The organism is uncultured Cellulomonas sp. (assembly GCF_947494015.1).
In the GTDB taxonomy this organism is placed as follows: domain Bacteria; phylum Actinomycetota; class Actinomycetes; order Actinomycetales; family Cellulomonadaceae; genus Pengzhenrongella.
Window position 1 is genome coordinate 57,528 of sequence record NZ_CANLTL010000014.1, and the last position, 55,692, is coordinate 113,219.

At 76.5% G+C, this 55,692-nt stretch carries 52 protein-coding genes (2 of these 52 running past the window's edge); 20 read left to right on the forward strand and 32 right to left on the reverse strand.

Annotated elements, in window-relative coordinates:
• Both ppdK and Q0840_RS15055 read left to right on the forward strand, forming a co-directional pair.
• Positions 1-383, forward strand: the 3' end of a protein-coding gene (gene ppdK, locus Q0840_RS15050) for a pyruvate, phosphate dikinase (protein ID WP_298460790.1). Its footprint begins 2,368 nt before the window's first position; 383 of the gene's 2,751 nt are visible here — the last part of the coding sequence; the start codon falls outside the window, past its left edge; the stop codon is at positions 381-383.
• Between the two features lie 34 nt (positions 384-417).
• Positions 418-1,995 carry an alpha/beta fold hydrolase gene (locus Q0840_RS15055; RefSeq protein ID WP_298460792.1) on the forward strand — a complete coding sequence of 526 codons (1,578 nt, stop codon included), beginning with the start codon at positions 418-420 and terminating at the stop codon, positions 1,993-1,995.
• Here Q0840_RS15055 and Q0840_RS15060 read toward each other — a convergent pair.
• From Q0840_RS15060 to Q0840_RS15070, 3 genes are all read right to left on the reverse strand, one after another.
• On the reverse strand, positions 1,986-2,351 hold the full coding sequence (locus tag Q0840_RS15060; protein ID WP_298460794.1) for a hypothetical protein: 366 nt from the start codon (positions 2,349-2,351) through the stop codon (positions 1,986-1,988). The genes Q0840_RS15055 and Q0840_RS15060 overlap by 10 nt on opposite strands.
• A 90-nt stretch (positions 2,352-2,441) precedes the next feature.
• The gene (locus Q0840_RS15065) at positions 2,442-3,317 is read right to left on the reverse strand and encodes a universal stress protein (protein WP_298460796.1); all 876 of its coding nucleotides are present in this window, start codon (positions 3,315-3,317) and stop codon (positions 2,442-2,444) included.
• A 91-nt stretch (positions 3,318-3,408) separates the two neighbouring features.
• Entirely contained in the window at positions 3,409-3,786 is a 378-nt protein-coding gene (locus Q0840_RS15070) for a hypothetical protein (RefSeq protein WP_298460798.1), read from the reverse strand.
• 336 nt (positions 3,787-4,122) lie between these two features.
• On the opposite strand from Q0840_RS15070, the gene Q0840_RS15075 reads away from it, so the two are divergent.
• A complete protein-coding gene (locus Q0840_RS15075; RefSeq protein WP_298460800.1) occupies positions 4,123-5,511 on the forward strand; it encodes a wax ester/triacylglycerol synthase domain-containing protein in 1,389 nt (462 codons plus the stop codon).
• Between the two features lie 35 nt (positions 5,512-5,546).
• On the opposite strand, the gene Q0840_RS15080 is transcribed toward Q0840_RS15075, so the two are convergent.
• Positions 5,547-6,194, reverse strand: a complete 648-nt coding sequence (locus Q0840_RS15080) for a response regulator transcription factor (protein ID WP_298460802.1) — start codon at positions 6,192-6,194, stop codon at positions 5,547-5,549.
• A 130-nt stretch (positions 6,195-6,324) separates the two neighbouring features.
• Here Q0840_RS15080 and Q0840_RS15085 point away from each other — a divergent pair, with 130 nt between their 5' ends.
• On the forward strand, positions 6,325-7,953 hold the full coding sequence (locus Q0840_RS15085; protein ID WP_298460804.1) for a GAF domain-containing sensor histidine kinase: 1,629 nt from the start codon (positions 6,325-6,327) through the stop codon (positions 7,951-7,953).
• Between the two features lie 52 nt (positions 7,954-8,005).
• A complete protein-coding gene (locus Q0840_RS15090) occupies positions 8,006-8,722 on the forward strand; it encodes a response regulator transcription factor (protein WP_298460806.1) in 717 nt (238 codons plus the stop codon).
• A gap of 27 nt (positions 8,723-8,749) precedes the next feature.
• Here the strand turns inward: Q0840_RS15090 and Q0840_RS15095 are convergent, their stop codons facing one another.
• Positions 8,750-9,721, reverse strand: a complete 972-nt coding sequence (locus Q0840_RS15095) for a magnesium transporter CorA family protein (protein WP_298460807.1) — start codon at positions 9,719-9,721, stop codon at positions 8,750-8,752.
• Positions 9,722-9,955: 234 nt separating this feature from the next.
• Between Q0840_RS15095 and Q0840_RS15100 the strand changes: the two genes are divergently transcribed.
• Positions 9,956-10,729 carry an SDR family oxidoreductase gene (locus tag Q0840_RS15100; protein ID WP_298460808.1) on the forward strand — a complete coding sequence of 258 codons (774 nt, stop codon included), beginning with the start codon at positions 9,956-9,958 and terminating at the stop codon, positions 10,727-10,729.
• A gap of 50 nt (positions 10,730-10,779) precedes the next feature.
• Here the strand turns inward: Q0840_RS15100 and Q0840_RS15105 are convergent, their stop codons facing one another.
• The 13 genes from Q0840_RS15105 to Q0840_RS15165 all read right to left on the reverse strand — a co-directional run bounded on the left by Q0840_RS15105 (position 10,780) and on the right by Q0840_RS15165 (position 23,553).
• Positions 10,780-11,322: a universal stress protein gene (locus Q0840_RS15105; protein ID WP_298460809.1), complete on the reverse strand. Its 543-nt coding sequence runs from the start codon at positions 11,320-11,322 to the stop codon at positions 10,780-10,782.
• On the reverse strand, positions 11,319-11,948 hold the full coding sequence (locus Q0840_RS15110) for a V-type ATP synthase subunit D (RefSeq protein WP_298460810.1): 630 nt from the start codon (positions 11,946-11,948) through the stop codon (positions 11,319-11,321). Before Q0840_RS15110 ends, Q0840_RS15105 begins: the two co-directional genes overlap by 4 nt.
• 4 nt (positions 11,949-11,952) lie before the next feature.
• A complete protein-coding gene (locus tag Q0840_RS15115; protein WP_298460812.1) occupies positions 11,953-13,359 on the reverse strand; it encodes a V-type ATP synthase subunit B in 1,407 nt (468 codons plus the stop codon).
• Positions 13,356-15,149 (reverse strand): V-type ATP synthase subunit A, encoded by a 1,794-nt coding sequence (locus Q0840_RS15120; protein WP_298460814.1) that lies wholly within the window; start codon positions 15,147-15,149, stop codon positions 13,356-13,358. Before Q0840_RS15120 ends, Q0840_RS15115 begins: the two co-directional genes overlap by 4 nt.
• Positions 15,134-15,643, reverse strand: a complete 510-nt coding sequence (locus tag Q0840_RS15125) for a hypothetical protein (protein ID WP_298460816.1) — start codon at positions 15,641-15,643, stop codon at positions 15,134-15,136. Before Q0840_RS15125 ends, Q0840_RS15120 begins: the two co-directional genes overlap by 16 nt.
• A complete protein-coding gene (locus Q0840_RS15130) occupies positions 15,640-15,891 on the reverse strand; it encodes a V-type ATP synthase subunit F (protein WP_298460818.1) in 252 nt (83 codons plus the stop codon). Before Q0840_RS15130 ends, Q0840_RS15125 begins: the two co-directional genes overlap by 4 nt.
• Complete coding sequence (locus Q0840_RS15135; RefSeq protein WP_298460819.1) at positions 15,888-16,316, reverse strand: ATP synthase subunit C; 429 nt, start codon at positions 16,314-16,316, stop codon at positions 15,888-15,890. Before Q0840_RS15135 ends, Q0840_RS15130 begins: the two co-directional genes overlap by 4 nt.
• A 15-nt stretch (positions 16,317-16,331) precedes the next feature.
• A complete protein-coding gene (locus tag Q0840_RS15140) occupies positions 16,332-17,729 on the reverse strand; it encodes a V-type ATPase 116kDa subunit family protein (RefSeq protein WP_298460822.1) in 1,398 nt (465 codons plus the stop codon).
• The gene (locus Q0840_RS15145) at positions 17,716-18,636 is read right to left on the reverse strand and encodes a hypothetical protein (RefSeq protein WP_298460824.1); all 921 of its coding nucleotides are present in this window, start codon (positions 18,634-18,636) and stop codon (positions 17,716-17,718) included. The genes Q0840_RS15140 and Q0840_RS15145 overlap by 14 nt, the downstream gene beginning before the upstream one ends.
• A complete protein-coding gene (locus tag Q0840_RS15150) occupies positions 18,633-19,097 on the reverse strand; it encodes a hypothetical protein (RefSeq protein ID WP_298460826.1) in 465 nt (154 codons plus the stop codon). The genes Q0840_RS15145 and Q0840_RS15150 overlap by 4 nt, the downstream gene beginning before the upstream one ends.
• Before the next feature lie 230 nt (positions 19,098-19,327).
• A complete protein-coding gene (locus tag Q0840_RS15155) occupies positions 19,328-19,699 on the reverse strand; it encodes a DUF2188 domain-containing protein (protein ID WP_298460829.1) in 372 nt (123 codons plus the stop codon).
• 129 nt (positions 19,700-19,828) lie between these two features.
• On the reverse strand, positions 19,829-22,477 hold the full coding sequence (locus Q0840_RS15160; RefSeq protein ID WP_298460831.1) for a cation-transporting P-type ATPase: 2,649 nt from the start codon (positions 22,475-22,477) through the stop codon (positions 19,829-19,831).
• 32 nt (positions 22,478-22,509) lie between these two features.
• Complete coding sequence (locus Q0840_RS15165; RefSeq protein ID WP_298460833.1) at positions 22,510-23,553, reverse strand: universal stress protein; 1,044 nt, start codon at positions 23,551-23,553, stop codon at positions 22,510-22,512.
• Positions 23,554-23,777: 224 nt separating this feature from the next.
• Here Q0840_RS15165 and Q0840_RS15170 point away from each other — a divergent pair, with 224 nt between their 5' ends.
• Positions 23,778-24,500: a hypothetical protein gene (locus Q0840_RS15170; protein WP_298460835.1), complete on the forward strand. Its 723-nt coding sequence runs from the start codon at positions 23,778-23,780 to the stop codon at positions 24,498-24,500.
• A gap of 109 nt (positions 24,501-24,609) precedes the next feature.
• On the opposite strand, the gene Q0840_RS15175 is transcribed toward Q0840_RS15170, so the two are convergent.
• Entirely contained in the window at positions 24,610-25,431 is an 822-nt protein-coding gene (locus tag Q0840_RS15175) for an MBL fold metallo-hydrolase (RefSeq protein WP_298460837.1), read from the reverse strand.
• A 10-nt stretch (positions 25,432-25,441) separates the two neighbouring features.
• The gene (locus Q0840_RS15180; RefSeq protein WP_298460839.1) at positions 25,442-26,911 is read right to left on the reverse strand and encodes an alkaline phosphatase family protein; all 1,470 of its coding nucleotides are present in this window, start codon (positions 26,909-26,911) and stop codon (positions 25,442-25,444) included.
• Positions 26,912-27,156: 245 nt separating this feature from the next.
• Between Q0840_RS15180 and Q0840_RS15185 the strand changes: the two genes are divergently transcribed.
• Positions 27,157-29,481, forward strand: a complete 2,325-nt coding sequence (locus tag Q0840_RS15185; RefSeq protein WP_298460841.1) for a heavy metal translocating P-type ATPase — start codon at positions 27,157-27,159, stop codon at positions 29,479-29,481.
• A 40-nt stretch (positions 29,482-29,521) separates the two neighbouring features.
• On the opposite strand, the gene Q0840_RS15190 is transcribed toward Q0840_RS15185, so the two are convergent.
• From Q0840_RS15190 to Q0840_RS15205, 4 genes are all read right to left on the reverse strand, one after another.
• Positions 29,522-30,463: an ATP-binding protein gene (locus tag Q0840_RS15190; protein WP_298460843.1), complete on the reverse strand. Its 942-nt coding sequence runs from the start codon at positions 30,461-30,463 to the stop codon at positions 29,522-29,524.
• A gap of 186 nt (positions 30,464-30,649) precedes the next feature.
• The gene (locus tag Q0840_RS15195; RefSeq protein ID WP_298460845.1) at positions 30,650-31,528 is read right to left on the reverse strand and encodes a universal stress protein; all 879 of its coding nucleotides are present in this window, start codon (positions 31,526-31,528) and stop codon (positions 30,650-30,652) included.
• 257 nt (positions 31,529-31,785) lie between these two features.
• Complete coding sequence (locus tag Q0840_RS15200; RefSeq protein ID WP_298460847.1) at positions 31,786-32,547, reverse strand: hypothetical protein; 762 nt, start codon at positions 32,545-32,547, stop codon at positions 31,786-31,788.
• Positions 32,544-33,095, reverse strand: a complete 552-nt coding sequence (locus Q0840_RS15205) for a nitroreductase/quinone reductase family protein (protein ID WP_298460849.1) — start codon at positions 33,093-33,095, stop codon at positions 32,544-32,546. The genes Q0840_RS15200 and Q0840_RS15205 overlap by 4 nt, the downstream gene beginning before the upstream one ends.
• Before the next feature lie 185 nt (positions 33,096-33,280).
• Between Q0840_RS15205 and Q0840_RS15210 the strand changes: the two genes are divergently transcribed.
• Positions 33,281-34,495, forward strand: coding sequence for a lysylphosphatidylglycerol synthase transmembrane domain-containing protein (locus tag Q0840_RS15210; RefSeq protein ID WP_298460851.1), 1,215 nt, complete (start codon positions 33,281-33,283; stop codon positions 34,493-34,495).
• Here Q0840_RS15210 and Q0840_RS15215 read toward each other — a convergent pair.
• Entirely contained in the window at positions 34,465-34,950 is a 486-nt protein-coding gene (locus tag Q0840_RS15215; RefSeq protein ID WP_298460853.1) for a hypothetical protein, read from the reverse strand. The genes Q0840_RS15210 and Q0840_RS15215 overlap by 31 nt on opposite strands.
• Before the next feature lie 304 nt (positions 34,951-35,254).
• Between Q0840_RS15215 and Q0840_RS15220 the strand changes: the two genes are divergently transcribed.
• Positions 35,255-35,722 (forward strand): hypothetical protein, encoded by a 468-nt coding sequence (locus tag Q0840_RS15220; protein ID WP_298460855.1) that lies wholly within the window; start codon positions 35,255-35,257, stop codon positions 35,720-35,722.
• Between the two features lie 24 nt (positions 35,723-35,746).
• Here the strand turns inward: Q0840_RS15220 and Q0840_RS15225 are convergent, their stop codons facing one another.
• The 4 genes from Q0840_RS15225 to Q0840_RS15240 all read right to left on the reverse strand — a co-directional run bounded on the left by Q0840_RS15225 (position 35,747) and on the right by Q0840_RS15240 (position 39,597).
• A complete protein-coding gene (locus Q0840_RS15225) occupies positions 35,747-36,928 on the reverse strand; it encodes an ABC transporter permease (protein WP_298460857.1) in 1,182 nt (393 codons plus the stop codon).
• Positions 36,925-37,875, reverse strand: a complete 951-nt coding sequence (locus Q0840_RS15230; RefSeq protein WP_298460859.1) for an ABC transporter ATP-binding protein — start codon at positions 37,873-37,875, stop codon at positions 36,925-36,927. Before Q0840_RS15230 ends, Q0840_RS15225 begins: the two co-directional genes overlap by 4 nt.
• Entirely contained in the window at positions 37,872-38,321 is a 450-nt protein-coding gene (locus Q0840_RS15235) for a hypothetical protein (protein ID WP_298460861.1), read from the reverse strand. The genes Q0840_RS15230 and Q0840_RS15235 overlap by 4 nt, the downstream gene beginning before the upstream one ends.
• A 457-nt stretch (positions 38,322-38,778) precedes the next feature.
• Positions 38,779-39,597, reverse strand: coding sequence for a head GIN domain-containing protein (locus Q0840_RS15240; RefSeq protein ID WP_298460863.1), 819 nt, complete (start codon positions 39,595-39,597; stop codon positions 38,779-38,781).
• A 287-nt stretch (positions 39,598-39,884) separates the two neighbouring features.
• On the opposite strand from Q0840_RS15240, the gene Q0840_RS15245 reads away from it, so the two are divergent.
• The 4 genes from Q0840_RS15245 to Q0840_RS15260 all read left to right on the forward strand — a co-directional run bounded on the left by Q0840_RS15245 (position 39,885) and on the right by Q0840_RS15260 (position 41,807).
• Positions 39,885-40,007, forward strand: coding sequence for a hypothetical protein (locus Q0840_RS15245; protein WP_298460865.1), 123 nt, complete (start codon positions 39,885-39,887; stop codon positions 40,005-40,007).
• Between the two features lie 74 nt (positions 40,008-40,081).
• Positions 40,082-40,420 (forward strand): hypothetical protein, encoded by a 339-nt coding sequence (locus tag Q0840_RS15250; protein WP_298460867.1) that lies wholly within the window; start codon positions 40,082-40,084, stop codon positions 40,418-40,420.
• A 170-nt stretch (positions 40,421-40,590) separates the two neighbouring features.
• Positions 40,591-40,794 carry a hypothetical protein gene (locus tag Q0840_RS15255; protein WP_298460868.1) on the forward strand — a complete coding sequence of 68 codons (204 nt, stop codon included), beginning with the start codon at positions 40,591-40,593 and terminating at the stop codon, positions 40,792-40,794.
• On the forward strand, positions 40,791-41,807 hold the full coding sequence (locus Q0840_RS15260) for a zinc-dependent alcohol dehydrogenase family protein (protein ID WP_367183138.1): 1,017 nt from the start codon (positions 40,791-40,793) through the stop codon (positions 41,805-41,807). The genes Q0840_RS15255 and Q0840_RS15260 overlap by 4 nt, the downstream gene beginning before the upstream one ends.
• 63 nt (positions 41,808-41,870) lie before the next feature.
• Here Q0840_RS15260 and Q0840_RS15265 read toward each other — a convergent pair whose 3' ends face one another.
• Entirely contained in the window at positions 41,871-42,818 is a 948-nt protein-coding gene (locus Q0840_RS15265) for a class I fructose-bisphosphate aldolase (RefSeq protein WP_298460870.1), read from the reverse strand.
• A gap of 268 nt (positions 42,819-43,086) precedes the next feature.
• Entirely contained in the window at positions 43,087-44,001 is a 915-nt protein-coding gene (locus tag Q0840_RS15270) for a universal stress protein (protein WP_298460872.1), read from the reverse strand.
• Between the two features lie 285 nt (positions 44,002-44,286).
• On the opposite strand from Q0840_RS15270, the gene Q0840_RS15275 reads away from it, so the two are divergent.
• Positions 44,287-44,568 carry a dsRBD fold-containing protein gene (locus Q0840_RS15275; RefSeq protein ID WP_298460874.1) on the forward strand — a complete coding sequence of 94 codons (282 nt, stop codon included), beginning with the start codon at positions 44,287-44,289 and terminating at the stop codon, positions 44,566-44,568.
• A 90-nt stretch (positions 44,569-44,658) separates the two neighbouring features.
• Here Q0840_RS15275 and Q0840_RS15280 read toward each other — a convergent pair whose 3' ends face one another.
• On the reverse strand, positions 44,659-47,484 hold the full coding sequence (locus Q0840_RS15280; RefSeq protein ID WP_298460876.1) for a hypothetical protein: 2,826 nt from the start codon (positions 47,482-47,484) through the stop codon (positions 44,659-44,661).
• A gap of 311 nt (positions 47,485-47,795) precedes the next feature.
• Between Q0840_RS15280 and Q0840_RS15285 the strand changes: the two genes are divergently transcribed.
• The 5 genes from Q0840_RS15285 to Q0840_RS15310 all read left to right on the forward strand — a co-directional run.
• On the forward strand, positions 47,796-48,443 hold the full coding sequence (locus Q0840_RS15285) for a hypothetical protein (protein WP_298460878.1): 648 nt from the start codon (positions 47,796-47,798) through the stop codon (positions 48,441-48,443).
• Between the two features lie 193 nt (positions 48,444-48,636).
• Entirely contained in the window at positions 48,637-50,937 is a 2,301-nt protein-coding gene (locus Q0840_RS15290) for an MMPL family transporter (RefSeq protein WP_298460880.1), read from the forward strand.
• A gap of 52 nt (positions 50,938-50,989) precedes the next feature.
• Complete coding sequence (locus Q0840_RS15295; RefSeq protein WP_298460882.1) at positions 50,990-51,454, forward strand: hypothetical protein; 465 nt, start codon at positions 50,990-50,992, stop codon at positions 51,452-51,454.
• A 121-nt stretch (positions 51,455-51,575) separates the two neighbouring features.
• Positions 51,576-54,911, forward strand: coding sequence for an alpha-amylase family glycosyl hydrolase (locus Q0840_RS15300; RefSeq protein WP_367183140.1), 3,336 nt, complete (start codon positions 51,576-51,578; stop codon positions 54,909-54,911).
• A 196-nt stretch (positions 54,912-55,107) separates the two neighbouring features.
• Positions 55,108-55,692 carry the 5' portion of a diguanylate cyclase gene (locus Q0840_RS15310; protein WP_298460884.1) on the forward strand. Its footprint extends 462 nt past the window's final position, so only the first 585 of its 1,047 coding nucleotides appear in the window; the start codon lies at positions 55,108-55,110; the stop codon falls past the right edge of the window.

Below are 55,692 nucleotides of genomic sequence, written 5' to 3' on the forward strand. Positions count from 1 at the left end.
CCGCGGAGTTCTTCTCCTTCGGCACGAACGACCTCACCCAGACCACCTGGGGGTTCAGCCGCGACGACGTGGAAGGGGCGTTCTTCGCCGAGTACACCGACCTCGGCGTGCTGACCGTCTCCCCGTTCGAGACGATCGACCGCCGCGGCGTGGGCCGGCTCGTGCGGATCGCGGTCGACGAGGGACGCACCGTTCGCCCCGACCTCGTGCTCGGCGTGTGCGGTGAGCACGGCGGGGACCCGGAGTCGGTGCACTTCTTCCACGACGCGGGACTGGACTACGTCTCGTGCTCGCCGTTCCGCGTGCCGGTCGCCCGCCTGGAGGCGGGCCGGGCCGCGGTCGTCGCCTCTGCCGGCTCCGCCGGCGGCGCCGACACCCGCTGAGGACCACCACCGTCGTCCCTCCACGGAGGTCGTCATGGCCAGCACCCTGCACCCGACGCGAGCGCCGGCACGGACGCCGCGACGGGCCGGCCGTCCGACGGCGCCCCCGCGGCGGCTCACCCGGCGGTCGACCGGCCGCCGGTGGCGCCCGGCCGGCGCCGCGGTCCTGCTCGCCGGCGCGGCCGGCGTCGTCACCGGGCAGCTCATGCCGCTCGGCCCCACGTCGGCCGGGACGGCGCTGGCGGTGATGGCCACCGGCGCCGTCCTCGGGGCGGCCGGCGGCCGGGCGGTGCGCTCGGCGTGGTCGGTGGTCCCGCTGGCGGCCGTGCACCTGGCCGCCCTGGAGATCGCGCGCAGCGACCTGCTGCTGCCCACGGTGCACGACCTGCGGCCCGGCTCGACCTGGTGGCTGCTGGTCCAGCTGCTGGGGCGCGGCCTGCACGGCGTGCTGCTGCTGCTGCCGATGGTGCTCGCGGCGCGGCTGACCTCGCGCGCCGGGCGCGGCGACGCGCCGGCCCGCCACCCCCGGGCGTCCACGGCGACCACCGGCCTCGTCGGGGTGCTGGTGGCCGTGCTCGCCGTCCTGGTCGCGCTGCCGGCCACGACACCCCCCGTGCGCGACGCCGACGGGCAGGTGGTGCCCGGGAGCATCGCGACCCTGGACACCGTCGTCCTGGGTGGGGACCCGCACACGGTGATGATCCGGGCGGCCGATCCGGACGCGCCCGTCCTGCTGTACCTGTCCGGTGGCCCCGGCCAGTCCGACCTCGCGCTCGCCCGGGTCCTGTCCGAGCCGTGGGTCGACGACGTCGTGTTCGCCACCTTCGACCAGCGGGGCAACGGCACCTCGTACCCCGCGCTGCTGCCGACGCGGGACGCGACGCTGGCGCGTGCGGTGGCCGACGTCGCGGAGCTCGCCGAGTACCTGCGCGCCCGCTTCGACGAGGACAAGGTGATCCTCCTGGGGGAGTCGTGGGGGACCCTGCTCGGCGTGCTGACGGTGCAGCAGCGGCCGGACCTGTTCCACGCCTACCTCGGCAGCGGTCAGATGGTCGACGTCGCCGAGACCGACCGGCGCATCTTCCGCGACCTGGTCGCCCACGCCCGGCGCACCGGTGACGAGCAGCTCGCGGCGCTGACGCGCCGGATCGGCGAGCCGCCGTACGCGGACGAGCCGTGGGCCAACGCCGAGGTCATGGCCGCCTACGGCTACCTGTACGACCCCTACACGCCGCCGGCCGGCTACCGGGCCCGTGGCGCGGCGTCGGGCCTGGACGGGTTCGGCCTGCGCGGGGTCGAGTACACCCTGACCGACAAGGTCGACGTGCTGCGGGGGCTGGTCGACACCTTCTCGGTCCTGTACCCCCAGATCCAGGACCTCGACCTGCGCGACGACGTGCCGCAGCTGGGGGTGCCGGTGTTCGTCCTGGACGGCGCCGCCGAGCTGGACGGGCGGCGGGACCTCGCCCTGGAGTGGTTCGACACGCTGGATGCTCCGAGCAAGCGTCTGGTGAGCTTCCCGGACGCGGCCCACGCCGTCGCCTTCGAGCAGGCCGACGCCGTCGACCTGCTGCTCGAGCGGGAGGTCCTGCCGCTGGTCGGTCAGGGGTAGGCCAGCGCCGCCCGGCCGTCCGTCCGGCCGGCCGCCGCCGGCCGCTCGAACCGCACCGCCCACGGGTGCGCACCGCGCCCGCACGCGATCCAGCCGTCACGCTGGATGTCGCGTCGCAGGGTGTGCAGCGCGCGGTTCATCCCCGGGGCGACGTCCTCCCGGGGGTCGCCGCCCTCGCCCGGTCGGGGACCGGGGAACGGCGGGCTGACGTAGAGCAGCCGACCACCCCGGCGTGCCACGAAGCGCAGCACGGTCGCCGCGTCGCCCGGGACCGGCCGCGCCGACGGCGCCCCCCGAGCGCCCGCACGAGGGCAGTGCTCGAGCTCGATCACCAGGGTGTCGGTGCATGCGTCCATGCACCCACGATCGCCTGCCGGTGCACTGCCCTCCAGGGGCGGAGGTCCCGACCGGGGCGTGCACGCGAGCGGCCCCGCGGGCGGACCCGCTCAGTGCAGGGCGTCGTCGTGCACGACCAGCACCGTGACGGTCGCGGCCCGGACGACCTCGCTGCTCACCGCGCCCAGCAGCATCCCGCGGAAGGCGCCGAGACCGCGCGAGCCCACCACGAGGAGGCCCGCGTCCGCCGACGCGTGGACCAGGGCGTGCACCGGGTCGTCGTCGACGAGGTCGAGGCGGACGTCGAGCCCCGGATGCTCCGCGCGCAGACCCGCCACCACGGCCTCGGCGGCACGACGCGTCGGGTCGTCGGCGTCGGCGGTGGCCAGCGGGGACAGGAACATCAGACCGTCGGTGCCGTACGGCACCTGCGTCGGCCGGCCGTGCACGACGACCAGCGCGACGCCGCGCAGCACGGCCTCCCGGGCCGCGACGTGAGCGGCCGCGACCGAGGAGGTGGAGCCGTCGACACCCACGACGACCGGGGCGGCCCGGTGGGCGAGGTCGCGCACCACCGCGACCGGGCAGCGTCCGTGCGCGGCGAGGTGGGCGCTGATCCGGCCGATCCGGGGGCTCTCGGAGTGGCCCCGCGCGCCGACCACGAGGAGCTGGGCGTCCTCGCTGACGGAGCGCAGCATCGGCACCGTCGGGCCGTGCAGCAGCCGGGTGGTGACCGGCAGCCCGGGCCGTCGGGCGGTGGCCTGGCGCGTGGCGTCGGCGAGGTACTGCGCGGCCTCGTCGCCCCACCGCACGTCGCCGACCACCGGGTACCAGCTCGCCTGGGTGTACTCGTGCGGGTCCTGGTAGGCCCGGGCGAGCACGGCCTCGGCTCCACGCAGCTCGGCCTCGGCGAGTCCCCAGTCGAGCGTCCGCCGGCTGTGCGGCGACCCGTCGACGGCGATGACCACGGCACCCTCGGGTCGCATCGCGACCTCCTCGCCTCCGGGGCCCGCCGGCACGGGTCCCTGCTGACCAGGATGGTGGCGCCGGGACGCGGGCGGCAGGGACTTCGGTCCCTCACCGGTCGGCCGCCCGACGCCAGCCGCGGCGTCGGGCGTCGCTCCCCAGCGCGGCCAGGGTCACCGCCGCCGCGCCGAAGACCGCCTGCAGGGGGTGCGGGCCGATGAACGGGACCTGCACGACCAGCTCCACCGCCAGGGCACCGGCGGCCAGGAGCACCACGTCGGGTGCGTGCGGGGAGCGCCGGGCCGCCAGCAGCGCGGCCGCCCCCGACGGCACGGCGACGGTGCCGGCGAGCCAGACACCCGGCAGGACCCAGCTGGACAGCCCGAGCGGTGCGATCGCCGCCACGGGAGGTGTCCCGAGGCCGGCGACGAGCGCGGCGGCGCCACCGAGGCCGGCGACTGCGACGAGTGACTCGGCGGCGATCAGCACGCGGCGGTGCGGGAAGCACCCAGCAAAGGACGGCGGGGTGCCGACGGCGGTGGTGCCAGCGGACCGACCGGAGCTCATCATCACGGCAGCCCTCCCGTGTCGAGGTGGGGGACGAGCGACGCGGACGTCGGGCCGCTCCGCCCTCAGGTCTGCCACCTCGCTCGACCGGTCACCAGGGACGAACGGCTCATCCTGGCCCTCGGCGCCGTGCCCGAGCTGCCCGGCGGTCACCCGGGGCACCACGCCGGGGCGACGCCGGCCGTGATCGTGCCGTTGGTCCCTGGCGGCACCGGAGCGACCCGGCTGAGGTGGAGGGGACCGGGGGAGGAGGGACACATGGACGCGGTGCGCGCCTCGGCACCCAGGGTCGCCGTGGACCGGCTGCGCCCCGGCGACGTCCTCGAGCTCGCGACCGACGTCGGGCCCGCCCCGTCGAACGTCGGGGCGCTGCTCCTGCTGAGCGGCGACGTGCCGGCCGACGCCGTGCAGGACGCGCTCGTGGACCGGCTCGGACGCGTCCGGCGGCTGGCCGACCGGGTCGTCAGCCCCCCGCGCCCGCTGGGGCGCCCGTACTGGGCCCGCGACCCGGGGTTCGACGTCCGCGACCACCTCTCGCAGCTCCGGTGCGTGCGGACCGACGACGACGCGCTGCTCGCCGTCGCCACCGACGCGGTGACGTCCCCGCTGCCCCGTCACCGCCCGCTGTGGCGGGTGTCGGTGCTCGTGGGGCCGGCCGGCACGGCGGTGGGCGTCGTGGTCGTCCTGCACCACGTCATCACGGACGGCGTCGGGGGCCTGGTCCTGCTCGCGCGCCTCGCCGACGGCGTGGACGTCGCGGCGCGCCACGACACCGCCGGCTCGCGGCGCGGGCCGACCACCGGAGCGCTCGCCCGGGACGTGCTCGCCCGGGCGCTGGCCGGGCTGCGGGGGGCGCCGGCGTCGGCGCGGCTCCTGGCACGGGGCGCGGTCGAGCTCGGGGTCTCGGGCCACGGCGCCGTGCTGGCCCCACGGACCTCGGTCAACGCCCCGACGGGACCCTGTCGCCGGGTCACCGTGGTCGACGTCGACCTCGTCGGGGTGCGGCAGGCCTCACGCCGGCACGACGCGACGGTCAACGACGTCCTGCTGGTCGCGGTCGCGGGCGCGCTCGGTCGGCTGCTCGCCGGGCGGGGCGAGCACCCGCCCGAGCTGGTGGTGTCCGTGCCGGTGTCCGGCAGGCCGTCCGGCCGTGACGACCTGGGCAACGACGTCGGCGTGATGCCCGTGCGGGTCCCGGTGCACGGGACGCGTGCGGAGCGGCTCGCGTGCGTGAGCCGCCGGACCCGGGCGCAGAAGGCGGCGGGCCGCGGCTCCTCCAGCGCCCTGGTCGGGCCGGCGTTCCGGCTCCTCGCCCGGCTCGGGCTCTTCCCCGCCCTCATCGACCGCCAGCGCCTGGTCAACACCTTCCTGTCCGACGTGCGCGGGCCGTCCCAGCCCCTGCTCCTCAGCGGCGCACCGGTCGTCCGGACGATCCCGCTCGTCGTCAGTGCCGGCAACGTCGCCGTGGCGTTCGCGGCGCTGTCGTACGCGGGACGCCTCACCGTGTCCGTGGTCGTCGACCCCGAGCTCGTGCCCGACCTCGAGGTCCTGCGGGCCGGGCTGGAGGACGAGCTGCGGGACGTGCTGCGGGACGTGCTGCCCCGCGGTGGCGCGCAGGACGGCGTCCTGCACGAGCCAGGCGCCTGACCGCCGCGGGGGTGGCGTCGGCGTGCCGAGCGGGCTCAGCACGCCGACCGTGGCACGGGCTGCCCCGCGGGCGCCGGCCGGGTCGGTGACGGTGGCCGTGCCGGCCTCAGCCGGCGCACCACCGCGGCCACCTGCGCCGTGGCGTCGGGCACCGGCACCGCCAGGGTGTCGGCGACCTGACGGTCGGTGAGCCCGCTGGCGACCAGCCGCACGACGCGCCGCTGCGACGGCGTCAGGGTCGCCGTCACGCCCGGGTCGGCGCCGCCGGTGAGCCGCGCGCGCACGCGGGCCTCCGCGGCCGGGTCGAGGGCGGTGCCGCCGCGGCCGGCGCAGCGCACGGTGTCGGCCACGTCGAGCCGGCGCAGGTCGCGCAGGACGCACCCGGCGGCGCCGGCCAGCACGAGCTGCAGGACGGTGTCGTCGTCGTCCAGCGAGGTCAGCACCAGCACCGCGACGTCGGGGTCCACCGACCGCATCCGGCGGCACACGCCGATCCAGTCCTCGTGGTGCAGGTGGTCGTCGAGCAGGACGACGTCCGGGTGCAGACGGGACGTCGCCGTGCCCGCGTCGGACGCCGTCACGGTGGCCCCGACCAGCACCAGACCGGGCGCTCGCCGGACGGCGACGCAGAGGGTGGCTCGGACGATCTCGTCGTCGGCGACCACCAGGACCCCGACATCCATGCGCCCGATCGTGCCTGCGCGGCAGCGCGCGGGTGCAGGGTCGAAGGTCACCAGTGCGGCGGCGTGGCGGGCCCCGTCACCGGGTGCCGGGCCATGACGACCGCGGGCGAGGGCGCCTATGCTCGCCGTCATGACGTCCCCGAACGGGACCCACCCCGGCGGCGTCGGGGAGCCGACGTCCGACGACGGACGCGTGCGCGCGCTGATGGATGCCGTCGTGTCGATGTCCAGCGAGCTCGACACGGCGACGGTGCTGGACGGTGTGGTGCAGGCCGCGTGCCGGCTGACCGGGGCCCGGTACGGCGCCCTGGGCGTGCTGGGGCAGCACGGCGGCCTCAGTGAGTTCGTCCACCACGGCATCGACGAGCGGACGCGCGAGCTCATCGGGCACCTGCCCCGCGGCGAGGGCGTGCTCGGGCACCTCATCGACGTGCCGCAGCCGCTGCGGCTGCACGACCTGAGCCGGCACCCCCGCTCGGTCGGGTTCCCCGTCCACCACCCGCGGATGCTGACGTTCCTCGGGGTCCCGGTGCGGGCTCGCGGCGAGGTGTTCGGCAACCTCTACCTGACCGACAAGGCCGGCCCGGACGGCGACGTGACCGACTTCACCGGCGACGACGAGAGCACCGTGGTCGCGCTCGCGGCCGCGGCCGGCGTCGCGATCGACCACGCCCGGGCGTACCGCCGGGTCCGCGACCACGAGCGGTGGCTGGAGGCGGCGGCGGCGTGCACCACGATCCTCACCGACGGTCGCGCGGCGGACGAGGCGCCGCAGCAGGTGCTGTGCCGGGCGAGGGAGGTGACCGGCGCCGTCGGCGGGCTGCTGTGCTCGCACCCGGACGAGGTCCCCGACGACCTCGCCGGCCGCGTCGGGGGCTCGACGGCTCCGTCGCTGATCCCGGTGCCGGACGGCGGCTCGGTCGACGTGCCCGGGTCGGCATGGGTGCTGGTGGTGCCGCTGCACAGCGCCGCACGGTGGGTGGGCACCCTGCTGCTCGGGTGGCGCCGGCAGGAGGACCGGCCCGCCCCCGAGGTGGACCTCGGGATGGTCGCGGGCTTCGCCGAGCAGGTCGCCCTCGCCCTGGACGTCGCCGCAGCCCAGTCCGACCGCGCCCGGCTCGCGGTGCTCGAGGAGCGGGAGCGGATCGCACGGGACCTGCACGACATGGTCATCCAGCGCCTGTTCGCCGTCGGGCTGTCGCTCCAGGGGGCGGCCCAGGACGCCGTCCGCCGGGATGTCGCCGAGCGTCTGGACCGGGCCGTGGACGACCTGGACGACACCATCAAGGACATCCGCACCTCGATCTTCCGCCTGGGCGGGCGGTCGCGCTCCCGCGTCGCCGGCTTCCGGGACCGGATCGACGCCGAGGTGGTCCGGGCCCGCGACGAGCTCGGCTTCCTGCCGAGGCTGCGCACCGACGGCGTCACCACGACGCTGCCCGCCGAGCTCGGCGAGGACGCCGTCGCGGTCGTGCGGGAGGCGCTGGCCAACACCGCCCGGCACGCGCGGGCCCGGTCCGCCGCGGTCGACGTGCGGGTGGGCTCCGAGCTCGTCGTGCGGGTCGAGGACGACGGCGTGGGACCACCTCGGGCGCCGGCACGCCGCAGCGGCCTGGCGAACCTCGAGCAACGGGCGGCCCGGCGCGGCGGCCGCCTGCAGCTGGCCCCGGGCACGCGCGAGGGAACCGTCCTGACGTGGTCGGTGCCGATCACCCGGGACGCGCGTCGGCCCGCCGGCTCCACCGGCTCCACCGGCTGAGGGACCATCACGGGACGGGCCGACCGTCCCACCGAGCGAGAGGTGACGGTCCATGGACACGTCTGACGCAGACCGGACGCCGGTGGACCGGCTCGAACCGGGTTCGTCCGAGGCGACGCCGAGGACGAGCGTCTTCCTGCTCGACGACCACGAGGTCGTCCGTGAGGGCCTGATCCGGCTGATCGACTCCCAGCCCGACCTGGTGGTCGTCGGCGAGGCCAGGACGGCGCGTGAGGCACTCGTCCGGGCGCCCGGGCTGCAGGTCGACGTGGCGGTGCTGGACGTGCGCCTGCCGGACGGTGACGGCGTCGAGGTCTGCCGCGAGCTGCGGTCCCAGCGCCCCGAGCTCGCCTGCCTGATGCTCACGTCGTTCAGCGACGACGAGGCGCTGCTCGCGGCGATCACCGCGGGCGCCGCCGGGTACGTCCTGAAGGACATCCGCGGCTCGGACCTGGTCGAGTCGATCCGCGCGGTGGCCGCCGGACGCACCCTGCTGGACGCGGGCTCCCGGGCCCGGGTGCTGGAGCGCCTGCGGGTGGCGCAGCACCAGGACGAGCGCCTGGACCTGCTGAGCGCGCAGGAGCGGGCGATCCTCGACCTGATCGGCGAGGGCCTGACGAACCGGCAGATCGCGCAGCGCATGTTCCTGGCCGAGAAGACGGTCAAGAACTACGTCTCCAGCCTGCTGGCCAAGATCGGGGTCCACGGCCGCACGCAGGCCGCGCTGTTCATCGCCGAGGAGCGCCGCGCGCACCCGCCGGGCCACTAGCGGACCACCGGCGGACGCCGGGCGATCTCACAACCACCGCCGACCGCGGAAGAACACGATCAGCGCAAGGGTGGACAGCACGAGCAACGCGCTCGCCGTGATGGCGCCGGCGGCGCTGGCGACCTGCGGGAACAGCACGTTCATCCCGTAGAAGCCGGTGATGGCGGTGGACGCGGCGAAGATCGCGGCCCACGCGCTCAGGCGCCGCATGACCTCGTTGATCCGGTTGTTCTGCACCTGGAGCGTGGACTCGCCGATGGTGGTCACGAGGTCGCGCAGCGTCTCGGTCCACTCCGTGACCCGCAGCACCTGCTCGTAGACGTCGGCGAAGTACGGCACCATCGCGTCGTCGACCGCGTGGACGTCGCGCCGGGTGAAGGCGAGCAGCACCTCGCGCATGGGCAGCACGACCCGACGCAGGCCGACCAGCGCCTTGCGGATGGCGTAGGAGTGCACGTGGGTCGTGGTGTCGCTGGAGCCGTCGGCGAACAGACCCGCCTCGAGCGCGTCGACCGCGTCGTCGAGCTGCTGCACCGCGTCGAAGTGGCTGTCGACCGCCCGCTCCAGCAGCCCGTGAACCAGGAACGCGACCCCGTGGACGGCGAGGTCGGCGCCGGCGTCCCACCCCGCGCGGAGCTCGGCGACGTCGAGGTCGCCGGACTTGCGCACGGTCACCAGCCATCGGTCGGAGGCGATCACGCCGAGCTCGGTCGCGGTGAGGGCAGCCGCGACCGGGTCGACCCGGGTCAGGTACACCGTCATGAGCAGGTACCCGGGGTGCCGCGTGACCTTGGTCCGCTGGCCGGTGCGGACCAGGTCCTCCGCCGCCAGCGCGGAGATCCCCAGCGTCCGGGTCAGGGCGGCCAGGTCGGCGTCGCCGGGCGAGTCCAGGTGCAGCCACAGGACCGTGTCGGGCTGGGCGAGGAGCCCCGCGACCCGGTCGGCGTCGACGTCCTCCAGCTCGACCCGTCCTCGGCGGTACATCCGGTTGTGGTGCACGTGCGCTCCTCTGCACCGAGTCGTCCCCCGGGTACGCCCGCCGGGGAGGCGGCACGTCCCGGTTCCAGGGTGGCGCATGGCGGGCCCGTCGGGGTGGGCAGTTGGTCCTCGGGATCCGCCGGGGGACCGGCACCGCCGCGGTCGGGACGAAGGTCCGACGACGACGGCGGGACGGGTGCCTAGCGTGGGAGGAGCCCGGCGATGGGCCGGGCGCCCGCAGCGTCAGGAGCTGTCATGCGCACCGTTGTCATCACGGGTTCGGCCTCGGGTATCGGTCGGGCCACCGCCGAGCTGCTCCGGTCGCGCGGCGACCGGGTGATCGGCGTCGACCTGCACGACGCCGACGTCGTCGCCGACCTCGCCTCCGTGGACGGCCGGGCGGCCCTGGTCGACGGGGTCCGCGCCGCGTCGGACGGCCGCATCGACGCGATCGTCGCCAACGCCGGGCTGGCCCGGCAGACGCCGGGCGACGTCGCCGTCAACTACTTCGGCTCGGTGGCCACCCTGGACGGCCTGCGGCCGCTGCTCGACGGCTCGACCGCGCCACGTGCGGTCGCGACCGCGTCCATGGCGAGCCTGATGCCGTCCGACGGCGAGCTGGTCGACCTGTGCCTCGCCGGTGACGAGCCCGGGGCACTGGCACGGGCGGACAAGCTGGTGCAGGCCGAGCAGGGTGGCCTGATCTACGCCAGCAGCAAGGTCGCCCTGTGCCGGTGGGTGCGACGGACCGCCGCGTGGCCGCAGTGGGCCGGCCAGGGCATCCCGCTCAACGCGATCGGTCCCGGCGTCGTGGAGACGCCGATGGTCGCCGGGCTGATCGGCACCGACGTCCAGCGCGCTGCGGTGGCCGCGATGGTCCCCATGCCGCTGGGCGGGTTCATGAAGCCCGAGGTCCCCGCCCGGCTGCTCGCCTGGCTGGTCAGCGAGGAGAACACCCACCTGTGCGGCCAGGTCGTCTTCGTCGACGGCGGGTCCGACGTGGTGATCCGCGGCGACTCGACCTGGTGATCCGTCCGTCGGCCGACCGCAGGACACGACCGGCGGCCGGGAGGCCCCCGTCACGACCTGGGCGGGGGCGGCACCACGAGCACGGGGCTCGCGGAGAACTCCAGGACGTGGCGGGTGTTGCTGCCGACGTACGGCTCGCCGCCCGCCGGTCGGCGGGACCGTCCCACCACGACCAGGTCCGCCGCGCAGTCCACGGCAGCCCGCAGGATCGCGGGACCGGCGGCACCGCTGAGCAGCACGGCCTGCACGGCCACGCCGCGGTCGACGCCGATCCGCACCACCCGGGCCAGCAGGGCCTCGTCGGCGTGCCGGCGTCGGGCCGCGACGTCGGCGTCGGCTCGGACGTCGCCCACCCCGCAGCTCGCACGTCCCCGGACCGCCCGGTCCGTGACCCGGTCGGTGACCCGGTCCGTGACCCGGTCCGGGCGCCGGGGCGGGGTCGGCGCCGACCGCGCCGCCTCGGCAGCGGGGTCGGCGCTGACGTGGACTGCGCGCAGAGCCGCCCCGAGGGCGGCCGCGACGTCGGTCGCCAGCCGCGCTGCCGCCATGGAGCCTGCCGTGTCGTCCACGGCGACGAGGATCTGCCTGATCATGGCCCGGCGCCACGGTCCGTCCCGACGGCATGCCGGAGCCGTGCCGCGTCCTCCTGCTCGGCCTGCTCGAGCGCCGACTCCACCGTGGTGAGCCGGTCCTGCAGCCAGGGCAGCCACCGCTGCTCCAGCGCACGCAGCCGACGCCGGGTCGTCCGGGCCTCCTCCTCGACCCGGCGCAGCGCCTCGTCGGCCGCGGCCGCCTCGACCCCGGCCAGCAGCGCGCGGCGGAACGCAGCAGCGGCCGGTTCGACCGCGGCATTCCCGACGGTGCGGCCGAGGGTGGCGTCGGGGGCGAGGTCCACCAGCTCGGCCTCCACCGGGTAGGTGACGCCCACCGTCGTCGACCAGCGCAGCCGGACCTCGACCGGACGGGCGGGTGCGGCGCGGTCGAGGGCGTCCTGCCCGCCGAGGAGCCCGGCACGCAGCACCCAGACCTGGGCGTCCCGGCAGTCCGCCGCCCACTGCCGGTGGCGCTGGTCCCGGTGCAGCCGGCGGCGTTCGAGCTCGGGGGCCAGCACGCGCAGCTTGCGCTCGAGCTGGTCGCGGCCCCGCTCGGCGGTGCCCAGCCGCCGGCGCAGCCAGAGCCGCCCGGCGCGGCCGGGGGGCACGTGGGCGAGCGAGGGCACGGCGTCACCCGCCGTCCCGGGCGGCCAGGACCCGGGCGGACAGCATGGTCAGCTCCCGCCGGGGGAGGATCTCCGCGACCTGCCAGCAGCGCTCCAGGGTGTCCTCGAGCGAACGCCGCTCGCCCGGGTGCTGGTCGACCAGGCGGCGCTCCAGCTCGGTCGCGAGCTCGAGGTAGTACTGGTCGGTCCCACTCAGCGCCGACGCCCCGACGATCTCCGCGAGCTCGCGTGCCTGCCGTGCGCGGGCCAGGGCGGCGAGCAGCTGGGCCGCGAGCTCCAGGTGGTCCTCGCGGGTGCGGCCCGGCCCGGCCCCGTGGCGCATGAGCCGGGACAGGGACTGCAGCGGGTCCACCGGTGGGTAGATCCCGCGGGCGTGCATCTCCGGGGAGAGGACGACCTGCCCTTCGGTGATGTAGCCGGTCAGGTCCGGGACCGGGTGGGTGATGTCCCCGGCCGGCATGGTCACCACGGGGAGGATCGTCACAGAGCCGTCGCGGCCACGGATCCTCCCGCACCGCTCGTACAGGCTCGCCAGGTCGCTGTACAGGTAGCCCGGGTACGCCCGTCGTCCTGGCATCTCGCCGCGGGCGGTCGAGACCTCGCGCAGCGCCTCGGCGTAGCTGGTCATGTCCGCCAGCACGACCAGCACGTGGCGCCCGCACTCGAAGGCCAGGTGCTCGGCGACCGTCAGCGCGATCCGGGGCGTGAGCGTGCGCTCGACGACGGGATCGTCGGCGGTGTTGACCAGCAGGAGCAGCTCACCGGCGGCCAACCTGTCGTCGAGGGTCGCGCGGACCGCGTCGGCGTCGGCGTGGGACAGCCCCATGGCGCCGAACACCACGCAGAACCCCTCGGCGCCGGTGGTCGCCTGCGCGGCGACCTGGGCGGCCAGCTCCAGGTGCGGCAGGCCGGCCACGGAGAAGATGGGCAGCTTCTGCCCGCGGACCAGCGTGGTGAGCGCGTCGATGGCGGAGATGCCGGTGATCACCGGTTGGGACGGCGGCTCGCGGCGGACCGGGTTGAGCGGGTGGCCGGCCACCGGCGCCCGGTGGCGGCCGGACACCGGCGGGCCCCCGTCCACCGGCTCCCCGCGGCCGTTGCAGACCCGGCCGAGCCACCCCGTGCCCACCGGCACGTGCAGCGGGGTGCCGGAGAACCGGGCGTGCGTGGTGCCGCGGGTGAGTCCCTCGGTGCCCTCGAGGACCTGCACCACGGCCAGGTCCCGGTCGACCTCGAGCACGAGGCCGTGCCGGACCGCGCCGCCGTCGCCGTCGCCGCGGATCTGCGCGTACTCGTCCCAGCCGACGCCCGTGGTCCCGCGCAGGACGAGCAGCGGGCCGCGCAGCTCCTCGACTGCGGAGTGCTCGACGGCCAGTCGGGGGGCGCCGGTGCGGAGCGTCAGGTCGGTCATCGCAGACCCCCCAGGACGGCCAGCATGCGCGTGCCGCGCTCGCGCACGCCGGCCGCGTCGTCGGGTCCCGTGTCCTGCGCGGCGCGCAGGAGCGGCGAGAAGTCGACCTCCTCGATCTCGGTCGCCGTCACGTCGCCCTCCACCAGCAGGTCGCACTCGTCGACGGCGGCCAGCACGGCGTCGACGAGCGCGGCGGTCTTCGCGGCCGTGCAGTGCGCGTCGTTCGCCGAGAGCGCGTTCTGCTGCAGCACCCCCTCGCGCAGCAGGCGGCCCGCGAGCAGCACGACCCGCTCGTGGCCGGGCAGCGATCCGGCGCCGACGAGCTCGGCGAGGTCGGTCAGCCGGTCCGCCTCGGCGAGCAGGCCGGCGACCCGGGCCCGCCGCCGCGCCCAGTCGGGGTCACCGTGGGCGGCGTACCAGGCGCCGAGCCGGTCGACGTCCCGCGCGAACGACCCGGACCAGCCGACGGCGGGGTAGTGCCGGGCGTAGGCCAGCGCGCGGTCCAGGTTCCACAGGCTGCGCACCGAGCGCTGGGTGTGCGCGGTCACCGGCTCGGTGGTGTCCCCGCCTGGCGGCGAGACGGCGCCCACGATGGTGACCGAGGCGTCGACCCCGCCCAGCGTCTGCACCCGGCCGGCGCGCTCGTAGAAGGCCGCCAGCGCGGACGCGAGCGCCGCCGGGTAGCCCTCCTCGGTGGGCATGGCGCCGGACCGCGACCCGAACTCCCGCAACGCCTCCGCCCACCGCGAGGTGGAGTCGGCGATGAGCACGGCGTCGTGGCCCATGTCCCGGTAGAACTCGGCGACGGTGACGCCGGTGTAGATGCTCGCCTCCCGGGCCATCATCGGCATGTTCGACGTGTTGGCGATCACCACGATGCGCTCGCTCAGACGCCGGCCCGTGCGCGGGTCGGCGAGCGCCGCGAGCTCGTCCAGCACGTCGGCCATCTCGTTGCCGCGCTCGCCGCAGCCGACGTAGACGATGACGTCAGCAGAGCACCACTTCGCGATCTGCTGCAGCAGCATCGTCTTGCCCGTGCCGAAGCCGCCGGGGACGGCGACGCTGGTCCCCAGGGCCACCGGGAAGACGGCGTCCAGCACGCGCTGGCCGGTGACCAGCGGCTGGTCGGCCAGGCGCCGCGCGGTCACGGGTCGGGGGCGGCGCACCGGCCAGAGCTCGGTCAGCCGGACGGACGTCCGCCCGACGCAGACCACGGGCTGCGCCTCGGTGTACCGGCCGGCGTCCGCGACCCAGGACACCTCGCCGCCCGTGCCGGGGGGCGCCAGCACGCGGTGCTCGACCGCGCCGACGTCGGGCACGGTGCCGAGCACGGTGCCGGCGGTCACCACCTGACCGGGGACCACCCGCGGCCGCCACTGCCAGGTGCGGTCCTTCGCCCCCGCGCCGGCCCCGCTGCCCGGCCCGGTCCCGGCGGTGACCCCGAGCCAGGTGCCGGCAGTCGCCAGCGGGCGCAGCAGCCCGTCGAAGACGCCTCCGAGCAGGTCCGGCCCGAGTCGGGCTGACAGCGGCCGGCCCAGCGCCTGGACGGGGCTGCCGACCGCCAGGCCGCCGGTGTACTCGTACGCCTGCACGGACACCGTCGCCCCACGGATCGCCACCACCTCACCGGGCAGGCCGTTCGGTCCCAGCGCCACCAGCTCGGCGATGGCGACGTCCGGCAGGTCCCCGACCTCCACGAGCGGACCGCTGACCCGCAGGACGCTGCCGGCCGGGGACCGTCCGTCCGGACCGGCCCGCCCGCCGTCCACCACGCTCAGCTCGCGTCCCACAGCCCCTCCAGGTCCAGCTCGGCCAGCGCGGCGGCGACCAGGGCACCGACCGACGCGTCGATGGCGCGGCGCCCGGGGGAGGCGGCGAGCAGCCCGCCGTCCGGGGCGTCGTGCACGACGGTGCCCGGCCCCAGCCGGGCCTGCAGCTGCGCCACCAGCCGTCCCCGCGTGACCGGGTCGGCCAGCTGTGCCCGGACGGCGTCGGCCGCCCGCCGCCGGAGCTCCTCCTGGGCCAGCGCCCGGGCGCCGAGCACCACGCCACGGGCGGCGCGCCGGGCGTCCGCACGCCGGGACCGCACGAGCACCTGGGCGTCGTCGGCGCCGCGGGCCCGGGCGGCGACCAGGATCTCCTCCGCCTGCCGCTGCGCCGCGGCCAGCCGGTCGGCGGCCTGCCGGGACGCGTCCGCCCGCACGTCCTGCGCGTCGGCCTGCGCGCGGGCGAGCAGCGCCGCGCGCAGCGGCTCGAGACCGGGCACCGTCCGGTCCGCGCTCATGTCGGCACCACGGCCGTCAGGCGCGTGGTGGACGGCGCCGGCTGCCCGGTCAGCGCGGTCGCGGCGGCGGGGGTGAGCAGGACGACGCCCACCTCGGTGGGCAGGGACTCCCACGCCGCGCGGACGGCGTCGTCGTCGGCTGCCACGCGGACGTGCGCGCCGGCCAGCGCGAACCCGGCCACGGCCGCGTGCGCCCCGATGACCGCGACCTGGACGGGACCGCCGGCATCCGTGCGCATGGCGGTCACGCCCGTCCGATGAGGATGATCGACACGATCAGCCCGTAGATGGCGATCCCCTCGGCCAGCCCGACGATCACCATGGCCCGGCCGAAGATCTCGGGCCGCTCGCTCATCGCCGCCAGCGCCGCGGCGCCGGTGTACGCGACGGCGATCGCCGCGCCGATCGAGGACCCGGCCACCGCGATGGCCGCGCCGATGAGCGCCGACCCGTCGGGGCCGGCGGCCGCCGCCTGGGTGACCGCGGTGCCGACCGCTGCCGCGGACGGTGTCGCGGTCAGGGCGACGGCGACCAGCGCCAGCGCGACGGCGGCGGCGAGCCCGTCCACGGCCAGCAGGACGTGCACCGCCGAGCGGCCGCGGCGGCGCAGCAGCCGGACGGTCAGCGCGCACACCAGCACCCCGAGGGGTGCGGCGATCAACCACGTGGACATGGCAGCTCCTGGGGGTCATGTGCTCCGGATCAGGGCGACGTGCCAGGGACGGAACGGCCGTCCCTCGCCGTCGAAGACGCGGGAGAAGAGCTCGAAGTACTCCAGCCGCAGCGCCTGGATCGCCGCGACCACGCCCTCCAGGGCGAAGGTCAGCGCGTTGCCGACCACGAAGACGGCGACCGCGCCGGCCGTGCCGGCGGGCCCCTGGCCCCACAGCGCGGCGGACGCCTGCCACACGACCGCACCGAGCGCCGCGTGGGTCAGCCCGAACGCCGCCAGCCGGGCGAAGCTCACCAGGTTCGAGCCGAGCCGCACCACCAGGTTGACCGACTCGATCGCCGCCTGGGCCGCGCCGCCGAGCCCGCCGCCGGCCGCCGCGAGGAGGCCCAGGAACGTGGCCGTGAGCCCGGCGACCGCGAGGGCGGCGCCCACCGGCACCAGCCAGCCGGGGGCGAACGAGGCGCCGCTGCCGGCCGCCCCCAGACCGAGGAACAGGGCGGCGCCGGCCAGGCCCGACGGCGCGTACAGGGTCAGGCGCCAGCCGCCCTCGCGGTACCGGTTGACCGCGCCCAGGCCGTAGGCACCGGCCAGCAGCACCGCGCCGACCCCGACGGCGGCGAGCATCGCGGCCACCGGCTCGTCGAGGGGGGACAGCCACACCACCGGGACGACCCCGGTCGGACCGAAGAACTCGCCGTACAGCACCCCGGACACGGTGCTCGCGAGGCCCGCGCCGGCGAGGAACCGCCAGTAGGGCGCCAGCCGCTCGAGCCGGTGCACGCGACGCGAGCGCACCAGCAGCGCCGCCAGGACCAGCAGCGCGCCGTGGCCGGCATCGGCGAACATCAGCCCGAACATCACGATGTAGGCGAGCCCGGCCACGACGGACGGGTTGAGGTCCGCGTACGGGACCGTCGCGTACGTCTCGACCAGCGGCGCGAGCTCCCGGGCGACCCCGGTGGTCGGCAGCAGCGTGGGCGGGTCCACCCCGGGCGGTCGGGGGAGCGGGACGACGGCGCCGCCCTCGGGGCCCACCCGCTGGGCGAGCCGCGTGACCTCCACATCGGGCACCCAGCCCAGCCAGGCCGCGACCGTGCCGCGGGTGACCGCCTGGCGACCGCGGTCCTCCAGCTCCGCCTCGCCGGCGAGCAGGTCCGCGCGGCCGGCACGCTCCCACGCGTCCAGGTCCGGCAGGTCGCGGGTGACGGCCGGCTCGGCCCCCGGCCGGCCGGCGAGCCGCTGCAGGCGCTCGGTGGCACCGGTGGGGACCACCGCGGCCTCGGCGGGCGACGGGTCGAAGGCGACCGTGCCCTCGTCCGCGACCTCCACCAGCACGTCGCGCAGCGCGTCGCGCGGTGCGAGCAGCGCGACGCGCTGCATGCCCACCGGGTGCAGAGCCTCACGCCACCTCATCGAGCACCCCCAGCGCCGTGGGGCCCCGGTCGGCGACCTCGAGCGCCGCCCGGACCCGCCAGGCGTCCGCGGCCAGCATCGCGACCGTGCCGAGCAGCACGGCCGGCCCGGCGGTGGTCCGGCGCACCAGCCGGGACCCGTCGTCGTCCACGCGTGACCACCACCGCGCCTCCGCACGCCACAGGTCCTCCGGCCCTGTCACACCCGCCAGTGCCCACCGGGCCGAGGACGGCACGACGGCGGCCAGCTCCTCCACGGAGCCGGCGTGGAGCGCCGGCCGACCCAGCACGCGGGCGACCGGCTGCCGCGCCCCCGGGCCCGGTCGACGCCCGTGCGCGGCCTCCCGCGCGACCAGCAGAGCGACGGCGCCGGCGGCCCACGGGCCGGCGTCCGGGGCGGCGGCGAGCACCCGGTCGGCGAGCGAGACGCGCAGCGCGGCGTCGATCTCCGCGGCCGTCGTGCCCCCCGGGTCGCCCCACGGGGAGGCGGTCAGCGCCTGGCGCACGCCGTCCGCCGTGGTGGTCGCGGCGACGCGCGGCCACGACGTCGACAGGGCCCCCAGGTGCAGGGCAGGGGGCGTCGTCGCCCCGGCGAGCCGTCGGACGTGGTCGACGACGTTGATCGCCTCCACCGTCCCGGCCAGCACCCGCAGGACGGCGACACCGTCGCGCGGCACCCACCCGGCCAGCACCCGGCAGTTCCACAGCGCCGTCGCCACGGCGCCGCGCTGGGCGTCGGCGAGCGTCGCCCCCTCGTGCACCGTGCCCGCGTACGGCCCGTGGGCCAGTGTGCGCACCGCGGCGTCGAGGGACGGACCGGCGGCCAGCGCGCGGGCGCCCTCGCGCCCCACCCGGCGGGTGGTCATCGCCCGGGCCCGCGAAGCCCCGGCCACCCAGCCGATGCTCATCGCGCACCCGCCGTCCGGCCGACTGCCGGGTCGTCGGTCTCCAGCAGCTCACGGATGCCGTCCACGACGGCGTCGACGTACAGCGGGATGCGCTCCTCGGCGGTGCGGCCGACCTCGGCAGCAGTGCGCTCGGCGTGCGCGAGGAGCTCCGCGCACGCGGGCTCGTCGGCCGCACGTGCCGCGGCCGCGGCCGCGGCACGCTCCTCGTCGGCCCGGGCCTGCGCCGCGCTCACGAGCCCGGCCGCCCTCTGGGCAGCCTCCGACGTCGTCCGCTCGGCGTCCCGGCGGGCGGCGGCCCGCAGGCCCTCGCAGGTGCGCTCGACCTCGGCGACGTCGTGCAGGACGTCGTCCAGCTCGGCCGCCGCGTCCGCGGCGCGGTCCACCGGCACGCCCGCAGGACCGGCGACGCCGGGTGCACCGGCCGGCCGGAACCGGTACAGCAGGTCACGGACCCGTGGCATCGCGCGCTCCCGTCGCCGTGACCGCGCTACCGGACCGACCCGGACGCCGCAGGAGCACGCCGCCCCGTCGTCGTCTCCGCCTGGACCATCGGACCCGCCCTTCGTCCGCGAGGCGTCGTCGCGGCCGGTGACCTCGACCGCTGCGCCCCTGCGTGGGTGACGCTAGGCCGCCCGACGGCGCGCCGGACGGGACCTTCGACACCTTCTGGCCGGCCGTCGGCGGCGGGCCGTCAGCGCCCGGTGGGCGGTCCGGCGGCGTACGACTCCCGGTGGGCCACCGTCCCGTCCTCGTTGTGCACCACCAGGTCGCACCGGACGGCCGCAGCCTCGGCACGGCCGGCGGCCACGGCCTGCTCCTTGTCCTCGGAGCCGCCGAAGCCGGCACGGTCGGTGCCGACGTGGTTCTGCCACCGTCCGTAGACCGGGTCGAACACCGTGTGGATCTGCATCGTGGGCATGACCCGCTCCCCTCTCGCCGTCCGGTGGACCTGCACGGCGGGGGCGCAGCTGCCGCGGGTCGCCCTGCGGTCGCCGGGCCGGCCCGCGGCCGACGGCGGCGCACCGCCGACGTCGACCACCGTCGCCGCCTCCCGGGCGGACATCATCGGCCTCCTTCGACGCCGTTGCCGCCTCCCGGCGACGACGTCCGCCGCCGGTGGGCTGCACCTCCATCGTGGACCGCGCGCGCCCCCCGGTCCCGGGCCTTCGGTCCCGACCTGTGCGCGCCCGCGTCAGCTCCGCCGTCCGCGGGTCCGCAGCACCTTGTGGACCGCGTCGACCGTCCAGATCACCGGGACGGTGAGCAGAGCCAGGGCCCAGCCCGTCGGGTCGGGGAGCGTGCCGCCCAGGAGATCCGCGACCGGCGGGACGCCGAGGAACACCAGCACCATCAGCGCCTCGACGGCCACCGCCCCGAGCAGGAGCGCGTTGCCGCCCAGCCCGGTGGCCCGCACGGAGCGGCGCTCGCTGCGGCAGGCGAAGGCGTTGGCCAGCTGACCCAGGACGATGGCGGCGAAGCACGACCCGGACGCCGTCGCCAGCAGGGGGCCGTCGACGGCTGCCCCGGGCGACCAGCCACCCGCGACGAGGACGGCGACGAAGGCGCCCATCGCGACGGCCGCCTCGGCCGGTCCCAGGACGCCCAGGGCGCGCCGCAGGACCCGGCCGTCGACGAGCCGCTCCCCGCGCCGGGGGCCGCTCATCGTGCGGGGGTTCGGACGCTCCGCACCGAGGGCGAGCGCGGGCAGCAGGTCGGTGCCGATGTCCAGGGCGAGCACCTGCAGCACGGTCAGGGCGAGCGGGATCCGCCCGCCGGACAGCGCCCACACCACGAACGGGGTCAGCTCGGCCACGTTGTCGGTCAGGTGGTAGGTGAGGAACCGCCGGATGTTGGCGAAGGTCGCCCGGCCGAGCTCGACGGCCGCGACGATGCTCGCGAAGTGGTCGTCGAGGAGCACGATGTCGGCCGCCTCCCGGGCGACGTCGGTGCCGGACGCTCCCATCGCGACGCCGATGTCCGCCGCCCGCAGGGCGGGGCCGTCGTTGACACCGTCGCCGGTCATCGCGACCACGTGGCCGCGGGCCTGCATGGCGTGGGCGATGCGGAGCTTGTCCTCCGGCGCGACGCGCGCCACCACGACGTCGTCGTGGTCCAGCAGGGCGCCGAGGTCCGCGTCGGACCGCGGCAGCTCGGGCCCGAGCAGCACCCGGGCCTCGCCACGCACCAGGTGCACCTGCCGGGCGACCGCAACCGCGGTGGCGGGGTGGTCGCCGGTGACCATCGCCAGCCGGATCCCGGCCCGGTGGCACGCGTCGACCGCCTCGGCGACGTCGTCCCGGGGCGGGTCCGCCAGGCCGAGCAGGGCGAGCAGGCGCAGCTCCCGCTCGTGGCCGAGCAGCACCTCGGCCGGTGAGCCGGCGGCGTCGACCGGTGGCCCGGCTCCGGCGACGGCGACCACCCGCAGGCCGCGCCCGGCCATCTCGGTGACCGCGTCCTGCACCGCGTCCTGCACCGCGTCCTGCACCGAGCCCTCCGCCGAGCCCTCCGCGGAGCCCCCCGCCGGTGCCGCGCACAGCGGGAGCACCGCCTCGGGCGCACCGACCACGTGCACGCCGTCGACGTCGAGGACGGACGTGCGCCGCCGCCGGGGGTCGAAGCCGGCCCGGGCGAGCGCGGGCGGCGCCGCGCCGGTGCCGCCGAGCCGGTCGGCCAGCACGTGCACGGCCACCTCCATGGGGTCCCCCACGGGCGACCAGACCCCGTCGCGGGCCAGCGCTCGCGCGTCGGGGGAACAGCGTGCCGCGCGCCCGGCGGCCGTCCGGGCGGCCGCGCACGCGGGCGGCGCACCGGTCACCGCGGCGACCGGCCCGTAGCCGCCACCCGCCACGCGTACCCGTCCGTCGGGGGTCCACACCTCGACGACCGACATCTCGTTGCGGGTCAGCGTGCCGGTCTTGTCCGTGCAGATGTAGGTGGTCGCCCCGAGGGTCTCGACGGCCTCCATCCGGCGCACGAGGGCGTTGCGGGTGGACATCCGCTGCGCGGCGCGGGCGAGGGACAGCGTCACGGTCGGCAGCAGACCCTCCGGCACGAGCGCCACCGTGACCCCGATGGCGAACAGGTAGCTCGTGCCCACCTCCAGCCCGAGCAGGACCGCGGTGAGGAAGGATGCGCCACCGGCCACCACGGCGACCATCCCCACCACCCGGATGAGTCGGCGCAGCTGACGGTCCAACGGGCTCGGTGGACGGGTCGCGGAGCGTGTCACCCGGGCGATGCCGGCCAGCCGGGTCGCGCCGCCGGTGGCCTCGACGACGGCGTCCCCGTGACCCTCGGCGACGTAGGTCCCGGCGAGCACCGGGTCGCCCCCTGCTCGTGCCACCGTCGCGCTCTCCCCGGTCAGCATGGACTCGTCCACCCGCAGCGACCCGGCGGCGGCGATCCGCAGGTCGGCCGGCACCCGGTCGCCCGCGTCGAGCACCACCACGTCTCCCGGCACCAGCTCGGCCGCCTCGACCACCTGCGTGCGCCCGCCCCGGCGGACGACCGCGCGCACGGGCAGCAGCTCCGTCAGGCGCTGCGCGGCGCGGTCGGCGGCGTACTGCTGCACGAACGCGAACACGCCGTTGAGGACGACGACGACCGCGATCGCCACCGCGAGCGCCGGCATCCCCCCCATCCAGGCGAGCGCGGCCGCCACCCAGAGCATGACGGCGAAGACGTGGACCATCTGCCGGGCGAGCTCCCGCAGACGGCGAGGCCGCTCGGCGGGCGGCAGCACGTTCGGCCCGTACCGGGACAGCCGGAGGGCAGCCTCGGCGTCGCTCAGACCCGCCGTGCCGCCGTCCCGCGCGGTCGCTCGCGGCACGGCCGTCGGCACGGCGGGGCCGGACACGGTGGACCGCCCGTCGGTCAGTGCGCCGCCGCGGCGTCCGCCGCCCGGCGCGCCGGGCGGGACGGCCGGGCGTGCGGGCCGTGGACGACGAGAACGGGCACCCGGGCGTCGCGCAGCACCGCCACGCTGACCGGACCGAGGAGCATGCGGCCGGACGTGCCCACGCCGCGTGAGCCGACGACCAGCAGCTGGGCGTGGTCCGCGGCCCGGAGCAGGCCGCGCGCCGGCTCGTCGTCGGGCAGCGCCAGGCGGACGTCGAGGCGCCGGTCGGCGCGTCGCAGGCCGGCGGCGATGCGCTGGGCCGACCGGTACGCGCGCTGCGCCTGCGCGGACTGCTGGGCCACGAGCTCGTCCGGGAGGTCCGTGCCGGCGGTGGTCGGGCGGGCGTGCACCACCACCACGGTCACGTCGCGCAGCGCCGCCTCGCGCGCCGCGATCCTCGCCGCGGCCACCGAGGCCGACGAGCCGTCGACGCCGACCACCACCGGCGCCGTGGGGTCCGGCGGCTGCGTGCTCCGCACCACGGCGACGGGGCATCGGGCGCGCGCCGCCAGGTGCGCGCTCACCGGACCGAGGGCGCGTCGTCGCGGGCCGGTCCCACGCGCGCCCACCACCAGCATCTCGGCGGTCTCGGCGAGCTCGCGGATGGCCGGCGCCTCCGGCGCGTGCAGCAGCCGCGTCTGCACCGGGACGTCGGGATGCGCCTGCCTGGCTGCCTCCTGGAGCTGGTCGAGGTAGCGGCGGACGTCGGCGTGCGAGCCGGGTCCGGCGGACCGTTCCTCGCCGTCCGGGTCCACCGCGTCGTGCAGGTGGGAGCAGGCGCGCGCGATCACCACGTGGGTCCCCCGCAGGCCGGCTTCGACCAGGCCCCACTGCAGCGTCTGCTCGCTGTGCGGCGAACCGTCCAGGCCGATCACCACGGGCCCGTCCACCAGCGGGTCGTCCTGCACCACTGCGCCGCCGGGCACCACTGCCCCGTCGGGCACCACTGCGCCGTCGGGCATCACCGCGCCGTCGGGCACCACTGCGCCGCCGGGCACCACTGCGCCGTCGTCGTGCATCACTGCCTCCCCGGGGTGCGCCGGTGTCGTGGTCCCACTGTCGTCCGGGTCCGGGCCAGGGGCCCGGGCCGTTGGTCCCGCGCGACCCGGTCACGCGTCGCCGGGGGAGGGGCCGGCGAGCCCGCGGGCGGCGGCATGGCCCCGCGGAGCCGGCCGGACGGTGCGGCCACAGGGGTGCGGCGTGGGACCAACGGCCCTACGCCGGGACCGCGTACGGCTGGACCGTGGTGGCGAGCGGGCAAGCGGTGGGCTGGCTCGTCGGCCCGGAGGGACGTGACCAGATGCGACGGGTGTTCGGTCCGGCGATGATCTGGGGCCTGGTGCTGCTGGCGGTCAGCGGGATGATGCTGCTGAACCGGCTGGGCGCCCTGCCGAGCATCGCGCTGCTGTGGACCGTCGCCTTCGGCGGTGCGGGCGTGGCGCTGGGCCGTGCCGTCGTCACCGACCAGCGGCGGTGGTGGGCCGCGATCCCGGCCGGCGCGGCGTTCGGTCTGGCCGCGGTCACCGCGTGGTCGCAGCTTCCGCAGCACGACGACGGGGTCGGCGGCGCACTCGTCCTCGCCATGGTGGCGGCGGGGTTCTGGGTCGTGTACACCCGGGACCGCCACCGGTGGTGGGCCGTCGTCCCGGGCGGCGTGCTGGCGACGCTCGCGGTCGTCGTGGCGATGTCCTCCCTCACCGGCGGACCCCTCGAGGGGACCGCGATCGCGGCGGTGCTGTTCCTCGGCCTCGCCGGGACGTCGGCGCTGACCGCCACGCGACCCACCGCGGGTCCGCACCGCGGGACGACCACGCTGACGGCCGTGCTGGCCGCCGTCAGCCTCGCCTTCGCCGGCAGCGCGCTGCTCTCGGTGCGGGCGCTGGACTACGCGGGTCCCGCCGCGCTGGCGGTCACCGGAGCGCTGCTGGTCTGGTGGTCGATCCCCCGGCACCACCGTCGGACCTGACGGCGGGCGCCCGCGAGGCTCGCCACGTCGGACGACCTCAGCGCCAGCGAGCACCGGCGTCCACCGGTCCGCCTGAGCCCGCCCCGCGGCGGAGCCGGGACGACCACCGTCAGGACCGCGGCACGGGGAGCTCCAGCGCGTCGCCGGGTTGCAGCACGTGCGCGCGGGGGCCGTGCGAGCGGGGCCCGTGCGCTCCCGGGCCGGCGCCCGGGCCGTCGCCCGGCTCGGCGAGCGCACGGGCGAACCGGGCGCCCGGTGTGGCCAGATGAGCCGTCATGACGCGGCGCATCCCGGCCGGGTGCAGCGTGCCCCAGTGCACGGGGACCGCGTCGTGCACGCCGGCGCGCCGGACCGCCTCCGCGGCGTGCAGGGGGTCGAGGTGCCCCGGGCCCAGGCTGGGTCCCCAGCCCCAGACCGGTACGGCGGCCACGTCGATGCGCCCGGCCCGGGTCCGGTCGCGCAGGCTGCGCATCCCGGGGAACAGGCCGGTGTCCCCGACCAGCCACGCGCTCACCCCGGCCGCCTCGACGAGGTGACCGACGGCGACGGCGCCGGGTCCGAACGGTTCGCGTCGACCGGAGTGGTGCGCGGTGACCGCGTGCACGACCACGCCGGCACCGACGTCCGCCGACTCACCGGGCCCCAGCTCGACGACGCCGGGCACGTCCCGGCGGGTGAGCCACGCCGCGGACCCGGGAGGCGCGACGACCAGCGGCGATGCCAGCCGGCGCAGCGAGGGCAGGTCGCAGTGGTCGTGGTGCAGGTGGGACAGCAGCACGACGTCGACACCGGTCGCCAGCAGCCGGCGCCGCTGCGGTGGGGCGTCGTCGGCGTGCCGGAGCAGGCCGACGCGGTGGCGCAGCAGCGGGTCGGCCACGATCGTCAGTCCGCCCAGCTCGAGCAGCACCGTCGAGTGGCCGAGCCAGGTCATCCGCACCGGGTCACGCCCCGGCGCCGGCTGCGGGGCGGGCCGGGGCGCCGGGGCGCCGGACACCCGACGGCGGGACCGGCTGATCCCGCTCGGGCGTCCGCAGGCCGAGGTCGGCGAGCCACCGCACGAGCTGCACGTGGACCGCCTCCGCGCCGACCAGCGTCTCGCTCCCGGGCACGGTCCGGTCCAGGAGGTCGGCGTCGACCGCCAGCTCCGTGGGGTGCGCCAGGAAGGCCCTGTTCTGCGGCCCGCCGAGCCCGCCGTGCGACCCGACGAGCTCCTCGAACGGGTGCACGGTCCCGCCGGCGTCGACGGTCGAGTGCACCACGACATCGGCACAGCCCGGGAGCGACGCGAGCCGGCGCAGGTCCGAGACCGCGCGTGGACCGAACGGCCGGAGCGGGTCCACGCCGTCGACGGCGTCCGTGCCGAGGTCGCGCGCGCCGCGCGCGCCGACGACGACCGGTGCATCCGGGCCGGGCACCAGCAGGAAGCCGACGCCCGGCTGGCTCAGCAGGGCCTGCACCAGCCGGGGGCGCGTGGCAGCCACCGTGGCCAGCGACGGGCGCTCGGGCAGGTCGCGGAACCAGACGAGCCCCAGGTTGCCGGAGGCGGCGACGACCACGGCGCCGTCGTCCGCCGCCCCGGCGGCCGGCCGGCGCACCACCTGGTCCAGCCGTCGCCCGCTCACCCGCCGGAACGGGACCCCGTCGCTCTGGCCGTGGTCGGACAGGACCACGACGCGGTAGCGACGCGGCGCGTCGCCGGCGGCCCGGGCCAGCTCGCCCAGCGCCGCGTCCAGGCCGGCGAGGCCGTCCACGGCTCGTCGACCGGCGGGCCCGGCATGGTGCGCGCGCTCGTCGTAGCCGACGAGGTCGACGACCACCACCGGCGTGCCCAGCGCCATCTCGTGGCGCACCAGCGCGACCTCGAGGCGCTGCAGCACCGACACCGAGAGGCTGTCGAGCGCGACGTCGCGCAGGTGACGCACGGCGGGCGGCACCTCGGGCCGGTGCCGCCGCCTCGCGGGGCCGCCGGTCGGACCCAGGGCCAGCCCGCGGCTGACCACGAGGTGACTGCGCGGGGCGTCCCCGCTGAACATCGTCCCGATGCTCACCCCGCCGTCGGCCAGCAGGCCGCGTCCGTTCGTCAGGCGCCGCTCGACCCGCGCCGCGTCGGCCGGTCGACGGGAGACCAGGAAGCGGCCGGTGGACTTCTCGAACCACCGGAAGGCGGGGACGGCGGTGCTGGTGCCGTGCAGCAGCCCGGCCTGGCTGGCGGGGGTGGTCGCGGGCACCCGGCACCACCACTCCTCCAGCCGGTGGGAGCCGTGCGCCAGCCAGGTCCCCAGCACCGGGCACCGGCCGCCGGCGAGGGCCTGGCGCAGCAGCGGCGCAGGCACCCCGTCCCACTGCACGACCAGGAGCCCGGGCGGACGGCGGTCCGCCGTCCGCCCACCGATCTCGCTGCGCGGCGCCATGGTGCTCCCTCGGCGGACGACACCTGTGGGTGCCGTCCGCAGGCGTAGCGGGGACGCCCTCGGACGCCGACCCACCGCACGACGCACCGCAGGCCACCCTCTCCCCGGACGGCTCCAGCGTCGACCCCGGACGGGCGCGGCGTCGAGGGACCAATGGCCCGTGCACCGTGCCGGCCCGTCGCCGCGGCAGCGGTCCGGGACCTTGGCCACTGCCGCGCCACCGACCGGCGGACCAGCCTGGGGTCATGGTCCGCACCGCCGATCGCGACGTCCGACGGGTGGTCGACCACGTCGACGTGGTCCTGTTCTGGGCCGCGACCGCCGGGCTCCTGGGTGGGGGAGCGACGCGGCTGCTGGGGCAGCCGGCGATCGCCGAGGTGGTGTGGACGGCCGGCGCGGTGCTGGGTCTCGCCGCGTCCGGCGGCTGGCTGGTCGGCGCGATCCGCCGCCACCAGCCGACGGTGGACGTGATCGCCGCACTCGCGTTGGGCGGTGCGCTGGCGATCGGTGAGCCGCTGGCCGGGGCGCTGATCACCGTCATGCTGGCCAGCGGCCGCATGCTCGACGCACGCGCCCAGCGCCGGGCCCGACGCGATCTGAGCGCGCTCGTCCAGCGCATCCCGCAGCGGGCGCGCCGGCGGGTGGGGGACGTGATCGACGAGGTCCCGGTGGACGACGTGGCCGTGGGTGACCGCCTCCTCGTCGCGCGCGGGGAGATCGTGCCCGTCGACGGACGACTGCTCGTGGGTGCGACCCTCGACGAGTCCGCGTTGACCGGCGAGCCGCTCCCCGTGGAGCGGTACGCGGGCGACGACGTCCGCAGCGGGGTGACGAACGCCGGCTCACCGATCGACATGATCGCCGGTGCGCCGGCGGCCGGGTCGACCTACGCCGGCGTGGTCCGACTCGTGCAGCAGGCACAGGCGTCCTCGGCGCCGCTGGTCCGCACCGCCGACCGGTTCGCCGTGTTCTTCGTCCCCCTGACCCTCGCGCTGGCGGGCGCGGCGTGGGCGCTCGCAGGCGACCCGGTCCGGGCGGTGGCGGTCCTGGTCGTGGCCACCCCGTGCCCGCTGCTGCTGGCCGCGCCGATCGCCCTGGTGTCCGGCCTGTCCTCCACGGCGCGCCACGGCGTCGTCGTCAAGGGGGGTGCGGCTCTCGAGGCGCTCGCGCGTCCGGGCGTCGTCCTGTTCGACAAGACCGGCACGCTCACCCAGGGACGCCCCACGTTGACCGAGGTCCTCGCGGCGGGCGCCGACCCGGCCCCGGACGAGCTGCTGCGCCTGGCCGCGTGCCTCGAGCAGGTCTCGCCGCACGTCCTCGCCGGCCCGATCGTGTCCGCCGCGAGCCGACGTGGGCTGCACCTGCAGCCGCCGGCCGACGTGCAGGAGGTGCACGGGCGCGGCCTGCGGGGGCGGGTCGGGAGTCGGACCGTGGCGGTCGGCGCGCTGGCCTGGCTGGAGGGCGCAGGGGCCGGCGGGTGGGCGCGGGCCGTGCGCCGACGGGCGGCCCTGGAGGGCGCGTCGACGGTCTTCGTCGCCGTCGACGACGTGCTGGCCGGGGCGATCCTGCTGAGCGACCCGCTGCGGCCCGACGCGCCCCGCATGGTGCGTGCCCTGCGCACCGCGGGGGTCGGCCGGGTGGTGCTGGTGACCGGCGACCGGGCGGACGTCGCGCAGGCGGTCGGGCGGGTCGTCGGCGTCGACTCCGTGCACGCCGAGCTGGACCCCGCGGGGAAGGTCGAGGTCATCCGGCGGGAAGGGAGCCGCTCGGTGTCGGTCATGGTGGGCGACGGGCTCAACGACGCACCCGCGCTCGCCGCGGCCGGCATCGGCGTCGCGCTGGGCGCGCGAGGCGCCACCGCGTCGTCCGAGGCGGCCGACGTCGTGCTGACGGTCGACCGCGTGGACGCGCTCGCGGACGCCATCCTCATCGCCCGACGGTCGACCGCGATCGCGCGGCAAGCCGTCGGTATCGGGATGGGGCTGTCCGTCGCGGCGATGGCCGCGGCGGCCGCGGGCGCGCTGCCGCCGGTCACGGGCGCCGCACTGCAGGAGATGATCGACGTCGTCGCGATCCTGGTCGCCCTGCGGGCCGTGCGCCCCGGACCGCTGCACACGCCGGCCATGCCACCGGCCGACGTCGCGACCGTGCACCGGCTCTGGCTCGAGCACCAGTCCGTGCAGTCGCTGGTCGACCGGCTGCGGACGGTGGCCGACGCGCTGACCGACGAGCAGGTCGACCTCGCCGACGTCCGCCTCCTGACCGACCGCCTGGAGCTCGAGCTCGTCGCGCACGAGAGCGCGGACGAGGACCAGCTCGTCCCGATCGCCGCGCGGGCGCTCGGCGGGACCGAGACGACGGCGGCCCTGAGCCGCACGCACGCGGAGATCGTCGAGCAGGTCGGGCGCCTGCGGCGCCTCCTCGACGAGGTCGACCGCGACGGCGCGGCCCCGCAGGACGTCGTCGACCTCCGCAGGATGCTCTACGGGCTGTACGCGGTGCTCCGGTTGCACAACGCCCAGGAGGACGAGCAGATCTTCAGCCTGGTGCCGACCCTCGCGCGGCAGTGACGGCCGTCGCCGGCCGGGGCCGCGGTCCGCTCGGCGACGGTCACGTCTCGGCGGCACGGTCGGGCGTCGTGTCGGCGCTGCGCCGCCCCGCCGCGGCGTCGTCGACCGCGTCGAGGAACACGCGCAGCTGGTGCGGCGGGCAGTGAACCAGGTGCGGGCGGCGCGCCGCCAGCTCGAGGAGCACGGTGCGCCCGTGGTCGTCGGGGTGCACCGCGACCGGGCCGCTGCGCACCGATCCGGCCAGCCCGCGGCGCAACGTGTCGAGGTCGGTCCGCCAGGTGCCGCTCGGCAGCGCGGGGTGCAGGGGCGTGGGCCGCAGGGAGAGGTCGACGTGGTCGGGATCGTCCGGCAGCCAGCCCAGGACGAGCTCCAGCCGCCAGCGGTCCCGGTCGGGGTGGGTGGGGCGGGCCCGGTTGACGACGATGGTGCGGCGCACCGGCGCGGGCCGCGGGCGCAGCGGCTCCGCCGCTCCGGCGCGGCTCGGGGCGTCGTGCGGCGGGACGTCGGACGTCCCGGCGCCCAGCGCGGCCCACATGACCTTGCCACCGTCCTCGTGCTGGTACCCGCCGTGGCGACGGGCCAGCGTCTGCACCACGTACAGCCCGTAGCGGGCACCCCGCGGCTCGGCGACGTCGGGCGTGCACGGCCCGTCCCACCAGCCCGCGTCGAAGCCCGGGTCGCGGTCGTGCACCGCGACCACCAGCTCGTCGTCGTGCCGGATCAGGTGCAGCTCGAGGAAGGTCTGCGCGTGGATGACGGCGTTGGTGACCAGCTCGCCGGCGACCAGGGTCGCCGCATCGGTGAGCTCCGGCAGCCGCCACGCCGAGCAGGCGACGCGGGCCAGCTCGCGCGCCCGGTGCGGGACGAACGGCCCCGGCGGTGCCGCCAGCGACGCCGGCCGGGCGAGCAACGGCGACGGGAGCTGGACCGCCGGTCGGCGGACCAGGTCGATCCGCGGCCGGTCCACCCGGCGATCGTCCATGGCGCACCCCCGTGTGCCCGCACGCACCGGCCCCGAGGCTGGCGCGCCTACCCCACGCCTGCCGCACCATCCTGCGCCGGAGTCCGCTCCGCCGACAGCCCTGACGGGCGACCGGTCGGCCGGGCGCTCAGGCCCGGCCGACCAGGATGCGGCTCAGGTAGGCCGTCGCACCGTCGACGGTGACGATCACTGCGCCGGCAGCCCGTGCACCACCAGCACGGTCGTATCCGCGCCGCGGACCACCTCGTTGCTGACGGCGCCCAGGAGCATCCCCCGGAAAGCCCCCATGCCGCGCGAGCCGACGACCATCAGCGCCGCCCCGTGGGACATCTCCACCAGGGCGTGCACGGCGTCGTCGTCCACCAGGTCGACCCGGACGTCAAGGCCGGGGTACTCGGCGCGCAGCTGGTCGGCGACCTGGCGGGCGGCGCGGTGGGTGGGGTCGTTCTCGTCGGAGGTCGCCAGCGGCGGCAGCCCCAGCCCCTCCCCACCGTAGGGTGCGAGGAGCGTCGGGCGGGCGTGGGCGACCACGAGCGGGAGGTCGCGCAGGAGCGCCTCGCGGGCCGCGACCTGAGCGGCCACGACGGAGGACGGCGAGCCGTCCACCCCCACCACGACCGGGGCGCTCGCGTCGTCCTTCACCTCGCGCACGATGGTGACCGGGCACTGGGAGTGCGCCGCGAGATGCGCGCTCACGCGCCCCAGACGCGAACGTCCGGCGTGGCCCCGTGCGCCCACGACGAGCAGCTGCGCCTCCTCGCTGAGCGTCCGCAGCTCGGGGACCTCCGGGCCGTGCAGCAGCCGGGTGGAGATCGTCAGGTCGGGGTGATCCTGGCGCGCCAGATCCAGCTGCTCGGCGAGGTACTCCTTCGCCTCGGTGTCGAACCGCAGGTCGTCCAGCACGGGGTACCAGGACCACTGCGCGATCTCGCGCGGTTCCTGGTACGTCCGGGCCAGGACCGCCTCGGCCCCGCGCAGCTCGGCCTCGGCGAGACCCCACTGGATCGTCTCGGCGCTGTGCGTGCCGCCGTCCACCGCGATGACCACCGGGCCGTTGTGGCGCATGTCGACCTCCTCGGAAGGACCGGGGCCCGTGCGGACCCGTACCCCCAGCGTGGCGCAGCCCACCCGCCCGTCGGCAGGGACTTCGGTCCCGGCGAGGACCCCGGCGTCCCTCGGTGGCCCGCCGCTCCCCGCGGGGCAGCCGACGGTGGACCGACCGCGACCGTGGTGGGCGAGCTCGACCGCCGCTCCGTGCGGTGGCTGCATGCGCCGTCGGCGTCCGGCGCGAGGCGACGTCCTCGGCACGGGCGCCGCGGGACCTACCGGGGCACGGCCTCGGGGCGGGACGCGGACGCGTGCCGCCACAGGGCAGACGCGACGAGGACCAGCCAGACGAACAGCAGCAGCCCGTACGTCACGTACGCCCATCCGAGCACCGGGCGCAGCGCCTCGCACACCACGCCGACGGCGCCGGTCACCACGCCGGTCCACGCGACCGGCGCCGGCAGGGGCCCGCGCAGCGCGAGCAGCGACAGGAGCAGGACGCCCACGGTCTGCAGCACGCCGATGGCCGAGGGCACGTCGTTGAGGGCGAGCAGGACCTCGGCGCCGGCGACGAACGGGGCCCGCTGTCCGGCGGTGGTCGCCTCGGCGTACCGGTCGCTGAGCAGCACCATGGCCGGTGCACCGTCCCCGGTGGTGGGCCAGGCGAAGGAGAGCGCCCAGGACGCGACCGCGACCATGCCCGCGACGGCCGCGACGGGCCGGCCCCGCCGGCGCAGTGCGACGGCCAGAGCCAGCGACACCACCATGAGGGGCAGGCTGGGTGCCCGCCACAGCACCTGGCGGACGACGTACGTCGTCCGGTGCTCGGCGATCCACGCCAGCACGTCGGCCCCACCGGACGTGGGTGGCGCGCTGGTGACCGCCACGACGACCAGCGCCGCGACGTACACCACGACCGCCAGCCCCGCGCACACGGCCCCGGCCCGGTACAGCGGCGTCCAGGCCGTGTCCGCCACCCCGCCGAGGGTGACGCCGGGAACGGTCCGGCCAACGACCTCGCGCGCCGGCCGGGTCATCGCCCCGCCTCCGTCCTGCCGGCCCGGTCCGCGCGGGCCGGCGGGGCGTGCGACGCGCCGGTCACCCGGAACACCGGGTACCGGTCGGCCACGGCGTCGATGTCGTCCAGGGTCGGGTCGGGGTCGAGCCCGAAGAAGGACCGCGCCTGCTCCGCCTCCGCCCGCGCCCCGCCGCGACGCCGGCCCGCCCGCAGGTACGCGGCGATGATCTCGGCCCGACCGTCCGCGGACACCTCCTGCAGGAGGACCGGCCGTGCCCGACCCCGGCGGATGACCGCCCGGCCACCGGCCGCGCGGGCGTTGCGGACCCACTGCGACTCCCCGGCGAGCGAGACGAGGTACTGGGCCTCGCCGTGGCGGGTCAGCAGGACGGGCACGCGGCGCGGCCGGCCGGACACGCGACCGCGCACCTCGAGGGTGACGGCGTCCCGCGGCGCCAGCCCCAGCGAGGTCAGCAGCACGCCCGCGCGGTTCAGGCGCCGGTGCCACGGCGCCGCCGGCCGGTACGCCGTGGGGGCGGAGCAGTCCTGCGGTCGCACGTCGGCCACCTTCCGAGGGTCCGCCGGGCGTCGCGCCTGCCCGGACCTCGACGGTGTCATCGCGGGGCGGCGGGTCGAAGAGGCGAAGGTCCCGGCGACCTCCGCACCCCCGCGGTCCGCCCGCGGCCGCCTCGGCCCGGTGCAGGTGACCGAGGTCCCTGGACGGCCGCCGGCAGCTGCCTAGCGTGGAGGTCATGGACGGGCCCGCGACCGGACCGGTGCACGCGGGGTGGGCGACGGCACGCCTCGGGCGACGTCCCGCCCGCACGGCGCCGTGGACCCGCGCCGCCCGCACCCGCAGCGCCCCGACCGGTCCGCGCCGAGCCCCCGGCGCTCGCTCGCGCCTGCGCGCGCTCGTCCGGGTCGCCGTCCTGGTCCTGCTCGCGGCGGGGCTGTACGGCCTGCTGCCCCGGCTGGGCGGCCTCGCGGAGCAGGCGGCCGTGCTGCGCACCGCCGACCCGTGGCTGCTCGCACCGGCGGTCGCCGCGGAGCTCGGCGCGGTGGTGCTGTACGTCGCCGCGTTCCGCCGGGTCCTGGCGGAGATGGGCGCGCGTCGGCCGTTCGGCACGGTGCTCGGCGCGTGGCTGGCGGCGTTCTTCGTCAGCCACCTGGCGGTCGGCGGCACCGCGGCGGGGTTCGTCGTGGACGTGGAGGCGCTGCACGACGCGGACGTCGAGCGGGAGACGACCGCGGAGGCGATCTCCGTGCTGTCGCTGCTCATGGCCGGCGGGATCGTGGTCGTACTGGGGCTGGGGCTGGGGCTGTCGGCGGGCACCGGGCTGCCGGCGGGCACGGGGCCCGCCGTCGTGGTCGCGGTGGCCTCGGTCGGGGCCGGCACCGGTCTGCTGCTCGCCCTGGCCCGGCACCCGGACGACGCGGAGGGCCTGGTGCTCCGGCTGGCGGGTCTGCCGCTGCTGCGCCGGGTCCCGGTGCCGGCCGCTCGGCTGGGCATCGCGGCCCACCGGCTCTCCCTGCGGGCGCGCACGCTGCTCAGCCGACGCCGGATCGCGGTGACCATGGCGCTCGTGCTGGGCGAGATCGTGCTCGACGCCGCCTCGCTCGGCCTGTTCCTCGCGGCCGTCGGTCACGTGCCGCCGCTCGGCGGCCTGCTGGTGGCGTACGCCCTGGCCACGGTGGTCGGGACCCTGCCGCTGACCCCCTCAGGGCTGGGGCTCGTCGAGGGCGCGCTGATCGCGCTGGCCGTCGGCTCCGGTGTGCCGGCGGCGGCGGCCATCCCGGCCGTGCTCGGCTACCGACTGGTGAACTTCTGGCTCCCGATCCCGGCCGGTGCGGTGTGCTACGCGCGCCTGGCCACGGCCCGACGTCGCCGGGAGCGAGGGGGACCGTCGGCTCCGGGGTCGGCGCCGGCGGACCCGGCTCAGATCGGCATCCGGGGCCGGGGCAGGTGAGCAGCGACCACGGTGCGGCCCAGGCCTTCGCCCCAGACCTTGGCGCGGTCGGCCTCGCCCGGCAGGAGGACACCCGTGGCGTCCACCCGGAAGGACTCCGCCGCGGCGATCGGCCGGTAGCCGCGGCCGGTCAGCCGCTCCCCGATCACGGCGGCGGCCGAGGGCCCGTCGTCACCGAGCACGCGGGTGTCGAACGTCGCCGCCGCGGTGCCGGCCACGGTGCCGAGGTGGCGGAGCCAGGTGCCGACGGCGTCCGACGGCCCGCCTCGCTCGTCCTCGGCCCGCGCCGGCCCTCCCACGACCAGCAGGTCGAGGTCACCGAGCAGTGCGGCCGCGGCGGCGGCGGGCACCACCTCGACGTCGATCCCCACCAGGTGGAACAGGCCGTCGCCGACGGCGCGGGCGACGTCCCGGCTCGCATCCGACACCGACTCGAAGATCACCAGCGCCTGCATCGCCCGCTCCCGGCATGACTCGTCCGCACCTGCGTACCGCACCAGTCCAGCGACCGGAGGGCGCCCCGACCAGGGGCGAAGGTCCCGGCGGCCACCATGGCACGGCGCCACCGAGGTGCCGGGCACGGGAGCTGCCTCGGCGGGCTCGGCGTCAGACCCGGCCACCGCGTCGCCGGCGGTCACGCCGGGCCGGCCGCCCCCCTGTGGCCGGTGACCGAGGTCCCGGGTGGGGGCGGTCCCGCCGTGCTTGGCTGGACCCGCAGGCGCCCGGCGCCCGGCGTCGTCACCCGAGGAGGTCGGTCCGATGTCCCCTGACCCAGTCCCCATCACCCGTGCCGGATCGCCCCCGCGGGACGCGGTCGACCCCACGGACGCCCCCGCGCGCGGCTGGGTCGCGGGCTGGCTCGCCGTCGCGGCCTTCGCCGTCGCCAACGGGGGTCTGCGCGAGCGCGCGCTGGTCCCGCGCTTCGGCGAGGCACGCGCCCAGCGGCAGTCCACGGGGATGCTGATCGGTGCGGTCTGGGCGGCCGCCGTCACGCTGGGGACGGCGCGCCCCCTGCCGAACCGCGCGTGGGCCGCACGGGTCGGCGCTGGCTGGGCCGCTGCCACCGTGGCGTTCGAGCTGGGTCTCGGCCTGCTGCGCCGGCGCCCGCTCGCGGAGCTCGTGGCGGCGTACGACGTGCGGGCCGGTCGGCCGTGGGCGCTGGTGCCGGTGACCATGGCGATCGCACCCGTCGTCGCGGGCCTCGGGACCCGCCGCCGCGCCGCATGACCCCGGCCCGGCGTCGCCGCCGGGTCAGGCTGCCGCGCGGAGGTGCACCACCTCGCGCAGCCGGGCGCGCCGACCGGTGATGAGCAGCGCCCGCCGGTAGACGGTGGCGGCCAGCGCCGCGAGCAGGGCCGCGGTCACCGCCGTGCCGGCCATGGAGAGCACCAGCTGCACCGGCGGGACCTGGCCGCCGGCCCAGCGGATCGGCATCACGAGCGGCGCGCTGACGGGGAACAGGGACGCCACCACGCTGACCGCTCCCTCGCTGTCGCTCGTCGCCGCGAGGACGCCGACCATGTACCCCGCGACCAGCACGAGGGTGACGGGCGTCACCGTCGCGCTGACGTCGGTGACCTTGTCCACGAGGGCGCCCGCCGCAGCGAAGGCGAAGGAGTACAGGACGAAGCCCAGCACGAACCACACGATGCCCAGCGCGATGTCGGCGCCGGCGACGGCCGGCAGGCCGATCGTGCCGCCCCACCGCGCCGCGACCGCCACCGGGGTGGCCAGCAGGAGCACCTGGCCGAAGGTCACCAGGCCGACCGCGAGCACCGTCCCCACCATGATCTGGCTGGGTCGCAGCACCGCCAGCAGCACCTCGGAGATCCGGGTGCCCTTCTCGGTGGCGACCGCCGTCGCGATGGTGCTGCCGGCGAACGTGACGGCCAGGTACAGCACGATCCCGACGAGGAAGCCGGCTGCGGCCCGCCCGGTGTCCTGCACCCCGCTGAGGGGGACCTGCTCGGGAGCGCGGACGGACTGGACCTGCGCCACCTGCTCCGGTGACAGCCCGGCGGCGAGGAGCCGCTGTCCCACGTCGACCGCGACGACCGCCTGGCTCACCAGCGCCGCCAGCGCGCCGCCGCTGTCGGCGCGGACGTACAGCGTGCCGCCGGCCAGGCCGGCATCGGCATCGCCCTCCTGCACCGCGCGTCGCACCTGCGCCCCGCCGGCCAGCGCGACGTGCTCGAGCTCCGTCCCGGTGGCCCGCGCCGCGTCCTGGACCGCGGCCACCACCGCCGGCGTGCTCCCGGTGGTCGCCAGCGTCCAGCCGGTGTCCGAGCGGGACAGCAGGCCGGGGACCACGACCGCGCCGACCGACACCAGGAGCAGCAGGACCGTGACCACCGTGAACGCGCGCGAGCGCAGGTTGTCGGTGATGTTGCGCTGGGCGACCAGCCACGTGCCCGCCCACCAGGTCCCGGTCATGGCCGGCCCCCGAGGTCCGCCGCACGCACGAAGAGCTGGCTGAGCGTGGGCAGCTCGAGCCCGAAGTCGTCGACGCGCGTCACCGCCCGCGCCGCGTCGAGCACCACCAGCGGGTCGACGTCGGCCGGCAGGGCGAGGCGCAGCTCGTCGGCCAGGTCGCCGACCACGGTAACGCCGGGGAACCGCGGCAGCCAGGACCGGTCCGTGGTGGCCAGGTGCAGGCGCAGCTGCCGCTCCCCGCTCGCCGCCCGCAGGTCGGCGACCGACCCGGCCAGGACCGCCCAGCCGTGGTCGATCATGGCGATGTCCTCGCACAGGTCCTGCACGAGGTCGAGCTGGTGGCTGGAGAACAGCACGGTGCACCCGCTCGCGGACCGCGCCCGCAGCGCGCGGGACAGGTCCGCCACGGCCAGCGGGTCCAGTCCCGCGAACGGCTCGTCCAGCACGATCACCTCGGGCTCGTGCACCAGGGCCGTCGCCAGCTGCAGGCGCTGCTGCATCCCGCCGGACAGGGTCGAGGTGCGGTCCGCCCACCGCTCCGCCAGGCCGAGGTCGCCGAGGATGGCGTGGGCGCGGACGACGGCCTCCCGGCGCGTCAGGCCGTGCAACCGGCCGAAGTACACGACCTGCTCCCCGGCGCGCATCGCCGGGTACAGGCCGCGCTCCTGCGGCATGTAACCCCACCTGCGGCGGTGCTCCGCCGCGACCGGACGTCCGGCGAAGGTCACGCTGCCGCGGTCCGGGGTCAGCACGCCGAGGAGGACCCGCAGCAGCGTCGTCTTGCCGGCTCCGTTGGGGCCGAGCAGTCCTGTCATGACGCCGGGGGTCACGCCGAACGACACCTCCGCGAGCGCCTGCCGGTCACCGAACGCGTGCGACACGCCCCGCACGGCCAGACCCGGGTGCACGGCCACGTCGGCCGGACGTCGGGCGGTCTGCACGCTCATCTCCGGCGTCCCCCGCCCGTGACCAGGGAGCCCAGGGCCAGGATGATCGCGATGACGCTGCCGGCCATCCCGAGCACCAGCAGCACCCGGGCGACGGCCGCCCAGTCGACGGCCTGCTCGGGGAACGACAGCGGGAAGACCCGCCACACGGCCACCAGGGCCGCCAGGCCGACCGAGGTCACCACGACGTCGCCCAGCGCCCGCAGCGCCGGCGGGTCCGCGACCAGGTACGCGAGGTTCACGACCACGCCGGCCACCATCGAGGCGGTCACGAGCGGCAGCACCTGCGTGGTCTGCGGGCTGAGGAACGGCAGCACCTGCCACCCCGGCCAGACGGTCACCGCGAGCAGCATCAGCACGTTGACCAGGACCGAGACGACGTACCCGGTCCGACGGACCGCCGGCGACGGTCGGGGACGACGGGGTGCGGTCTCCACGACGCTCATGGCGGGCTCCTTCCGGCGCGCGGCCCTGCTGATCAGCCTCACGCCGGCGTCCGCGCACGAGCAGGGTCGAAGGTCACGTGACGTCGTCGCCCGTGTACGCGCGCAGGGCGGTCGTCCCGGCCTCCGGTGCGCCTGCCTTCCCGGTGCGCTCCCGGTCGGCGCGGGCCGTCGGTGCCTGGTCCGGGTGGTCGTCAGGGGGTGATGTGGGAGGGACCGTCCGCAGCGCGACCGGAGCGACCGGCGCGACCGGCGCGAACGGCGCGAACGGCGCGAACGGCGCGGCCGGCTGCCCGTTCGAGCGGAGAGGTGAGGCGCCGCCGGCGGTGGTGTCGGCGCTGCCGGTGGTCGTGCTGGTGGCCGGGGTGACGGGGTGGGCCTGGTCGGCTCTTCGCGGTCGCGGCGCATCCCCTGTTCAGGTCGTCGCCGAGGGCTGTGCCGGACCGCGCCGCACAGGGCGTCACCCCTGGGTGACGGCCCCCGAGCCGAGCACGTGTCGGGTGACCTGCGCCCCGCCGGTGTGACGGATCCGTCCGCTGCCGGTCACCGTGGCCATCAGGGTGCCCGTGGCGCGAACCTCCGCCGAGCCGGATCCGACGACGTCGACCGTCGCGTCCTCGGCGTCCAGGTCCGCGCCCTCGTAGCCGCCGGACCCGCTGATGCGCACCTCCAGCCGGTCGGTGGCCCCGTCGGCCCGGACGGCGCCCGAGCCGCTGATCTCGACCCGGAGGTCGTCCGCCGCGACCTGGCCGACCACGACGTCGCCGGACCCGCTGACCGTGACGGTCAGGTGGTCCGTGGTCGGCTCGAGGACACGGGCAGTGCCTGACCCCGACACGGTGACGGCGTCGAGGACCGGCACCACCAGCTCGTAGCGGACGTCGCCGAGGCGCGTCACGAGCCCGTCCACCCCCAGCTCCAGCCGACCCTCGTGCACGTCGCTGGTCAGCCGCGGCAGGACGCCGTCGCCGGCGGTGATCGTCAGCCCGGGCCGCGACCCGCGGCTGACGGTGAGGTCGCCGCCGGTGGCCAGGTCGACCGCCGTCACGCCGGTGACGGGGCGGTCCTCGGTGAGCGTCGTCCCCGGGGCGGTGAGCGCGCAGCCGGTGGGCGTCGCGACCAGCGCGGCGAGCACGGTCAGCCCGCACAGCCGATGCACGGACGTCGTCCGCTCCTCTCGCCGCGGCCGCGGACCCGACGGACGCGTCAGGCGGGCGGAGCGTCCGGCGGGCGGCGCGTCCGGCGGGCGGCGGGCGCCCGCGTGCGAGGTCGTGGTCATGGCTCCACGCTGCCAGGGAGCCCCCCGCCCGGGCACGGGTCCAAGGTCCGTGCCCAGGCGGACCGCGGCACCGGCCCGCCGCAGCCCGGCCCGCCGGTGCCGACCCGCCGGTGCCGACCCCGACGACGAGGACTCGAGGCCCTTCACCGGGCGACACGCCGGGCGCTACCCCTGGAGCGGGCTCAGACGGAGCCCCACGAGGGGGCGGACCATGGACACCACACCGCGCTCGAGTCCCGGGGAGGTCACCGGCATGGTGCGGCTGGGGTACCACTACCGCGACGGCCATGACGTCACGACGGAGACCATGCCGGGGGCAGGCGGTCGAGCACATGCCGCTGCTGCGGGCCGTGGCCGTCGACCGTGAGCACGACGCCACGCCGTTCGAGCTGCTCGGCGCCCGCGCGTGACCCGGAGCGGGCCGGGACCTTCGCCCCTGCACCGCGCGGTGCCCGGGGAGTTGGCTCGACGCGGAGGCGAGGCCATGCAGGCACGGACGATCCGGTCGGCGGCGCTGCTCGTGGGCGCGGGGCTCGTGCTGGCGGCGTGCGCGGCCGGGGGCAACGACGCGGCCCAGGCGGGCGGCGCGGACTCCGTCGGGTTCTGGTGGGGGCTGTGGCACGGTCTGATCAGCCCGATCACGTTCCTGGTGTCCCTCTTCTCCGACGACGTGGGCCTCTACGAGATCCACAACGACGGCGGCTGGTACGACTTCGGGTTCATGGTCGGAGTCTCGGTCGTCTTCTCCGGCGCCGCCCGGTCCGGCGCTGCCCGGGCCCGGCCGACGACGGCGCCACGGCGGCACGGTGGCCCGACGCGCTGACGCGCCGCGGCGCGTCCCCGTCGAGGCCCACGCGCCACGCGCGCGGGCGGACGTCGACGAGCGGTGGCAGGACCGTGGACTCGCGCGCACGCGGGTGGGACGCTGGCCGTGAGGCGCACGACGGGCGTGGCGCGGGCCGTCGCGGGTCGGCGCCGGGAGCGAGGTCCCGCATGATCGACGTCGTCCTGCGCGACGACCACGAGGTCGCGCGCGACGGCTTGTCCGCCGAGAAGACCGTGACGAGCTCCGTCTCGAGCCTGCTGGCGACGATCCGGGTGCAGGGACGCACCCGGGCCGCGCTGCTCAGCGCCGAAGGTCGTCGCGTGCACGCGACGTCCGGCCGGGCCGGATCCGCCGGGGGCGGAGGTCCGTGAGCCTCGACGGGCAGATGACCGCCTGGGCCGTGTCCGGACGGCCCGGGACCGCGGACCGCGTCGTCCCGGTGACGCGGCCGGTGCCGGAGCCCGGTCCCGGCGAGGTCCTGGTCCGCGTCCGGGCCTGCGGTGTCTGCCGCACCGACCTGCACCTGGCGGACCACGAGCTCGCACCGAAGGCGGCCGGCGTCGTGCCGGGCCACGAGGGGGTGGGCGAGGTCGTCGCGCTCGGCGCCTCGGTGACCCGGTTCGCCGTCGGCGACCGGGTCGGCGTCGCGTGGCTGCGCCGCACGTGCGGGCAGTGCCGGTGGTGCCGGTCGGGGCGGGAGAACCTGTGCCTCCGGTCGGCCTACACCGGCTGGGACGCCGACGGGTGCTTCGCGCCCTACGCCGTCGTCCCCGCGGCCTACGCCTACCGCATCCCGACCGACCTCCCCGACACGGACGCCGCCCCCCTCCTGTGCGCGGGGATCATCGGCTACCGGGCGCTGGTGGCCGCCGACCTGCCGCCCGGGGGCCGCCTGGGGATCTACGGGTTCGGGGCCAGCGCGCACCTGACCGCGCAGATCGCGATCGCGCAGGGCGCCGAGGTGCACGTGCTGACCCGCGGCCGGGACGCCCGTCGACTGGCACTGGAGCTGGGAGCGCGCTCGGCGGGCCGGGCCGACGACGACCCGCCCGTGCCCCTGGACTCGGCGATCCTGTTCGCGCCCGCGGGCGACCTGGTGCCGGTGGCGCTCGCGGCGCTCGACCAGGCCGGCACGCTCGCCGTCGCCGGCATCCATCTCAGCGACATCCCGCCCCTGGACTACCAGCGCCACCTGTTCCGGGAGCGCCGCCTGCGCAGCGTCACGGCGAACACCCGCGCCGACGGGGAGACGCTGCTGCGGCTCGCGCAGACGCTGCGGCTCCGACCGCACGTCACCCCGTACCCGTTCGCCCGCACCGGTGACGCGCTGGAGGACCTGGCCAGGGGCCGGGTGACCGGCGCGGCAGTCGTCGTCGTCCCGTGACGCCCCGGACAGGGCGGGGCGGCCGGGACGTCGCCGGAGCCGGCCCCGCCCGTGCGCCTCGCGTCAGACGGCACTGGTCGCGAGGGGTCGCGGCGACGTCGTCCGGTGGATGTCCATGACCTGCGCGAGCAGCCGCACCGCCTCGTCGTGCGGTCGCTGGAAGGAGTTGCGGCCCATGATGGTGCCGAAGCCGCCACCCGCCGCCGTCTGGCGGTTCTCCTCGAGGACCGCCGCGGTGTCCTTCGCGGCGCCGCCGGAGAAGATCACGATCCGGTGCCCGTCGAAGGCCGAGTCCACCACGTGCCGCACCCGGTCGGCGAGCGTGTCCAGGGGCGTCCCGGCCCGTTCCAGGGCGGCGCCCGCGGCGGAGAGCCCGATGTGCGCGGTGGGCGGCTTGACCTTGACCACGTGGGCGCCGAGCTGGCACGCGAGGTGGGCGGCGTAGGCGACGACGTCCACCGCCGTCCGGGCCTCGGTCGAGATCCCCGATCCTCGGGGGTAGGACCAGACCACGACCGGCAGCCCGGCGGCGCGGGCGTCACGGCCGAGGTGTCGCAGCTGCTCGTACATGGTGTTCCGGGCTGCCGAGCCGGGGTAGACGGTGAAGCCGACCGCGGCGCAGCCCAGGCGAACGGCGTCCTCGACACCGGCGGTGACGGCCGGGACCGGGTCCGCGCCGGTGAAGAGGGAGTCGGAGCTGTTGCACTTGAGGATCAACGGAAGGTCGCGGGCGTAGTCCTTCGCGATCCGCTGGATGGCGCCCAGCGGTGCGGCGTGAGCGCTGCAGCCGGCGTCCATGGCCAGCTGCGCGTGATAGCGGGGGTCGTAGCCGGCCCGGTTCACCGCGAAGCTGCGGGCCGGCCCGTGCTCGAAGCCCTGGTCGACCGGCAGGACGACGAGCTTGCCCGAGCCCCCCGTGCGCCCCTGCTGGAGCATGCGGTTCAGGTTCCGGACCGTCCCCGGGTCGTCGGTGTCGTACCACGACAGGATCTCGTCCACCCGTGCGGACATGGTCGGCCTCCCTGGTTCCAGCCGTCGCCGTCCGGCGGCGGGCGCGCGTGCAGCGCTGATCTCCCGATCGTCCGGCCGGAGCGGCGGTCGGTCACGGGTCTTCGGTCCCGACCTGCCGCGGGCCGGCGCACGGTCCGGTGGCCCGCGGGACCCCGCCGTCCGCGCGCCGTGGGCGGCCACCTCGCCGGCCGGCAGCGAGGCCCGGGGCGTGCCCCGAGGCTGCCCGGCACGTCGGTCCCGGCGCGCACGGCACCGCCGGTCCCCGGCCTCACGCCCGTTCGGGGGCGCGGTCGCGGAGGTCGTCGTCGGCGTGGCGGGGGACCGGGTGCTCGTGGTCGTGCCGGACCACGAGCACCGGGCAGGGCGCCTGGTGCAGCAGCTCGTCGCTCACGGACGTCAGCCGCGACGCGCGTGAGCCTGCGCGCCGGTCCCCGACCACGACCACCGAGGCGTCCCGCCCGGACCGGACCAGTGCGTCCGCGGCGTCGTCGGACGGCTGCACGCGAACGTCCAGATCGGGGTGCTGCGCCCGCAGGGCGTCGACGACAGCACGGACCTCACGCGGGGTGGGCTCGGCCCGGTCACCCTCCACCCCGGGTGGGGTGCCGGTCCGGGCCCCGGCGACGGGCCCGGCGGAGCGCGGGTGCAGCACCCGCAGCTCGACGCCCCGGCGCTGGGCCTCCAGGGCCGCCGCGTGCGCCGCGTCGAGCGAGGCGGGCGACCCGTCCACGCCGACGACGACGGGTGCGGCGGCGGGTGCGATCTCCCCGACGACGGCGACCGGGCAGTGCGCATGCTTCACCAGGTGCGGCACGAGCCGACCGATGTCCGCGGGGTGCGCCCGCCCTCGCGCGCCCAGCACGAGCAGCTGGGCGTCGCGCGACAGCCGGCTCAACGCCGCCGCCGGTGGTCCGTAGAGCACCCGGGTGTCCACCGGCACGCCTCGTCGCTGCCGGCGGACGTGCGAGCGGACGTCGGCGAGGTAGCGCTTGGTCCCGACGTACCGGGTGGTGTCGCGCAGCCCCGGGAACCACCCCCAGGCCAGGACGAACGGTTCCTGGAACGCCTGCACGACGAGCACGCGGGCGCCGCGCGACGCTGCCTCGTCCAGCCCCCAGTCGACGGTGCGGGCACTGTGCGCCGAGCCGTCCACGGCGATGACGACGGCGCCGTCGGCGTTCATGGTGACTCCTCTCGGGGACCCGCCGACGTCGCCGACCGGCGTGGGCGGCCCTCGGCGACCACGCTGCCGGACAGGGCCGCGCCGGACCAGGGGACAAGGTCCTCTCCGGGCGGCGTGGTGATCGTCGACCGGCCGCCTGCCAGGCAGGCGCGCGCGGACAGCGGCACGCATGCCAGGACGTTGTGCCCTGCCGCACGCATCGCCGCGCGGTGACGCTGGATGCGACATCAGTGGTGCCGTTGCCCGCACCGACGCCGCGACCGACGACCCGAGGGGAGCAGTGCCATGAGCCACACCTGGCACGTCACCGTCCATCTCTTCGACGCCGACGACGTCGAACCGCACGGCACCCTGACCGCGGCGCACGCGACGCTCACCACGTCGAGCGGCACGAGCCTGGAGGGGTACGGGCGGGCCCGGCGGCGCCCCGACGACCCGGAGGTGCGCGAGGTCGGGGAGGAGCTGGCGGCGGCGCGCGCGCTGCGCGACCTCGCGGACCGGCTGCTGCGCGCGACCTCCGACGACCTCAGCGTGCTCGAGCACCGGCACGTCCGCCTGGACGCCTGAACGGGCCGCGCACCGGCGTCGCGCTCAGCGCCCGAGCTCAGTGCCCCGAGCCCAGTGCCCGAGCTCGGGGCACGCCCTCGGGGCACGACTTCAGTGCACGACGAAGGCGTCCACCACCACGGTGTCGTCGATCGCGGCCGGGTCACGCGTGCCGGTGTGCTCGACCCGCACGGTGTGCACGCCGGGCGGCAGGTCCGTGACCGACCACACGACCACCCCGTGCTCCGTGCGCGGCGCGTACCGGTCCACCGTGGCGACGAGCCGGTCGTCGAGCCAGACGGTGTTGATGCCGGCCGTCCGGCCGCGGCGCGACACCCAGTCCACCCCGGCGCCCCGGAAGCGCAGCGACACCGACGCGGGCCCGCTGCGGGCCCGGGTCGCCGCGCCACCCGAGTCCCGGGCCGACCGCAGCCCGGACCAGCGCCCCGTCCACGTCAGGGACGGGGCGTGCTCCTCGTACGTGCCCGGTCCGACCGCGTCGTCGGGCTCGTCCGGAACGTCGGCGGGGACGTCGGCGGGCCCGTCGTCGGGCCCGGCGTGCCAGCGGGCCAGATTGGTGCTCGGGACGTCGCCCGCGGAGGTGAAGGTGCCGCCGACCCACAGCCCGTCCGGCGTGACGGCCAGCGCCCGGCCGACGACGTAGCCGTCCGCGTCCGGCCCGGCCAGCCCGGTCCCGAGTCCCCGCCACGTGCCCGTGGCGCGCTCGAGCCGGGCCACCCGTCCCGCCGGTGTCCCCGCCACGGTGGTGAGCTGGCCGGCCACCAGGAGGTCGTCGCCGTCCGCCGCCAGCGCGTAGACCTGGGCGTCGGTGTCACCGAGCGGAGCCCACTCGCCCGTGGTGGCGAAGTGCCACACCGCGAGGTTCGCGGCGGGGAAGCCCGGGCTCTGCGGCTGCGCCGCGCGGACGATGCCGGCCTGGTCGAACCAGCCGCCCACGTGCAGGTCACCGCCGACCACCGCCAGCGCCCGCACCCAGCCGGCGGCGCCGTAGCGGCTGACCCCGGGCAGGACGAGGTACCCGGCGAGCACGTCGCCCGGGTCCTGCGGTGCGGCGGTGTCGAACATGGTCAGCCCGTGCAGCCCCTCGACGATCTTGGCGCCCAGGTGGTTGAAGCCGTTGAACCAGCCGCCGACGACGAGGTAGCGGTCGCCGATCACGGCCAGCGCGTTCACGGCGTGGTCGTACAGCGGGCCACCACCGACGGCGCCCCACCCCTGCGCCACCGGGTCCCACGCGGCCAGGCCGCCGACCAGCAGCCCACCGGCCAGCGCGAACTCGCCGCCGGCGTAGAGCCGGCCGCCGAGCACGGCCAGCGCGTGCACGTCCCCGTCGGTCCCCGCCCCGAGCGGCGACCACCCCCGCCCGTCCCACCGGGCGATGTTCGCCGCGGGGACGCCGCCGGCCGCGCTGAACGAGCCGGCGGCGTAGACGTCGTCGCCGAGGCGCGCGAGGGCGAAGACCTGGCCGTCGCCGACGTCGGCCGCGACGCCGCCGGCCAGGTCGTCCCACCCCGTGCCGCTCCACCGCCCGATCGAGCCCAGCCGGACGGCCCCCGCCTGGTCGACCAGGCCGCCGGCGACGACGCCGTCGCCGTCGACGAGCAGCGACTGCACCTCACCACCGCTGAAGTACCCCGAGTGGGGGCCCTCGCCCAGCAGCTGCCACCCCGCCGCGCTCCACACGCCCAGGTGCTGCACACGCAGCGGTCCGGCGTTGTCGAAGTCGCCACCGACCAGCACGCCGTCGACGTGCGGTGCCAGCGTGCGCACGACGTTGTCGAGCTGCTGCGGCACCGCCCAGGACGTGCCGTCGTGCACCACCCAGTGCTCCGCCTCCAGCGGGCCGACCGACGTGAACGAGCCGCCGAGGTGGAGGTGGCCGCCGGCGTAGGCGAGCGCGTGCACGGTCGCGTACTTGCCGCCGTAGCTGGTCACGTCGCCCAGGCTCTCGAACCGTCCGTCGGTTGCCGTCCCGCGCAGCACCGCGACGTTCCACGCGGGCACCCCGCCGGCCGAGGTGAAGGAGCCGCCGACGGCGACGTCCCCGGTCGCCGGGTCGACCGCGAGGGCGTGCACCGTGCCGGTGAGCTCCTCGTCGCTGATGCCCGGGCCGTACGTCCGCCAGCCGTCGGTGCCGGCCCCGGGGGTGGTCGTGTCGAGGCTGGCGGTGTCGAGGGTGGCGAAGGAGTGGGTGACGTGGCCGGCGACGGTGTCGAACCCGCCGCCCACGTGCAGCGCCGTCCCGGCCAGGGCCAGCGCCCGGACGGTCCCCGGGTCGGTCAGGTCCGCGGTCCCGGCCCGCAGCACGCCGCCGCCCAGGTCGGACCACTCGCCGGTGGCCAGGTCGAGCGCGGCGAGGCTGCGCACCTCCCGGTCGCCGGCCCGGGCGAAGGTGCCGCCGACGTACAGTCGTGCCCCGTCGCTGGCGAGCGCGAGGACGGTGCAGTCGTACTCCGCCTCGGGGTGGGCGATGCCGCCGCCGACCGCGGACCACGCGGTCCCGTCCCAGCGGGCCAGGCGCGCCGCGGGCACGTCGCCCGCCATCGTGAAGTCGCCGCCGGCGTAGATCGCGTCGCCGACGACGGCGACCGCGCGCACCGCTCCGTCCAGGCCCGTCCCCAGCCGCTGCCAGCCCGTGCCGTCCCACAGCGCGATCCGGGCGAACGTGCCGGTGGGCATGCCGGCCGTCCCGTAGGTGAAGTCGCCGCCCACCACGACCCGCTCACCCGCGACCGCGGTCGCCAGCACCGTCGGGCCGACCACCGGGCTGGCGAGACGGGGCTGCCACCCTCCGCCGGCGACGTCGGTGCCGGCGACGGGGCCGGGGCCGGGGTCGGGGGAGTCGGGCACCGTGGTGGTGGGCGTCATGGCGAGCGGGGTGCCGGGATGCAGCACGGGCAGATCTGCGGAGGTCATCGGTTCTCCCGGGGCGTGCGGTCGGACGCCGCCGAGCCTGGCAGAGCGCGGCGCGCCGCATGGTCGGTTCTGCGCACGGGGTGACGGGGACCGGCCGGCCCCACCGTCCTCGACGAGCACGTCGGGTCCTGGGCAGCCGTCGTGACGACTCGCCCACGCTCCGGCTGGACGGGACCGCGGCCCGCTGGGACGCGTCACCGAACATGACAGGTGTGCGTCATTCCGCCGCGGTGGTGGCCCTCGGGATGAGCCCGCGGCCGACGTCGTGAATCGTGGCCGCGACCCTTCACGCGCCCACCAGGAGGTTGGACATGACGACGAACGACGCGCACGGCGCCCACGCCGCACAGGGCCACCACGTCGAGCCGGCCACGGTCGGCACGGAACGCGTGGTGCAGCCCGCCGTCCACGAGCAGGACGTGCACCTGCACGGCCCGACGCCCCCCACCCGCGGCGACCTGGTCCGGTGGGGACCGGTCTGGGCGGGCCTGGTCGTCACGCTGACCTCGTTCATGCTGCTCGAGCTCGTCTTCCTCGCGCTGGGCTGGCTGAGCCTGGCCCAGGGCGAGCCCGGGAGCACCTCGGGGTGGATCAGCGCCGTGCTCGGCTTCGTCGCCTTCTTCCTCGGCGGCCTGACGGCCGGGGCGACGGCGATGTGGCGCAGTGTGAAGGACGGGCTCCTGCACGGGGTTCTCGTGTGGGCGCTGACGACCGTCGGGATCATCTTCCTCACGGTCTTCGGTGGCGGTGCCCTGTTCGGTGCGGCGGCCGAGGTGCTCACCCAGGTGTCCGCGATCCAGCGTGCCAACGTGCCGGACGCCGACCTGGGTGCGGCCATGGACACCATCCAGCCGGTCCTCGACGGTGCCGTCCTGGGGATCGTGCTCGCGCTGGTGGCCGCTGTCCTGGGTGGCGCTGCCGGTGGCCGGATGTGGCCGGCCAAGCGCGACGTGCGCTGATCGTCCCGCGTGCGCCGACGCCGGCTGTCCCGCCCGGCATCACGGGGCGGGGCAGCCGGCCGGCGTCCGCCCGGGGCGCGCCCCGCCCCGACCGGCGCCGCGCTCCGGCGGCGGACCGACCCCGGTCGGAGCACCATGGGGGCGCACGGGCGCACGGGCGCACCGGCGGCGGCAGGTCGAGGGGGGCGAGGACATGGGCGTCCCCGACGGCACCGGCCGACCCGCCACGTCGTCGGCCACGTCGCCGGGCGGTGCACGACCCCCCGGCACGCTGACCGGTCGTCGGCTGGCCTACGCCCGCTGGACGGTGCGCGCGCGCTGGTGGATCGTCGCGTCCTGGGCGCTCCTGCTCGGCGTCCTGTCGCTCGTCGCCCCCCGGCTCGAGCCGGGCGGCGACGACCTGTCACGCCTCATCCCGCAGGACCTGCCGGCGATCCAGGCCGAGCTGCGGTCCGTCGAGCTGTTCGGGTTCCCGCTGTCGAGCCGCACCGTGGTGGTGCAGCGCGACCCCGAGGGGATGTCGGTGTTCGCCCAGGCGGAGTCCGTGCTGGACGCCATCGCCGTCAACCAGACCACACCGACCCCGCCGCTCCTCGGGGCCTTGCCGGTGACCAACGCGCTGCCGCTCGCCGGTGCCGCGGAGCGTGACACGACCGTCCTGACCTACCTGTTCATGGACCCGGGGGCGGAGACGTTCGCCGGCCAGCTGCGCTCCGCCCGGGCCTACATCGCCGAGAACCTGGACCGGCCCGAGGACGCCGTCGTCGGCGTCGCCGGGTCCGTCCCGGCCCGTGCGGAGCAGGCCCGGATCGCGGGGGACGCGCTGCCCCGGCTGGAGCTGCTCACCGTGCTCGCGATCGTCGTCCTGGTCAGCCTGAACTTCCGGGCGGTGCTCGTGCCGGCGCTCGCGCTCGGCGCGTCCGCCGTGGCCTTTGGGCTGACCGTCCACCTGTCCCACGTGCTCAGCACCATCGTCGGGATCGGCGCCCCGGCCGAGCTCGAGCCGCTCATGGTGGCCCTGCTGCTCGGCGTGGTCACGGACTACACGGTGTTCTACGTGTCGTCCCTGCGCAGCAGCCTCGAGCGCGGCACGCCATGGGGCGACGCCGTGGTGGACTCGGTGGCGCGCTACACCCCGATCATCGTGGCGGCCGGGGTGACCGTCGCCGCCGGCACGGCCGCGCTGCTCGCGGCCCAGTCGACGTTCTACCGCGCGTTCGGTCCCGCGATGGCACTGGCCGTCCTGGTCGGGCTGGTGGTCTCGGTGACCCTGCTGCCCGCGCTCGTCGCCTGCATCGGGCCGCGGCTGCTCTGGCCGTACCGTCCGGCCGTGCGGTCCGGCACCGCGCCCACCCGACGGCGACGTCGCCTGGCGATCCCGCGGCCCGACGTCGTCGCCCACCTCACCCGGCGGCCGGTCGCGGCCGCCGTGCTGGCCGGATGCGTCGCGGTCCTCGGCCTGGCCTCGGTGCCGCTGACGAACATCGCCCTCGGCCTCGGCTTCACCAGCAGCCTGCCCGCCGACAACCCGGTCAGCCGCGCGTCCCAGGCCGGGGCCGCAGCGTTCGCCCCGGGGATCACGGCCCCCACGACCCTGCTCCTCGAGGCCGACGACGTGACCGCCGACCGCGACGCGCTGGCGCGCCTGCAGGCGATGGTGGAGCGGCAGCCCGGGGTCGCGGGGGTGGTCGGCCCGGCGCAACGGCCCGGGCTCACGGACGCCGAGCTCGGCGTCGTGCTGGCCCGCGGCGGGGACGCGGCGCGGATGCTCGTGGTGCTGGAGAACGAGCCGCTGGACGCCGCGGCCATCCGCGACCTGGCCGCGCTGACCGAGCGCCTGCCCGAGCTGGCCGCCGACAGCGGCCTCGGCGAGGACGTCCGGATCAGCGTCGCCGGTGACACCGCACTGGCGCAGGGCGTCATCGGCAGCACCGGTCACGACCTGCTGCGGATCGGTGTGGTCGCCGTCGTGGTGAACCTGCTGGTGCTGGTGGTGTTCCTGCGGGCGCTGGTGGCCCCGTTGTACCTGCTCGCGTCCAGCGTGCTGGCGCTGACCGCCTCCCTGGGCGTCACCGTCTGGGTGTTCATGGGCGTGCTCGGCCGCGAGAGCCTGACGTTCTACGTGCCGTTCGCGGCCGCGGTCCTGCTCGTCGCCCTCGGCTCGGACTACAACATCTTCGGGGTGGGCCACGTCTGGGACGAGGCCCGCCGCAGGCCGCTGCGCGACGCCATCCGCACGGCGATGCCCGAGTCCACCCGCGCGATCACCACCGCCGGCGTGGTCCTCGCGGTGAGCTTCGGCATGCTCGGCACCATCCCGCTGGGTCCGTTCCAGGAGCTCGCGTTCGCGATGTTCGTCGGGATCCTCATCGACGTGCTGGTGGTCAGGTCGCTGCTGGTGCCGTGCCTGCTCACGCTGGTCGGGCCCGCCAGCGCCTGGCCCAGCCACCGGCTCCACCGGTCCGACGCCGGGGTGCCGCCCGGCACGGCGTGACCCACCCGCGGCACGTCGCACCCGGCGTGCCCTGGACCCCCGAGGAGGAGCGATGACGGACCAGGACCGAGCACGACCGCGTCGCGGCGGCGGCCGCCTGCTGTGGCTGCTGCCGGTGGTGACCTTCGCGCTGGGCGTGCTGCTGGGCGGGCTCGGTGCCGGCGTCGGTGTGGAGGGCGACGTCGACGCCGGCGTCGGCCCGGCCGCGGGCGAGGTGACCGCGTCGCCCGACCCGTCGCCCGACCCCGTTCCGGGCGCTGCCGAGCCGCCGGAGCCGACCCCCGCGGCCCCCGACCCGTCACCGGCTCCGGGCGCCTCCGCGGGTGCGCCGGACCCGTGCCTCGAGGTCGCGCGGCAGGCCGAGCAGCTCGCCGCCATCGTGCGGGACGCCGCGGCCGCCGCCGGCCAGCTCGACGCCGCCCGGCTCAGCGACGTCGTCCGGCAGCTGGAGGAGTCGCAGCTGGACCTGGACGCGCTGTCCGAGCGGTGCCGGGTGGTGAGCGCGCGCGTCCCGTGACGCGGGCCCGGTGGCGCTGGTGCGGGGCCGTGTGCGTCGGGACCAGGGAGACCGCCTGCGGGTGCCGGCCTGTGGGTGGGACGGTCTAACGTCAGTGCTGCCTGCGATGAAGGAGGCCCACATGATCCGCAGCAGGATGTCCCTGCGCCCCACGGCAACCCTCGTGGCGTCCGCCATGATCACCACCGCCCTGATAGCGGTCCCCACCACCGCGACCGCGTCGCACGGGCCCGGGCTCGACGGCGACGGAGCGGCGCTCGCCGAGCACTCGCTGCGCGCCCCGGTCACCGACGAGACGTTCTACTTCGTCATGGCCGACCGGTTCGCCAACGGCGACCCGGCCAACGACACCGGAGGGCTCGGCGACGACCCGATGGTCTCCGGCTTCGACCCGACCCACCGGGGCTTCTACCAGGGCGGCGACCTGGCCGGGATCCTGGACAACCTCGACTACGTCGAGGGCCTCGGCACCACGTCGATCTGGCTGACGCCCAGCTTCAAGAACAAGGCCGTCCAGCCCGAGGACGCGTCGGCCGGCTACCACGGGTACTGGATCACCGACTTCACCCAGATCGACCCGCACCTGGGGACGAACGCCGAGCTGGCCGCCCTGGTCGACGCGGCCCACGCACGGGGGATGAAGGTCTACTTCGACATCATCACCAACCACACCGCGGACGTGATCGGGTACGAGTCCGGCGCGCGGCAGCCGTACGTGAACAAGGACGTCGAACCGTACCTGACCGCGGCGGGGGAGCCGTTCGACGACCGGGACTACGCCGGCACCGGCACCTTCCCGGCCCTCGACCCCGCGACGTCGTTCCCGTACGTCCCGGTGCTCGCGCCGGGGGAGGAGGACCTGAAGGTCCCGGCCTGGCTCAACGACCCGACGCTCTACCACAACCGCGGCGACACGACGTTCGTGGGGGAGGACGCCTACTACGGCGACTTCTTCGGCCTCGACGACCTGTTCACGGAGCACCCCACGGTCGTCGACGGGATGATCGACGTGTACGAGACGTGGATCGCCGACTTCGGCATCGACGGCTTCCGCATCGACACGATGAAGCACGTCAACGACGAGTTCTGGCAGCGCTTCGGTCCTGAGGTGCTCGCGTTCGCCCACGACCAGGGCAAGGACGAGTTCTTCATGTTCGGCGAGGTGTTCGACACCTCTCGGCCGTTCACGTCGTCCTACACCACCCGCAACCAGATGCAGGCGGTGCTCGACTTCCCGTTCCAGGCGGCCGCGCGTGGGTTCGCCTCGCAGGGCGCCGGCGCGGCGTCGCTCGAGGCGTTCTTCGCCGGCGACGACTGGTACACCGACGCCGACTCCAACGCCTACGGCCTGCCGACGTTCCTCGGCAACCACGACATGGGGCGCATCGGCTGGATGATCCAGGCCGACAACCCCGATGCCGGGGACGCCGAGTGGGTCGCCCGCGACCGCCTGGCGCACGAGCTGATGTACCTGTCCCGCGGCAACCCGGTCATCTACTACGGCGACGAGCAGGGGTTCACCGGCAGCGGCGGTGACCAGGTGGCACGCCAGACCCTCTTCGCGAGCCAGGTGCCGGAGTACCTCGACGACGACCTGCTGGGTACCGACGCCACCCACGCCGAGGACAACTTCGACCCCACGCACCCGCTCTACGAGACGATCAGCACGCTCGCCGACGTCACCGCCGAGCACCCCGCGCTGCGCAACGGCGCGCACCAGAACCGCTACGCGAGCGACGGTGCGGGCATCTACGCCTTCTCCCGGATCGACCGCGAGGCGCAGCACGAGTACGTGGTCGCGCTCAACAACAGCGAGACGGCGCAGACCGCGACGGTGAGCACCTGGGTACCCGACGGTGCGTTCGATCTCGTCTACGGCGACACCGCGGCCTCGGTCCCCAGCACCGCGACCGGCGACCTCACCGTGACGGTGCCGCCGCTGTCCGCGGTGGTGTACCGGTCGACGGGGACCATCCCGGCGTCGGCGGCCGCGCCGACCATCACGCTCGCCCCGCCGGTGCCGTCGGAGCAGGCCCGGTCGCGGATGCACGTGGCCGCCGAGGTGGACGGTAACTCCTTCGTCGAGGTCACGTTCCAGGCACAGGTCGACGGTGGCGCGTGGCAGTCCATCGGGACGGACGACAACGCCCCGTACCAGGTCTTCCACGACGTCGCGGCGCTGCCCATCGGCACCCCGGTGAGCTACCGCGCCGTCGTGCTGGACAACGCCGGCCACACCGCGGTCAGCCCGGTGGCCGCCGCGCAGGCCCCGGTGCCGTCGGTCTCGATCACCACCCCGGCCGAGGGCGCCCTGGTCTCCGGCGCGGTGACGGTCGAGGCGTGGACGGACCCCGCCCGCACCACGCAGACCGTGACCCTGGAGCGCAGCCTCGACGGCACCACCTGGACGCCGCTGCGCACGGACGACTCGCTGCCGGTGTTCCTGGCCGTCGACGACGTCTCCGGCTTCGCCGACGACACGCAGGTGCGGTACCGGGCGGTGCTCACCGAGGGCACCACCACGGCGGTCAGCGACGTGCGGACCGTCACGGTCGGGACCGTCGCGCAGCCGGACGAGGTCTCCGTCCCGGGCAGCCTCAACACCGAGATGGGCTGCGAGGCCGACTGGGACCCGGCCTGCGACCAGGCGCAGATGACCCTCGACCCCGACGACGACCTGTGGAAGCTCACCGTGACGCTGCCGGCCGGCGACTACGAGTTCAAGGTCGCGCTGGACCGGGCCTGGGACGTCAACTACGGGGCCGGCGGAGCGCTCAACGGCAACAACCTCACGCTGTCGCTCACCGAGGAGTCGGTCGTGACGTTCGTCTACGACCACGCCACCCACCTCGTCACCACCGAGCTCGGGGACCCCGGCGAGCCGGTCCCGGACTTCGCCGACGTCACGCCGGCCGACACCTTCTTCGCGGACATCCGGTGGATGGCCGAGCAGGGCCTCGCCCACGGGACCACGGTCGGCGACCAGGTGTTCTACTACCCGGCGTCCGCAGTCTCGCGGCAGGCGATGGCGGCATTCCTGTACCGCTACGCCGGGGACGACTGGGAGCCCCCGGCCGGCACCCGCACGTTCGCGGAGGTCGGACCGGAGCACCCCTTCTACACCGAGATCGAGTGGATGGCGGCGGTCGGCCTGACCGAGGGGTACGCCGACGGGTCGTTCGGCAGCACTCGGCCGGTCTCGCGCCAGGCCATGGCCGCGTTCCTCCACCGGCTCGCCGGTGAGCCGGCGGTGCCCGGTGCGGCCTCGTTCACCGACGTCGGCGCCGGCCACCCGTTCGCCGACGCGATCGCGTGGGTCGAGGCCGCGGGGGTCGCCCAGGGGTACCCCGACGGGAGCTACGGTCCGGCGCGGTCCATCACCCGCCAGGCGATCGCGGCATTCCTGCACCGGTACGACGACGTCGTCGCCGAGGTCGGTGTGGTCCCCGCAGGCTGACACAGCAGGGCACGCCCCCCGGGGCGTCCGGCGCGCCGGTGAGCTCCACGCTCACCGGCGCGTCGCGCGTCCGGCCCGGAGCGGCACCCGGCACGACCCGCACGAGCGCCCGGGGCCGACGTGCGCCCCGCGCCCGGGCCGCCCGCGGGACGAGAACGACGAGCACGTCGGCGCCGGATCTGCTGCGATGCGCCCTGTGGACACCATCGCCCGCCTCCTCAGGCCTCGCGACGAGATCGGAGCCGCCCGGGTGCTCGCCGTCGCCCTCGTCCTGGCGATGGTGGCCACCGTCGGCTGGGAGGTCGTCGGGTGGCAGCAGGGCCGGCCCGGCTCGGACGCCGGCTCGGTCGCGAGCTCCCTGGTCGCGCTGGCGATCGTGGGCCTGCTGGCGGCGGTGCTGGTACGGGTGCCGCACCGGGTCCCCACCCTGGCCTGGCCGGTGGTCGCCGTCGTGCAGCCGCTCGCCACGGCCGCCACCGTGGTCGCCGCTCACGACGCCTCGGCCGGCGCGCAGTTCGGACTCGTCTACGCGGTCGTCTTCGCCGCCTCGCAGTTCGGCGGCGTCTTCGCCTGGTCCGTCACCGCTCTGGCCGTGTCCGCCGACGCCTGGATCGTGTTCTCGGTGCTCGACCCGGGCCCGGCGGCGTCCGACCTGTTGGTCGTCGCGTGTGCGCTGCCCATGATCACGCTGGTCCTCCAGCTCACCAACGCCCACCAGGACCGGTTGCGGGCCCGGCTCGACGAGCTCGCCGGGGCCGACTCGCTGACCGGGTTGACGGTC

What these genes read in the sequence shown, in the direction of transcription:
- Q0840_RS15155 (WP_298460829.1), bottom strand. Translation starts at nt 19,699, where the DNA reads ATGTCCGCCCGGGAGGCGGCGACGGTGGTCGACGTCGGCGGTGCGCCG.
- Q0840_RS15105 (WP_298460809.1), bottom strand. Translation starts at nt 11,322, where the DNA reads ATGATCAGGCAGATCCTCGTCGCCGTGGACGACACGGCAGGCTCCATG.
- Q0840_RS15145 (WP_298460824.1), bottom strand. Translation starts at nt 18,636, where the DNA reads ATGAGCATCGGCTGGGTGGCCGGGGCTTCGCGGGCCCGGGCGATGACC.
- Q0840_RS15100 (WP_298460808.1), top strand. Translation starts at nt 9,956, where the DNA reads ATGCGCACCGTTGTCATCACGGGTTCGGCCTCGGGTATCGGTCGGGCC.
- Q0840_RS15200 (WP_298460847.1), bottom strand. Translation starts at nt 32,547, where the DNA reads ATGACCCGGCCGGCGCGCGAGGTCGTTGGCCGGACCGTTCCCGGCGTC.
- Q0840_RS15175 (WP_298460837.1), bottom strand. Translation starts at nt 25,431, where the DNA reads ATGACCTGGCTCGGCCACTCGACGGTGCTGCTCGAGCTGGGCGGACTG.
- Q0840_RS15065 (WP_298460796.1), bottom strand. Translation starts at nt 3,317, where the DNA reads ATGCGACCCGAGGGTGCCGTGGTCATCGCCGTCGACGGGTCGCCGCAC.
- Q0840_RS15060 (WP_298460794.1), bottom strand. Translation starts at nt 2,351, where the DNA reads ATGGACGCATGCACCGACACCCTGGTGATCGAGCTCGAGCACTGCCCT.
- Q0840_RS15165 (WP_298460833.1), bottom strand. Translation starts at nt 23,553, where the DNA reads ATGCACGACGACGGCGCAGTGGTGCCCGGCGGCGCAGTGGTGCCCGAC.
- Q0840_RS15210 (WP_298460851.1), top strand. Translation starts at nt 33,281, where the DNA reads ATGGACGGGCCCGCGACCGGACCGGTGCACGCGGGGTGGGCGACGGCA.
- Q0840_RS15240 (WP_298460863.1), bottom strand. Translation starts at nt 39,597, where the DNA reads ATGACCACGACCTCGCACGCGGGCGCCCGCCGCCCGCCGGACGCGCCG.
- Q0840_RS15185 (WP_298460841.1), top strand. Translation starts at nt 27,157, where the DNA reads ATGGTCCGCACCGCCGATCGCGACGTCCGACGGGTGGTCGACCACGTC.
- Q0840_RS15085 (WP_298460804.1), top strand. Translation starts at nt 6,325, where the DNA reads ATGACGTCCCCGAACGGGACCCACCCCGGCGGCGTCGGGGAGCCGACG.
- Q0840_RS15195 (WP_298460845.1), bottom strand. Translation starts at nt 31,528, where the DNA reads ATGCGCCACAACGGCCCGGTGGTCATCGCGGTGGACGGCGGCACGCAC.
- Q0840_RS15220 (WP_298460855.1), top strand. Translation starts at nt 35,255, where the DNA reads ATGTCCCCTGACCCAGTCCCCATCACCCGTGCCGGATCGCCCCCGCGG.
- Q0840_RS15230 (WP_298460859.1), bottom strand. Translation starts at nt 37,875, where the DNA reads ATGAGCGTGCAGACCGCCCGACGTCCGGCCGACGTGGCCGTGCACCCG.
- Q0840_RS15135 (WP_298460819.1), bottom strand. Translation starts at nt 16,316, where the DNA reads ATGTCCACGTGGTTGATCGCCGCACCCCTCGGGGTGCTGGTGTGCGCG.
- Q0840_RS15245 (WP_298460865.1), top strand. Translation starts at nt 39,885, where the DNA reads ATGACGTCACGACGGAGACCATGCCGGGGGCAGGCGGTCGAGCACATG.
- Q0840_RS15090 (WP_298460806.1), top strand. Translation starts at nt 8,006, where the DNA reads ATGGACACGTCTGACGCAGACCGGACGCCGGTGGACCGGCTCGAACCG.
- Q0840_RS15190 (WP_298460843.1), bottom strand. Translation starts at nt 30,463, where the DNA reads ATGGACGATCGCCGGGTGGACCGGCCGCGGATCGACCTGGTCCGCCGA.
- Q0840_RS15300 (WP_367183140.1), top strand. Translation starts at nt 51,576, where the DNA reads ATGATCCGCAGCAGGATGTCCCTGCGCCCCACGGCAACCCTCGTGGCG.
- Q0840_RS15140 (WP_298460822.1), bottom strand. Translation starts at nt 17,729, where the DNA reads ATGAGGTGGCGTGAGGCTCTGCACCCGGTGGGCATGCAGCGCGTCGCG.
- Q0840_RS15280 (WP_298460876.1), bottom strand. Translation starts at nt 47,484, where the DNA reads ATGACCTCCGCAGATCTGCCCGTGCTGCATCCCGGCACCCCGCTCGCC.
- Q0840_RS15150 (WP_298460826.1), bottom strand. Translation starts at nt 19,097, where the DNA reads ATGCCACGGGTCCGTGACCTGCTGTACCGGTTCCGGCCGGCCGGTGCA.
- Q0840_RS15290 (WP_298460880.1), top strand. Translation starts at nt 48,637, where the DNA reads ATGGGCGTCCCCGACGGCACCGGCCGACCCGCCACGTCGTCGGCCACG.
- Q0840_RS15275 (WP_298460874.1), top strand. Translation starts at nt 44,287, where the DNA reads ATGAGCCACACCTGGCACGTCACCGTCCATCTCTTCGACGCCGACGAC.
- Q0840_RS15270 (WP_298460872.1), bottom strand. Translation starts at nt 44,001, where the DNA reads ATGAACGCCGACGGCGCCGTCGTCATCGCCGTGGACGGCTCGGCGCAC.
- Q0840_RS15080 (WP_298460802.1), bottom strand. Translation starts at nt 6,194, where the DNA reads ATGGATGTCGGGGTCCTGGTGGTCGCCGACGACGAGATCGTCCGAGCC.
- Q0840_RS15295 (WP_298460882.1), top strand. Translation starts at nt 50,990, where the DNA reads ATGACGGACCAGGACCGAGCACGACCGCGTCGCGGCGGCGGCCGCCTG.
- Q0840_RS15125 (WP_298460816.1), bottom strand. Translation starts at nt 15,643, where the DNA reads ATGAGCGCGGACCGGACGGTGCCCGGTCTCGAGCCGCTGCGCGCGGCG.
- Q0840_RS15215 (WP_298460853.1), bottom strand. Translation starts at nt 34,950, where the DNA reads ATGCAGGCGCTGGTGATCTTCGAGTCGGTGTCGGATGCGAGCCGGGAC.
- Q0840_RS15250 (WP_298460867.1), top strand. Translation starts at nt 40,082, where the DNA reads ATGCAGGCACGGACGATCCGGTCGGCGGCGCTGCTCGTGGGCGCGGGG.
- Q0840_RS15255 (WP_298460868.1), top strand. Translation starts at nt 40,591, where the DNA reads ATGATCGACGTCGTCCTGCGCGACGACCACGAGGTCGCGCGCGACGGC.
- Q0840_RS15075 (WP_298460800.1), top strand. Translation starts at nt 4,123, where the DNA reads ATGGACGCGGTGCGCGCCTCGGCACCCAGGGTCGCCGTGGACCGGCTG.
- Q0840_RS15235 (WP_298460861.1), bottom strand. Translation starts at nt 38,321, where the DNA reads ATGAGCGTCGTGGAGACCGCACCCCGTCGTCCCCGACCGTCGCCGGCG.
- Q0840_RS15285 (WP_298460878.1), top strand. Translation starts at nt 47,796, where the DNA reads ATGACGACGAACGACGCGCACGGCGCCCACGCCGCACAGGGCCACCAC.
- Q0840_RS15055 (WP_298460792.1), top strand. Translation starts at nt 418, where the DNA reads ATGGCCAGCACCCTGCACCCGACGCGAGCGCCGGCACGGACGCCGCGA.
- Q0840_RS15225 (WP_298460857.1), bottom strand. Translation starts at nt 36,928, where the DNA reads ATGACCGGGACCTGGTGGGCGGGCACGTGGCTGGTCGCCCAGCGCAAC.
- Q0840_RS15180 (WP_298460839.1), bottom strand. Translation starts at nt 26,911, where the DNA reads ATGGCGCCGCGCAGCGAGATCGGTGGGCGGACGGCGGACCGCCGTCCG.
- Q0840_RS15115 (WP_298460812.1), bottom strand. Translation starts at nt 13,359, where the DNA reads ATGACCGACCTGACGCTCCGCACCGGCGCCCCCCGACTGGCCGTCGAG.
- Q0840_RS15265 (WP_298460870.1), bottom strand. Translation starts at nt 42,818, where the DNA reads ATGTCCGCACGGGTGGACGAGATCCTGTCGTGGTACGACACCGACGAC.